Source organism: Amycolatopsis melonis, assembly GCF_040064235.1.
GTDB lineage: Bacteria > Actinomycetota > Actinomycetes > Mycobacteriales > Pseudonocardiaceae > Amycolatopsis > Amycolatopsis melonis.
Genome location: NZ_JBDZYD010000006.1, coordinates 169,365 through 224,318 on the forward strand (window position 1 = coordinate 169,365; position 54,954 = coordinate 224,318).

Genomic DNA, 54,954 nt, shown 5'->3' on the forward strand with positions numbered 1-54,954 from the left:
CAGGCCGAGGACCTGGCCGCGGGCCTGCTTGCGCTGGCTGCCGCCGAAGCGGGTGAAGTCCGGCATGTTCAGCGACAGCGTCGACCAGAACGCGATCATCGCCATCAGCGCCGGGGCGAACACCTTCCAGAAGTCCGGGCCCCAGCCGAGCTTGCCGGGGTCGGACAGGATCGGGCCGAAGCCGCCCGCCTCGATCAGCACGTAGCCGAGCATGATCAGGAACCCGACGGACACCAGCGGCGCCGTCCAGTTCTCGAACCGGCGGACCGCCTCCATGCCGCGCCAGATGATGAGCATCTGGCCGATCCAGAAGACCACGAAGGACAGCCACAGCGTCCAGTGCTGCCCGGCGACGACGGCGGAGTCGCGCCACCACGAGCCGAGCAGGCGGCCGAGGATGACGTAGATGGCCTCGCCGCCGACCCAGGTCTGGATGCCGAACCAGCCGCACGCGATGAACGCACGCAGCAGCGCGGCCAGGTTGGCGCCGCGCAGCCCGTAGAACGCGCGGGCGAACACCGGGAACGGGATGCCGTACTTCGTGCCGGCGTGGCTGTTGAGGAGCATCGGGACCAGCACGATCAGGTTGCCGATCGTGATGGTGAGCAGCGCCTGCACCCAGTTCATCCCGAGGGTGATGAGCGAGGCGGCCAGCGCGTAGCTGGGGATGTTGTGCGCCATCCCCATCCAGAGCGCGAAGTAGTTGTAGGTGGTCCAGGTCCGTCTTCCGACGGGGACGGGGGCCAGCTCCTCGTTGAAGAACCGGCTGCCTTCGAGAGACCGGACGTCGGCGGGGTCGAGCTCGACCCGGCCGTCGTCGTGCACGCGCTGGTCTGCGGGTGTCGGCGCCATTGCGGCATCCTGCGCGCCTGGTCATCGCCTCGGCAACGGCAGAGTGTTCACTCTTCGCCGATCAGGAGTGCAGTCTGTCGATTGCGCGAACGGCCGCCGGAGTGCATGACCTGCGTCACACATCTGCCCGTCACGAACCGGCAAAGCGGGGGAAACGTCTCCACAGGATCTTCACAGTTCGCCCGGACCGTCTCCACCGGGGGTGCCTAGGGTCGTGGTCATGGAACTGGGTGGGCGGCGCGTGCTCGTCGTCGAGGACGACGTCACGATCGCCGCGTCGATCGCGGCCCGGCTGCGGGCCGAGGGGTTCACCGTGGACGTCGCGCACGACGGGCCCGCCGCGGTCGAGGCCGACACCGCGGCGGAGCCGGATCTGGTCGTGCTGGACGTCATGCTGCCGGGCTTCGACGGCCTGGAGGTCTGCCGCCGGATCCAGGCGCGGCGCCCGGTGCCGGTGCTGATGCTGACCGCGCGTGCCGACGAGACGGACATGCTGGTCGGGCTGGGCGTCGGCGCCGACGACTACCTGACGAAGCCGTTCTCGATGCGGGTGCTCACCGCCCGGGTGCACGCGCTGCTGCGGCGGGTCGAGCGCTCGTCGTCGGTGGTGGGCAGCCGGATCGTGCTGGGCGACCTCGAGATCGACGTCGACCAGCGGCGGGTGGCCCGTGCCGGGGTCGCGGCGCAGCTGACGCCGATCGAGTTCGACCTGCTGGTGCACTTCGCGCGGCGGCCGCGGGTGGTGCAGCCGCGGGAACGGCTGCTGTCGGAGGTGTGGGACTGGGACGTCGCAGGCACGTCGGCGGGGACGCGGGCGGTGGACAGCCACATCAAGGCGCTGCGGCGGAAGCTCGGGGCGGACCTGATCCGCACGGTGCACGGCGTCGGCTACGCACTGGAGGCGGGATCGTGAACCTCGTGCCGCGGCCGCTCGACCGGATCCGGTCGATCAAGCTGAAGCTGGCCATCCTGATGGTGGCCTCCGGCGGGATCGCGTTCGCGTTCTTCAACTGGCAGATCGGCTGGCTGCCGCCGAAGACGACGCTCACCGCGATGGTCCTGGCGCTGGTGCTGTCGCAGGTACTGGCGCACGGCATGACCCGGCCGCTGCGCGAGATGACGGCGGCGGCCCGTGCCATGGCCAAGGGCGACTACACGCGCCGCATCCGCGCGACCACCCGTGACGAGGTGGGCGAGCTGGCGCGGGCGTTCAACCAGATGGCGGGCGACCTCGGCGACGCGGACCGGCGGCGCCGCGAGCTGATCGCCAACGTGTCCCACGAGCTGCGCACGCCGATCACGGCGTTGCACGGCGTGCTGGAGAACCTGGCCGACGGCGTCGAGGACCCGGACCCGGCGACGCTGAAGACGGCACTGCAGCAGACCGAGCGCCTGGCAACCCTGGTGGGCGAGCTGCTGGACCTGTCGCGCCTGGACGCGGGGGCGATCCCGCTGCACAAGACGTCGTTCTCACTGTGGGCGCTGTTGTCCGAAGTGGTCGGCGAGGCGGCGTTCGCGGGCCGCGGGGTGACGTTCTCGGTGTCGGTCTCCCCGGAGGGAGCAACGGTGACGGCCGACCGCGGCCGCCTGTTCCAGGTGGTGGCCAACCTCCTGGAGAACGCGGCCCGCCACGGCCCGGCGGGCGGCGAGGTGCGGGTGCTGGCCCAGGTGGGGCCGGACGAGGTCCGCATCGACGTGTGCGACGAGGGCCCGGGCATCGCCCCGGCCGACCGCGAGCGGGTGTTCGAGCGGTTCTCCCGCGGAGAGCGCACGACGGGCGGGGGAACGGGCCTCGGGCTGGCGATCGCCCGGTGGGCGGTGGACCTGCACGGCGGGACGATCGGGGTCGTGGACTCCGCGCCAGGGTCGCGGATCCGGGTGACGCTTCCGGCGGGGTAGCTCTTACACCGGACCTCGTGAGTGGTAATTCGCGTTAGAACCCGAATTGCCACTCACGACCGCTACCCGGCCGGGCGGTGCACCTGCGGTCCCTTTCGGGCTCGGGCAACGGAGATATTTGCGAACGTGAACACAAGACGCGAGAAAGCGGGCGAGATGCCGAAGAGCAGGATCGGGGGACCGGGCGATGCGGAGAGCGGGGTGCCGCGAGGGAAGCGCTCGGTCGCTTCGCGTGAATCACCAACGACGACGGTCGCTGCGCCGCCCGTGCTTCTCCACCCGCTGCCGCCGCCGAAGTCCGCCGTCGTCCCGCTGCCACCTGCGGTCCTCCCCGCGGCCGGGCTCGCCGGGGTTGCCGCGGCGCTCGTCCTGCCCGTCGACCGGCCCGGCGTCGGCTGGCTGCTCACCGGTGTCGCCGTCACCGCTGCCGTCGTTGTCGCCGACCGGCGGTCGCGGACCATCGGGCCGAGTCCCTTCACCTGGGCGAACGCCGTCTGGGGTGCGCTCGCCCTCGGCCTGCTCGCCGTCGGCGCCGTGCGGGCCTCCGGGTGGCTGTTCGCCCTCTGCGTGCCGGCCGCCGTCGTCGCCGGGTCGCTGGCCGTCGTCGGGGAACGGACCGTCAACAGCGTCCTCTACGACATGCTCGCCCTGCCCGTCGAAGCCGTCCGGGCCATCCCGTGGACCGGCCGCGGAGTCGGGCGCTTCGCCGCCCGCCGGGACGGGGTCGCCCGGCGGATCGCGCTCGCCGTGCTTGCCGCCGCCGCGCTCGTCGGCGTGTTCGTCCCGCTGCTCGCGAGCGCCGACGCCGCCTTCGCCGCCGTCGTGAACGCCGCCATTCCGGATCTCAGCGCCGGTGTGCTCCTGCGGTGGTGTGCCGTGTTCGCCGTCGTCGCGCTCTTCGTCGCCGGAGGCTGCTACTTCCTTGCCGCGCCACCGGAACGGGCCACTGGTACACGTCCACAAAGGACTGGATACGGTCTGGAGTGGACGTTCCCGCTCGCGGTCCTCGTCGTGATCTTCGGCGTGTTCGTCGGCGTGCGGCTGGTCGTGCTCTTCGGCGGCACCGGGTACGTCCTGCGCACCAGCGGCCTGACGTCGGCGGAGTACGCCCGCGGCGGCTTCTGGCAGCTGTGCGCGGTGACCGTCCTGACGCTCGCCATCGTCGCCGCCGCGCTGCGGTGGGCGCCGGACGCCACGAAAGCCGACCGGCTCCGCCAGCGCGTCCTGCTCGGGGCGCTGAGCGTGCTGAGCCTGGTGCTCGCCGGGTCGGCGTTGAGTCGCATGTGGACCTACCAGCAGGCGTACGGCTTCACCGTCCTGCGGCTGCTGGTCGAAACCTGCGAACTCTGGTTCGGCGCGGTGTTCGTCCTCGTGCTGGCGTCGCTGGTGCGGCTGCGCCCGTCGTGGCTGCCGCGGGCGGCGATCGGCACGGCCGCGGCCGCCCTGCTCGTCCTCGCGATCCTGGACCCGGAACGGCTCATCGCCGAGGCCAACCTCGACCGCGCGGCCGCCGGGAAACCGCTGGACGACCGCTACCTCGCCGGCTTCTCCGCCGACGTCGTCCCGGTGGTGTCGGCGCGGCTGCCGGAACCGCTGCGCACCTGCGTGCTGTGGCAGGTCCTGGCCGACGACGTCCCGGACGGCTGGCCCGCCTGGAACCTCAGCCGCGCGGCGGCGCGGGAGGTGCCGCTCGGCCGCTGCGGCTGAACCGGAACGCCGCCGGGCGCGTGCATAACGAATACGGGGAAGCCACCGGGCCGTCGTGGGGGCGGCCCGGCGGCTTCCGCGCGCTCAGAAGGCGAAGACGCCGTCGGAGTCGCGGTCGGCGATGCAGCGGTTCGGGTACGTCGTGCGGAACGACACCGGCTTGCCGTGCCAGGTGCCGACCACCGTGACGTCGACCGGGGCGTAGATCAGCGTGCACGCCTGGTGGCGGGCGTTGATGCGCGAGAAGTCGCCGTTCACGCTCGCCAGGACCGCGCACGCCTTGTCGCGCTTCGGGTGGGTGCCGCCGGTCGGCTCGCAGGTCAGGACCACCGAGCTGATCCGGTTGGCGGTGTCGTGGGACGTCAGCTGCAGGGTGGACGCCGGTGGCTGCGCGGGGGCCAGGCAGCTCAGGCTCACCAGGCAGGCAGCAAGGGGGAAGAGGGCCATATCGGTGTCATCGGCCGCCCGGGGCCGATCACTGTGCTCCACGTCCGGGTGAGTCTTCGTCGCTCCGACGGGTGATGTCCAGCGCCAGCAAGGCGACGTACAGCGAGAGCATCGACTCCGGGTCCTCCAGCCGGACACCGAGCACCTGCTCGATCCGGGCGAGCTGCTGGTAGTACGCCGTGCGGGAGGTGTGCGCCGCGGCGGCCGCCGCCGACTTGTTGCCGCCCTGCTCGCAGTAGTGCCGCAGGGCCTGGACCAGCCTGCTGCCGGTGGCGGCGTCGCGCTGCAGCAGCGGTCCCAGCTCGCGGGCGGCGAACGCGGTCACGCGCTCGTCGCCTTCCAGCAGGTGCAGCAGGCCGCGCAGGCGGACGTCGGAGAGCCGGTGCAGCACCCGCTCGGCACCGGTGCCCAGCGCGGCGGCCGCGACCTGCCCGGCTTCCAGCAGTGTCCGGCGGGCGTCGGCGGGCGAGGTCACCGTGGTGCCCACGGCGAGCACGCCGGGCGCGCTGCCCCTGGCCTCGTGGACGTCGGTGGCGAGCCGGTGCAGCACGGCGTCCGCGTTCGCCTGCGGCGACAACGCCACCAGCGCCCGCACCCCGAGGTCGTCGGTGGCCACCAGCGCCGACACCTTCGCGCGCCGCGCGGCCAGCACGGTGGCCTCGGCCAGTTCGCGCAGCACCGGCGGGGTGGCCAGCGCGGGCCGGGTGGTGCCGGTCAGCCGCGGCCGGACCGCCAGCCCGACCAGCTGCCGCCCGGACAGCGGCACGGACAGCGCCGACGCGCGGGCCAGCAGCTCCGCCGTCGGCGCGGGCGAGGCGAGCAGCTCGGTCAGCACCGCGCGGTGGGCCTGCCGTTCGAGGCCGTCGGAGTCCTTGGCGACCAGGCGGTACACGGCCAGCGCGGACGCGGCCCGTTCGGCGACCACCCGGTGGCGGTGCGGCGGCTGGTCGGCGCAGACGAGGACCAGCCGTCCCCAGTCGTGCCCGCGCGCGCCGACCACGGTGACCAGCCAGCCGGAGCCGGGGTGGTAGCCGGTCCGCTCGCCGACCTGCACCACCCGCGAGCGCGCGGGCCAGCCGGTGAGCAGCTCGGCCGGGTCGGTGCCGGCCGCGTCGTAGGCGAGCACCTCGTGCGACAGCGTCTCCAGCACCACCGGCTGCTCGGTCAGCCGGGCGACCTCGCCCAGCACCACGCCCGGCTCGGCACCCGCGACCGTCAGCGCGGTGAACGTCTCGTGCACCCGCTCGGCCGCGCGCAGCTCGGCGACCTGTGCGTCGACGATCTGGCCGTTCACCGCCTCGGTGACGCTCACGAACCGCGTCTCCCGCGACAGCGTGACCAGCGGCAGGCCGTGCTCCTCGGCCGCGTCGACCAGCGCGGACGGCAGCCGGTCGCTCCAGTGCCGGACCAGCTCGACCACGACACCCGCGGCGCCGACCCCGGCCAGGTCGGCGACGTACCGGGCCAGCGCCGGGCCGTCGTCGGGCAGCGCGACGCCGGTCGTCAGCACCAGCTCGCCGCCGCGCAGCAGGTGGGCGATGTCGGCGATCTCGGCGACGTGCGCCCAGCGCACCGGCGCGTCCAGCCCGGCCGCGCCGGCGACGACGTGCGGACGGCCCTGGCGCAGCACGGGCAGCGCGAGGACCTCGGCGACGGTCGGGTACATGGCTCCTCGTGGGTGATCGGCAGGGACAGACTGTACGGCCGGGCACCAACTGACGTACACGTTGCCGATGGCGGTGGCGTGGCGCCCGCCCGGAGACTCGCAGCAGAAGTCCCCGATCGAAGGAGCGCGTGCCGTGACCGACCGCATCAGCCACTGGATCGACGGCAAGCCGTTCACCGGGACCGCCGCCCGGTCCGGTGACGTCTTCGACCCGGCCACCGGCCAGGTCAGGGCCCAGGTCGACTTCGCGGGCGAGGCCGAGGTCGAAGCCGCGGTCGCCGCGGCCAAGGCGGCGCTGCCTGGGTGGCGCGGGACGTCGCTGGCCGGCCGGACGCGGGTGCTGTTCGCCTTCCGCGAGCTGCTGGCCGCGCGCAAGCACGAGCTGGCGAAGATCATCACCAGCGAGCACGGCAAGGTCGAGTCCGACGCGGCGGGGGAGATCGCCCGCGCGATCGAGAACGTCGAGTACGCGTGCGGCGCCGCGCAGCTGCTCAAGGGCGGCTTCAGCGAGAACGCCTCCACCGGCGTCGACGTCTACTCGATCGCCCAGCCGCTGGGCGTGGTCGGCGTGATCTCGCCGTTCAACTTCCCGGCCATGGTGCCGCTGTGGTTCGTCCCCAACGCGCTGGCCTGCGGGAACACCGTGGTGCTCAAGCCGAGCGAGAAGGACCCGTCGGCGGCGGTGTTCATCGCCGAGCTGTTTGCCGAAGCCGGGCTGCCAGCGGGGGCGCTCAACGTGCTGCACGGCGACAAGGCCGCGGTCGACGGGCTGCTGGCCCACGACGACGTGAAGGCGATCTCGTTCGTCGGGTCGACGCCGATCGCGCGGTACGTCTACGAAACCGGCACCCGGCACGGCAAGCGCGTCCAGGCACTCGGCGGGGCGAAGAACCACATGGTGGTGCTGCCGGACGCCGACCTCGACCTGGCCGCCGACGCCGCGGTCTCGGCCGGGTTCGGCTCGGCGGGGGAGCGGTGCATGGCGGTGTCGGTGGTGGTGGCCGTCGACCCGGTCGGCGACGAGCTGGTGGCGAAGATCGCCGAGCGGATGTCCCGGCTGCGCGTTGGCGACGGCCGCGACCCCGAGTCCGAGATGGGGCCGCTGGTCACCAAGGCACACCACGCGCGGGTGGCGTCCTATGTGGACGCCGGAGTGGGTGCGGGCGCGACGCTGGTGGTGGACGGCCGCGGCATCGAGGTCCCCGGGGCCGCGGACGGCTTCTGGCTCGGCCCCACGCTGTTCGACCACGTCCGCCCGGAGATGTCGATCTACACCGACGAGATCTTCGGCCCGGTGCTGTCGGTGGCCCGCACGGCGTCCTACGACGACGCGCTGGCGCTGATCAACGCGAACCCCTACGGCAACGGCACGGCGATCTTCACCGGCGACGGCGCGGCCGCGCGGCGCTTCCAGAACGAGGTCGAGGTCGGCATGGTCGGCGTCAACGTCCCCATCCCGGTCCCGGTCGGCTACTACTCCTTCGGCGGCTGGAAGGACTCGCTGTTCGGCGACAGCCACGCGTACGGGCCGGAAGGGTTCCACTTCTTCACCCGCACGAAGGTCGTCACCTCGCGGTGGCCGGACCGCTCGCACGCCGGGGTCAACCTGGGCTTCCCGCGCAACTCCTAGGCGGGCAGGACGTTGACCAGCAGTTTCGTGCGCGGAGTCAGGTAGACGGCGTTCGTCCGGTCCGCCTGGATCCGCGCGCGGAACTCCGCGTCGTCGAGCCGGTAGCTGCGGTCGCCGACCACGAGGTAGGTCATCCAGACCCGTTCCATGATCGTGTACAGGCAGATCGGGTACTGCCCGCGCTCGGGCCGCCTGCCGTGCACCCGGCCGAAGTCGTGCGTCCAGCCGGTGACCACGAGCAGCCGTCCCGCGCGGACCTCGGCGAGCCGCCGCCCGCAGACGAACGCGAACCAGGCCACGACCGCGAGGATCGGGACGGCCGCGAGCGCCCCGCCAGTGGCGGCCAGGAACCCGGCCGCCGCCAGCCCGGCGACCACGAGCACCGCGGCCGTCCAGAAGTTGAAGTCGAGCAGCTTCCCGCGCTGCGACGGGTGCAGCCGTCCGTTGCGGTTGGCCAGCTCCACCTCGGTCATTCGGGATGCTCCTGCTCGTACGCCTCCCGCGTTTCGTGGTAGCGGTCGAACTGCTCGTTCTCCTGGCGGCGGCCTTCGGTCACGACCCCGACGGTGTCCGCGGGCTTCCAGCCGGGGAAGCCGCCCGCCTCCTGCCACGCGGCGGGCTTGAGCGCGCTGCGGCCGTCCTCGGAGAACTTCTTGCCCGGCCCTTCGAGCTTCTCGCCGCCGGGCACCTTGCCCGCCCAGGCGTCCTTCCAGCCCTCGGCCTTCTCGGCGGCCGACCCGGCTTCCCGGCCCGCCTGCTTCAGCTCGTTGGCCTTCCGCTCCAGCTTCGCGGCCGTCTCGACGCTCTGGTCCACGATCCGGTCGGCGCTGCGGCCGGCCTTCTTCAGCGCGTTCGCCGCCCCTTCGAGTGCCGCCTTCGACCTGCCGGCGCCCTTCGCCAGGCTTTCCAGCTTCTCGACGACCTTGGCGATCCGCGTGCTGATCTTCTCCGCGAGCACCCCGCCTTCGATCACGGTGTCCGCGATGAACGCCGCGACCGTGCCGCCGAAGGTGCACCACGACGCCGCGAGCGCGGCCAGCGCCTTGACGATCAGCTCGCCGACGAACGACGAGATCATGTCGCGGATCAGTCCGCGCTCGGTGCCGACCAGCGCGGCGCCGATGTTCATCGCCGTCGACGCACCCTGGGCATGCGACGCGGCGCCGCGGAGGACGCCGACGTAACTCTCGGCCGTCCGCTGGTAGGCCTCGGCCGAGCCGCAGTCGCTGAACGACTGCCGGACCCGCTCGGCCTTCTGCTCGTAGCTCTCGGCTGTCTCGGTGAGCTGCTTGGCGACGTTCGACCAGGTCACCGCCTTGGCCGTGACGGCTTCGGGCTTGCCGGCGAGCTTGTCGAGGCCGTCCTTGAGGAAGCTGATGTGCTCGATCAGCCAGCCGACCCCGGCGCTCGCCAGGGTGCCGAGCGGGTCCATCGCCGCGCCGAGCAGGTCGAGGGCGTCGGTGCCGACGTCCATGGCGAAGTTGCCCCAGTCGCCGCCGCGGAAGTCGGTGAGCGTCGCGGCGGCGTCGTTGAAGATGCCCGCGCCGCCGGTCTGGGCGTTGAGGTTGTCCAGCTCGCCCTTCGAACCGTCGCCCATGCCGCTCCAGAAGCCGCCCGGCGACTCGGCCGTCGCGACCAGCGGGTTCTCCTGCGTCTCGGTCATGCCGGCAGCTCCTTGCCGATGCCTTCGATCAGGCACTTGGTGGTGTGCTCGTGCTCGCGGAACGCGGCGTGCGCGGCCTGCACCCGGTCCGCGACGTCGTGCCCCGCCTCGACGGCCGCGGCCAGGAAGCCGTCGGCGGAGGTCAGCCACGCCTGGATCGGCAGCGCGAAGACCTGCCCGACCAGGCCGAAGGCGTCGAAGTCGAGTGCCTGCGCGGTGCCGGCGGCCTGGGCGGCCTGCTCGACCTTGGCGGCGATCTCCCGGACCTCGCCCTCGTGCCCGCCGAGGACGTCGAAGTCGATCTTCATGGCCATCTAGAGCCCCCGCCGCAGGATCGGGCCGCCGAAGTCCTCGTCGTCGGCCGGTCGCGGCCGGGCCGGGCGACGCGGTGTTTCCCCGGCGGTGAATGCGGACCGCGGCGATTCTTCTTCGGGCAATTCGGGCGCCGGGATCTGTTCACGGAGGAATTTCATGGCATCGCTGTCGGGCCCGATCACCGGCGCCATGACCCCGGCGAGCTGCTGCGCGGCATCGACCTGGGCACGTTTGGCGGCGGCCAGGACGGCCTGCGCGAGCCGGGCCCGCGGCAGCTCGTCCGCCCGCGGCCCGAAGGTGAGTTCCTGCAGCGCACCGCTGGTGTTGACGGTGACCGTGACGGCACCGTCGGCACTCGTGGCGGTCGCCGAGACACGCTGGAGTTTCGCTTTCGCCTCGGCGGCACGCCGGGCGATTTCGGGCATTCCGGCCGAAGCGGGATCACTGGGGTTCACGGCGACCTCGGAAGTCGGGAAGGGCATGCGGATCAGAGGCAGCAAACCGCTTTTCGGTTCCGCTATCAAGCGCGGAAATTCCGCCGGGAAGAATGGATGGGAATGTGTTGGTGTGCTCTTTACCCGGCAGGCGCGGGCCCTCCCGGTGCGGGGTTGAGCACGATCGGCTCAGCCTTCCGTAAACTCGGGGTGAGCAGCGAGCGAGGTAGGTGAGGAACCGGTGGCCAACGCGGAGGAGCGCCGCTTCGAAGTGCTGCGCGCGATCGTGGCCGACTACGTGGCCAACCAGGAACCCGTCGGGTCCAAGGCGATCGTCGAACGGCACAACCTCGGCGTGTCGAGCGCGACCGTGCGCAACGACATGGCGACCCTCGAAGAAGAGGGCTACATCACGCAGCCGCACACCAGTGCCGGCCGCGTCCCGACCGACAAGGGGTACCGCCTCTTCGTCGACCGGCTTTCCGAGATCAAGCCGCTGAGCGCGGCCGAGCGCCGCGCCATCACCACCTTCCTCGACAGCGGCACCGACCTCGACGACGTCCTGCGGCGCTCGGTCCGGCTGCTCGCGCAGCTGACCCGGCAGGTCGCCGTCGTCCAGTACCCCATGCTGACCAACGCCAAGGTGCGCCACCTCGAAGTGGTGCCGCTCACCCCGGCGCGGCTCATGCTGGTGCTGATCACCGACAACGGGCGCGTCGACCAGCGCACCGTCGACCTCGGCGACGTCATCACCGAAGAGGACGTGTCCCGGATCCGGACCGTGCTCAACACCGCCATGGCCGGGCGGCGGCTCAACGACGCCGCCGCGCACGTCGCCGAGCTGCCCGAGAAGTCGCCGGGCGAGCTGCGCGACGTGCTGATCCGGATCACCACCGTCCTGGTCGAGTCGCTGTCCGAGCACCCCGAAGAACGCCTGGTCCTCGGCGGTACCGCCAACCTCACCCGCAACGTCGCCGACTTCCCCGGCTCGCTGCGCCAGGTCCTCGAAGCCCTCGAGGAACAGGTCGTCGTGCTCAAGCTGCTGGCCGCCGCGCGCAACCCCGGTGCGATCACCGTGCGCATCGGTGAGGAAAATGAGGACGAGCAGATGCGCAGCACCTCGGTCGTCTCGATCGGCTACGGCCGCGACGACGTGGTGCTCGGCGGCATGGGGGTGGTCGGCCCGACCCGGATGGACTACCCCGGCACGATCGCCGCGGTGCGCGCGGTCGCCAACTACGTGGGCCAGATCCTGGCCGGCCGCTGAGCCGGGCAGAGCAGAAGGAGAAGCGAAGACGGTGGCGAGGGACTACTACGGCATCCTCGGGGTGGCGAAGAACGCGAGCGATCAGGAGATCAAGCGCGCGTACCGGAAGCTGGCCAGGGAGCTGCACCCCGACGTCAACCCGTCGGACGACGCCCAGCACAAGTTCGCCGAGGTCACGACGGCCTACGAAGTGCTGTCCGACCCGCAGAAGCGCAAGATCGTCGACCTCGGCGGCGACCCGATGGACAACGGCGCGCGCGGCGGGGGCGGCGACCCCTTCGCCGGCTTCGGCGGCCTCGGCGACATCATGGACGCCTTCTTCGGCGCGGCAGGCGGCGGTGGCCGCGGGCGCGGGCCGCGCAGCCGCGTCCAGCCCGGCTCCGACGCCCTCATCCGCCTCGGCCTGACCCTGGAGGAGTGCGCGACGGGCGTCGACAAGGAGATCGCCGTCGACACCGCGATCGTCTGCGACCTCTGCCGCGGCGCCGGCACCGCCGAAGGCACCACGGTCAAGACCTGCGACACCTGCGGCGGCGCGGGCGAGGTCCAGTCCGTCCAGCGGTCCTTCCTCGGCCAGGTCGTCACCGCGCGGCCCTGCCCGGTCTGCCGCGGCTTCGGCGAGGTCATCCCCGACCCCTGCCGCCAGTGCGGCGGCGACGGCCGCATCCGCGCCCGCCGCAACGTCACCGCGAAGATCCCGCCGGGCGTCGGCGACGGCATGCGCATCCGGCTGTCCGGCCAGGGCGAGGTCGGCCCCGGCGGCGGCCCGGCGGGCGACCTGTACGTCGAGATCGACGAGACCCCGCACGAGGTCTTCGTCCGGCAGGGCCACGACCTGCACTGCAACTTCCGCATCCCGATGACCACCGCCGCGCTCGGCGCCACCGTGCCCATCGCGACCCTGGTCGACGGCGACTACGACCTCGACATCGAACCCGGCACCCAGCCCAACGCCGAACTCGTCCTCACCGGCAAGGGCATGCCCCGGCTGCGGTCCTCCGGCCGCGTCGACGGCCGCGGCGACCTGCACGTCCACATCGACGTCGTCGTCCCCACCAAGCTCGACGACGCCCAGCGCGAACTGCTCGTCGAACTCGCCCAGCAGCGCGGCGAAGAAGTCCCGACCCTGGCGAACAACGGCAGCAAGCACGGCGGCCTGTTCGCCAAGCTGCGCGCCAAGAACCACCGCTGACCGTGCCCGACACCACCCTGCCGGTCTTCCTCGCCGCGTCGGTCCCGGCCTCCGGGCACGCGGTCCTCGACGGCGAGGAAGCCCGGCACGCGGCCACCGTCCGCCGCCTGCGCGCGGGCGAACGGCTCGTCCTCTCCGACGGCGCGGGCGCGATGGCCCGCTGCGTCGTCGACACCGTCCAGCCGGGCCGCGACGCCGTGCTCACGATGACGGTCGAGGAGAGCTGGACCGAACAGCCACCCGCGCTGCGCGTCCTGGTCGCCCAGGCCCTGGCCAAGGGCGACCGCGGCGAACTCGCCGTCGAACTCGCCACCGAAGCCGGCGTCGACGCCGTCGTCCCCTGGCGCGCCGCCCGCAGCGTCGCCAAATGGGAGGACGGCCCCCGCGGCGAGAAGGCACTCGCCCGCTGGCGCGCCACCGCCCGCGCCGCCGCCAAGCAGGCCCGCCGCGCGCACGTCCCCGACGTCACCGAGCCCGTCACCACCGCCGAGCTGGCCGAACTCGCCGCCACGACGTCACTGACGATCGTCCTCGAAGCCGACGTCCCCGACCGGCTCACCGACCTCCCGCTCCCCGACACCGGAGACATCCTCCTGGTCGTCGGCCCCGAAGGCGGCATCACCGACGACGAACTCAAGACCCTCACCGACGCGGGCGCCCGAGCCGTCCGCCTCGGCACGACCGTCCTGCGCACCTCCACCGCAGCGGCCGTCGCACTGGGCGCCCTCGGCGCCCTCACCACCCGCTGGCAGTGAGATCACCCAAAAAACCGGACACAATTTGCGCCCAGTTATGGCGCGATCACACTCCGACCCGTTACTCTCGTTTATTAACGCGCCACCCACTGTCAGGCGCGCCACTGGGAAGACACAGACCCCGCCGGGCACCTCCCCCCTCGGTCCGGCGGCCGCCGCGGCTGCGGTAGATCGACCCCCAGGGTCTACCGCCCGCGGCACCTTCTCTCGCTTCGCTCGTTCAGGTGCCGCTTTGCGTTCGTTGTGTCTTCTGGGGGTCAAACCCCCAGACCCCCAGCCGGGGGCACGCCCCCGGACCCCCGCCGGCTTCTCGTTCGGTCTGGTTCTCGGGTGCCCGTTGCCTGTTGCTCGGCGGCCTTCGGCCTTCTCGCGTCCTCCCGTGGGGTTACCCGTTGCCTTGCCGTGTCGTCCCTCTGGTCACGCGTGTCGTCCCTTCAATCACGCGTGTCGTCTCTCTGGTCACGCGTGTTGACCCTTCGGGCACCGTGTTGTCCCTTCGGCGCGTTTGTTGGGTGGGTCGGTAGGGTGCTCTTATGAGCGGTTTGGATGCTGAGACTCTCTTTGAACGGATCATTGGTGGGGAGATCCCTGCCGATGTTGTCTATCAGGATGAGTCGACCTTTGCCTTCCGGGATATTCGGCCTCAGGCTCGGGTTCATGTTCTGGTTGTGCCTCGGAAGCGGTACCGGAACCTGGGGGAGCTTGCCGCCGCCGATCCTGGGTTGCTTGCCGATGTTGCTCTTGCTGCCCGGAAGGTTGCCGAGATCGAGGGCATCCTTGAGAGTGGGTATCGGGTTGTCTTCAACACCGATGAAGATGCTGGGCAGACCGTCTTCCATGTTCATGCCCATGTGCTGGGCGGGGAGCCGCTGGGGTTGTTCGGGGCTCCGGAGCAGGACTAGCGAAACCGGCCTGCGTCTTGTCGGGGGGTGCCAGTAGCATCGGTGGGGTCCGTAGTCCCTCACCGAGAAAGCAGGGCCGAGGCCACGTGGCCGGAACCGTACCGGGTGGAGCCGCCCGACCTGACGTCCCCGGGGACGTCCCCAAGACCGAGGATGGCGCTGTTCAGGCTGCTCAGTCCCGGTTCCCCATCCCCGACGCCGCCGCACTCAGCCTGCTCGGGTCCCGTGACGAGAACCTGCGCGTCGCCGAGGAACTCCTCGCCGCCGACGTGCACGTCCGCGGCAACGAGGTCACCCTGACCGGCACCCCGGCCGACGTCGCCTTCGCCGAACGCGTCTTCGCCGAGCTCGTCCAGCTCGCCACCGGCGGCCAGCAGGTCGGCCCGGACACCGTGCGGCGCACCGTCGGCATGCTCTCCACCGGCGACGCCTCGCCCGCCGAGGTCCTCAGCCTCAACATCGTGTCCCGGCGCGGCAAGACCATCCGGCCCAAGACGCTCAACCAGAAGCGCTACGTCGACGCCATCGACAAGCACACCGTCGTCTTCGGCATCGGCCCCGCCGGCACCGGCAAGACCTACCTGGCCATGGCCAAGGCCGTCCAGGCCCTGCAGGCCAAGCAGGTCACCCGCATCGTCCTCACCCGCCCGGCCGTCGAAGCCGGCGAGCGCCTCGGCTACCTGCCGGGCACGCTCAACGAGAAGATCGACCCGTACCTGCGCCCGCTCTACGACGCGCTGCACGACATGGTCGAACCGGAGTCGATCCCGCGCCTCATGCAGGCCGGGACGATCGAAATCGCACCCCTCGCCTATATGCGTGGCCGTGCGCAGCCGGTGACGACGCCGGTGCTGACCCCGGACGGTTTCCGGCCCATCGGCGAACTGCAGGTCGGCGACCTGGTCATCGGCTCGAACGGGGAGCCGACGCCCGTCCTCGGTGTCTACCCGCAGGGCGAGAAGGACATCTATCGCGTCACCGCGAGCGACGGTGCCTCGACGCTGTGCTGCGGTGAGCACCTCTGGGCGGTCAAGACCGCGTCCGACAAGCGCCGTGGCAAGCCGTGGCGTGTCCTCCAGACCAAGGACATGATCGGCAAGCTGCGTGCCGCGCACGCCCGCCGGTACGAACTGCCGATGCTCACGGCGCCGGCGTGCCACCCCGGGCGCGAAGTGCCGATGGACCCCTACGCACTGGGGCTTCTGCTCGGCGACGGCTGCCTGACCGGCTCCACGACGCCGGGCTTCGCGACCGAGGACCCCGAGCTGGCCCTCGCCCTCGAGGCGGCACTGCCCGGTGTGCGCGTGCGCCACAAGGACGGAGCCGACTACACGCTCAACCGGATGCGGCAGCAGGGCGAGGTCATCACGCTCGAGAACCCGGTCGCCGGGGCGCTGCGCACGCTGGAACTGATCGGCACCCGTTCCCACACCAAGTTCGTCCCGGAGGTCTACCTCCAGAACTCCGCGGACGTCCGGCTGGCGCTCCTGCAAGGGCTGCTGGACTCCGACGGCGGGCCGGTCACGCAGTTCGCCCGCACCTGCCGCATCCAGTACGTCACAACGTCGCCGCGGCTCAAGGACGACGTCATCCGCCTGGTGCAGTCGCTCGGCGGCGTTGCCTACACCCGGCGCCGCGCCGCGCTCGGCCGCAAGCCGGGCCGGGCCAACGGACGGGACGTGAGCTACCGGCACGACGCGCACGTCCTCGAGATCCGGCTGCCCGCCGGGATCGAGCCGTTCCGCCTCACTCGCAAGCGGCAGCGCTACCACGAGGCCGGCGGTGGTGGCCGTCCGATGCGGTTCATCGACCGCATCGAACCGGCAGGCCGAGCCGAGGCCGTGTGCATCCAGGTGGGCGCCGCCGACTCGCTGTACGTCACCGACGATCACCTGCTGACGCACAACACGCTGAACGACGCCTTCATCATCCTCGACGAGGCGCAGAACACCACGCCCGAGCAGATGAAGATGTTCCTCACCCGGCTCGGCTTCGGCTCCAAGATCGTCGTCACCGGCGACATCACCCAGGTCGACCTGCCCAGCGGGCAGCGCAGCGGCCTGCGTGTCGTGCGGGACATCCTCACCGGCGTCGAAGACCTCCACTTCGCCGAGCTGACCAGCCAGGACGTCGTCCGGCACAAGCTCGTCGGGGACATCGTCGACGCCTACGAAAAGTGGCAGGCCGTGCAGGACGCCCAGCAGGGCGACGGCTGGAAGGGCACCAGGCGTTGAGCATCGAGATCGCCAACGAGTCCGGCGTCAACGTCGACGAGGCGTCCATCGTCTCCGCCGCCCGCTACGCCCTCGACAAGATGGAGGTCAGCCCGCTCGCCGAGCTGTCCATCCTGCTCGTCACCCTCGACGTCATGGAAGACCTCCACGAACGCTGGATGGACCTGCCGGGGCCCACCGACGTCATGGCCTTCCCGATGGACGAGCTCGACTCCTCCCGCCGCCCCGACGCGCCCGACGCGTCGCCTGCTCTGCTCGGGGACATCGTGCTCTGCCCGGCGTTCGCCAAGGACCAGGCCAAGACCGCGGGGCACTCGCTCATGGACGAGCTGCACCTGCTCACCGTGCACGGCTGCCTCCACCTGCTCGGCTACGACCACGCCGAACCGGCCGAGGAACGCGAGATGTTCGCCCTCCAGAAGCGCATCCTCGGCGAGTACCAGGACGCCGTCGCCGCGCTGGCGAAGCAGAACGCCCAGCGCAGCACCGACGACCGCGTCCTCGGCATCGCCGGGCTCGACGCGCCCGAGCCGTCCACCGGGGACACGCCCTAGGCGCCTGCCATGGTCCAGCTCCTCTTCGCGATCGCGCTCGTGCTCCTCGCGGGCGTGTTCGCCGCGGCCGACGCCGCCATCAGCAGCGTCTCGCAGGCCCGGGCCGAAGGCCTCGCCCGGCTCGGGCTCCCCGGCGCCCGGCAGCTCGCGAGCGTCGTCGCCGAACGCCGCCGCCACATCAACCTGCTGCTCCTGCTGCGCCTCGGCTGCGAGCTGACCGCGACGGTGCTCGTCACCGTCGCCGTCGGGACGTGGATCCGGCCGCTCGGCCTCGCGGTCCTGGTCACCGCGGTCGTCATGGTCGTGGTCAGCTACGTCCTCATCGGCGTCGGCCCGCGCACCCTCGGCCGCCAGCACCCCTACCGCATCGGCCGCTACGTCGCCGGCCCCGTCCGCGTCCTCGGCTCGGTCCTCGGCCCGCTGTCGCGGCTGCTGATCCTCGTCGGCAACGCCATCACGCCCGGCCAGGGCTTCCGCGAAGGCCCGTTCACCTCCGAGGTCGAGCTGCGCGAGCTGGTCGACATGGCCCAGGAACGCGGCGTCGTCGAGGACTCCGAGCGCGAGATGATCCACTCGGTGTTCGAGCTCGGCGACACCGTCGCCCGCGAGGTCATGGTGCCGCGCACCGAGATCGTCTGGATCGAGCGCGCCAAGACCGTCCGCCAGGCACTGGCGCTGGCCCTGCGCACCGGGTTCACCCGGCTGCCGGTGATCGACGAGTCCGTCGACGACATCGTCGGCGTCGTCAACATCAAGGACCTCATGACGGCCTACCTCGACCCGGACGGGCCGAGCACCGTCGTCGAGTCGGTGATGAAGCCGGCGTCGTTCGTCCCGGACTCCAAGCGCCTCGACGAGCTGCTCAAGGAAATGCAGCGCTCGCACAACCACATGGCGATCGCCGTCGACGAGTACGGCGGCACGGCGGGCCTGCTCACCATCGAGGACGTGCTGGAGGAGATCGTCGGCGAGATCACCGACGAGTCCGACGCCGACGAGCGCCCCGAAGTCGAGGAGCTCGACGACGGCGCCGTCCGCGTGTCGTCCCGGATGAGCGTCGACGACCTGGGCGAGCTGTTCGGCATCGACCTCGAAGACCACGACGTGGAGACCGTGGGCGGCCTGCTCGCGGAACGACTGGGTAGGGTCCCGCTGCCGGGGGCCGAAGCGGAGGTCGCCGGCCTTCGGCTGTTCGCCGAAGGGGGCAAAGACCGGCGCGGCCGCATGCGGATCACGTCCGTGGTCGTGCACCCGGCCGACGCCGACGCGGTGACCGACCCCGCCGACCGGAGCGCGCGCCGCCGGACCCGCCTGCCCCACCCCGACGAACGCGACAGGAGCGTCGAACATGCCTGAACTCGAGGCCGATGACCACAAGCTGGTGACGCTGGCCCGGTCCTCCCGCGCCCGCATCCAGGCGCCCGAGGGCGCCGCGGTCCGCGACACCGACGGCCGCACCTACGCCGCAGGCACGGTCGACCAGCCGTCGTTCAAGCTCACCGCGCTCCAGGCCGCGGTCGCCGCCGCCCTCTCCAGCGGCGCCGAGGGCATCGAGGCCGCCGCCGTCGTCACCGACCAGGGCCTGCTCAAGGAGGCGTCGGTGCACGCGGTCCGCGACATCGCGAAGACCGCGCCGATCATCCTCGCCGACCCCCGCGGCGAGATCCTCCAGGTGCTCGAGCGATGACCGAGCACCGCTCCGGCTTCGCCTGCTTCGTCGGCCGTCCCAACGCGGGCAAGTCGACGCTAACCAACGCCCTCGTCGGCACGAAGGTCGCGATCACCTCCAGCAAGCCGCAGACCACCCGGCACGCCATCCGCGGCATCGTGCACCGCGAGGACGCCCAGCTCGTCCTCATCGACACGCCCGGCCTGCACCGCCCCCGCACCCTGCTCGGCGAGCGGCTCAACGACATCGTGCACACGACGTGGTCCGAAGTGGACGTCGTGGGGTTCTGCGTGCCGGCGAACGAGAAGATCGGGCCCGGCGACAAGTTCATCGCCGCCGAGCTGCAGAAGATCGCCAAGCGGACGCCGGTGATCGGCATCGTCACCAAGACCGACCTCGTCCAGCCCCAGCAGGTCGCCGAGCAGCTGCTCGCCCTGCAGCAGGTGATGGACTTCGCCGAGCTGGTCCCGGTGTCCGCGGTGGACGGTTTCCAGGTCGACACGCTGGCCAAGCTGCTGATCGAGCGGCTTCCGGAGGGCCCGCAGCTGTACCCGGGCGGCGAGCTGACCGACGAGCCCGAGCAGACGCTGGTCGCCGAGCTGATCCGCGAGGCGGCGCTGGAAGGCGTCCGCGACGAGCTGCCGCACTCGATCGCCGTCACCGTCGAGGAGATGCTGCCGCGCGAAGGCCGCGACGACCTCATCGACGTGCACGCGTTCCTGTACGTGGAACGGCCCAGCCAGAAGGGGATCATCCTCGGGCACAAGGGCGAGCGGCTGCGCGAGGTCGGCGCGACCGCGCGTAAGCACATCGAGCGGCTGCTCGGCTCGAAGGTCTACCTCGACCTGCACGTCAAGGTGGCCAAGGACTGGCAGCGCGACCCCCGCCAGCTGCGCCGGCTGGGGTTCTGACATGACCGCGAAGCCGACCCCGCCCGCGGACTACAACCCCGGCCCGCCGCCCGCCTCGAACCTGGTCTGGGGCATCGTCAGCGCGATCGTCTGCTGCCTGCCCTTCGGTGTCATCTCGATCTTCCAGGCGGTCAAGGTCGAGAAGCTCTGGGCCCAGGGCGACCAGGAGGCGGCCCACGCGGCGGCCCGCGACGCCCGCCGCTGGGCGATCGTCGCCGCGGTCGCCGGGCTGGTCGTCTGGGCCGCGGCCATCGTGGCGGCCGTGCTCCTGCTGGGAACGCTGACAGACGACGCCGCGTCCCACTGACGACGTCGTCGACGGCAGCAGGAGGACGGACCCGGTGACCTGGCCGTACCCGCAGTACCCGCCGCCCTCCGGGCCGCCACCGGAGACCAACCTGGTCTGGGCGATCCTGGCCACCATCATGTGCTGCGTGCCGTTGGGTATCGTCGCCATCGTGAAGGCCAACCAGGTCAACACCCTGTGGTACCAGGGTTACCACGCCGAAGCGCAGCGGTCGGCCGACGACGCCCGCAAGTGGGCGATGTGGGCGGCGATCTCCGCCGCCGCGGTGGTCGCGCTCTACCTGCTCGCGGCCTTCCTGGTGTTCGTGCTGCTCGGGGTGTCGCTTTGGGGGGCGGCTCGATGACGACTGTCTACACGGGATACCCGGCCCGCGGGGCCAGGGCGAAGCTGCGTGCCCTCGGCGCGCCGATGGCCGTCGTCGGCGGCCTCGGCGTGTGCTGCGCGGTCGTCTGGATCGGCGACCCGACAACGCCGGGCGGCTTCCTCCCGGTCTGCCCGACCAAGGCGTTGCTCGGCATCGACTGCCCGGGCTGCGGCGGCATGCGGATGGCCTACAGCGTGATGCACGGCGACATTCCCGCCGCCCTGCACTACAACGCGGTGTCGTTCGTGATCGTGCTGCTGTTCGTGTGGAGCATCATCGCGTGGACCGTCGGCCGCCTGCGCGGCCGCCCGGTGAACAGCTGGCTGCACTGGCGCTGGACGCCACTGGCGTTTTCGGTCGTGTTCGTCGTCTGGTTCATCGTCCGCAACCTGCCGTTCGCCCCGTTCACCGCGTTGCGCGTCTGAATCGCCACTGAGGGGAACCGAGCGCGGACCGGTCGCGTCGGACCCACGACCGTGTCACCCGGACAGTGGACGCCTGGGAGGCGCGGCCGTCACGGCAGCGAGTACGCTCCCGCGGACCGGCCCGTGCCGGATCCACATGCGACCATCGAGGGGGAGACCCGATGACCGATCCCTACGGTCAGCAGTCCTTCGGGCAGCCACAGCCGTTCGGGCAGCCGGGCACTCCCTTCGGCGCGCCGCAGAACTACGCGAACTGGGGCCAGCGCGCCCTCGGCTGGCTCATCGACGTGGGTCCTTTCCTCGTGCTGTGCGTGATTCTCGTCCCGCTGGCCTTCACCGGGGGAGACGCGTTTTCGATGCTGACGGTGGTCGGCTCGCTCGCCTGGCTCGGCTGGTCCGTGTACAACCGCTGGATCCTGCAGGGCAACACCGGCCAGTCGATGGGCAAGCGGGTCGCGAAGGTCAAGCTGGTCCGGGAGGACACCGGCCAGCCGGTCGGCCCGGGCATCGCGTTCGTGCGCGACCTGGCCCACGCCGTCGACAACGTCATCTGCTACGTCGGCTGGCTGTGGCCCCTGTGGGACGACAAGTCCCAGACGCTCGCGGACAAGATGACGGGCACCATCGTGGTCACCGCCGACGACGCGGCGACGCCGTTCGCCCAGCCGGGCGCGCAGCCGTTCGCCGGGGGGTATCCCCCGGCGGGGCAGCAGCCCGGGCAGTTCGGCTCCGGTGGCTTTCCGCAGCAGCCCGCCGGGGGTTTCGGGCAGCCGCAGCCGGGTCAGCCTGCTCCGGGTGGCTTTGGTCAGCCGCAGCCGGGCGGTTTCGAACAGTCGCAGCCGGGTGGTTTCCCGCAGCAGCCTGCCCCGGGTGGTTTCGGTCAGCCGCAGCCGGGCCAGCCCGCCCCGGGCGGGTTCGGCCAGCCGCAGTCTGGTGGTTTCGAGCAGCCGCAGTCCGGTGGCTTTCCGCAGCAGCCCGCCCCGGGCGGCTTTGGTCAGCCGCAACCCGGCCAGCCGCAGTCTGGTGGTTTCGAGCAGCCGCAGTCCGGCGGCTTTCCGCAGCAGCCCGCCCCGGGTGGTTTCGGCCAGCCGCAACCCGGCCAGCCCGCCTCGGGCGGCTTCCCGCAGCAGCCCGCGCCCGGCGGCTTCGGCCAGCCGCAGCCCGGCGGCCTCCCGCAGCCCGGCGGCCCGTCCTTCGACGAAGGCGAGCGCACCCAGATGCTCCGCCCGGACTCGCCAGGCGCCTCCGGCGAGCAGCCCGAGCGCACCCAGATGCTGCGGCCGGAAGAGGCCGGGGAGACCCAGAAGATCGATCCCGGCAGTTTCGGGCAGCCGCCGCAGCACTAGCACGCTTTTCCGCATCGTCGCCGGGGGTCGCCCGGCGGAAGTTCACGAGTAGTTGGGGTAGAAGTTCATGACCAATCCCTACGGCCAGCCGCAGCAGCCCTACGGCCAGCAGCCGCAGCAGCCACAGCCGGGCTATGGCACGCCGTCCGGTGGCGTGCCCGCCGCGCCCTACGGCCAGCCGGCCCCGTACGGGCAGCCCGCGCCGTACGGGCAGCCGCCCACCGGCGGCTTCGGTGCCCCCGGCTACGGCATGCCCGGCGGCGACGTCAACGCCATCAAGGACTACAAGGGCTGGGCGATCGCTTCGCTCTTCCTCGGCGGCCTCATCCTCGGGATCTTCGCGATCATGAAGTCCAACGAGGTCGGCACCTACAAGATGCAGGGCAACTACGCGATGGCCGAGCAGGCGTCGCGTACCACCAAGACGCTCTGCCTGATCTCGACCATCCTGGGCGGCATCGGCTGCGTCACGGCGATCATCATCATCATCGCCTCGGCGGTGGCGGTCAGCACCGCCTGCAGCGGCTACTACTGCTGATTTCCGCGGGGCGCACCACCCCGGCATCGCCCGAGAGTGGGACGATGTCGGGGTGGTGAACCTCTACCGCGACACCGGAGTGGTGCTGCGCACGCACAAGCTCGGTGAAGCCGACCGGATCGTCACGCTGCTGACCCGGCGGCACGGCAAGGTCCGCGCCGTCGCCAAGGGCGTGCGGCGCACGTCGTCGCGCTTCGGGGCGCGGCTGGAGCCGTTCGGCCACGTCGACGTGCAGTTCTACACCGGCCGGACCCTCGACGTGATCACCCAGGTCGAGACCGTCGACGCCTTCGCGCTGCCGCTGGTCGCCGACTACCAGCGCTACACCGCGGCCAGCGCGATCGCCGAGACCGCGGACCGGCTCTCGGCCGAAGAGGGCGAGCCCGTCCTCAAGCTGTACCTCCTCGTCGTCGGGGCGCTGCGCGCGCTCGCCGCGGGGGAGCGGGACGCCTCCCTCGTGCTCGACGCCTTCTTCCTCCGCGCGATGTCCTACGCCGGCTGGGCGCCCGCGCTCACCGAGTGCGCCCGCTGCGGCCTGCCCGGCCCGCACACGGCGTTCAGCGTCGCCGCGGGCGGCTCGATGTGCGCCGACTGCCGGATCCCCGGCTGCGTGCACCCCGCTCCCGAGGTCCTCGACCTGCTCACCGCCCTCCTGCACGGCGAATGGCCGCTGGCCGAGGCGACCCTGCCCGGCACCCGCCGCGACGCGAGCGGCCTGGTCGCGGCCCACCTGCAGTGGCACCTGGAGCGCCAGCTGCGGTCCCTGCCCCTGGTCGAGCGACGCGCTCGTGAGGCGGTGACATCCGGGGGCTCCGCCGAAGGTCAGCGGGTACCCGGGCAGTAGGGTCGGGCCAGATCGGTTTCACCCATCCAGGGAGGCTCGCAGTGCTGCGCAGGGGACGCGAGAACAAGGCGTCGCGATACGAGCTGCGGGCCCCGGATCCGCACCCGTCCGGCGCGAAGCCACCGGAAATCCCCCGCGACCTGCTGCCCAAGCACGTCGCGCTGGTCATGGACGGCAACGGCCGCTGGGCCAACCAGCGCGGCCTGCCGCGGATCGAGGGACACAAGCGCGGCGAAGCGGTGATGATCGACGTCGCCAGCGGCGCGGTCGAACTCGGCGTCAAGTGGCTGTCGGTGTATGCGTTCTCGACCGAGAACTGGAAGCGCAGCCCCGAAGAGGTGCGGTTCCTCATGGGCTTCAACCGCGACACGATCCGCCGTCAGGTCGACTACCTCGGCTCGATCGGCGTGCGCATCCGCTGGGCGGGGCGGCGGCCGAAGCTGTGGGCGTCGGTGATCAAGGAACTGCAGGCGGCCGAGGAGAAGACCAAGCACAACACGGCGCTCAACATGACGATGTGCGTCAACTACGGCGGCCGCGCCGAGCTCGCCGACGCGATGCGCCGGATCGCCCAGGACGTCGCCGACGGCAGGCTGGACCCGGGCAAGGTCACCGAGAAGACCATCGGCAAGTACCTGTACCAGCCGGAAATGCCGGACGTGGACCTGTTCCTGCGGCCCTCGGGCGAGCAGCGGACGTCGAACTTCCTGCTGTGGCAGTCGGCCTACGCCGAGATGGTCTACCAGGACACGCTGTTCCCGGACTTCGACCGGACCCACCTGTGGCGCGCCTGCCTGGAGTTCGCCAAGCGCGACCGCCGCTTCGGCGGCGCGGTCGACCAGGCGGCCTCGTCGTGAGTGCCACCGAAGCGGCCGAAACGGCGGAGCTGCTGACACAGGCGAAGGACGCACTCGAGCGTTACCTCGAGGTCCGCGTCGACGACGACGGGGCGCTGACGTTCTCCCACGGCGGCGTGCCGTGCGTGATCCAGGCGACCCGTCTCGGGGAGGGCCTCACGGTCCTGACCCTGACGTGCGTGGTCGGCTGGGACCTGCCGGACGCGCCGGAGCTGTCGATTGCCGTGGCCGAGCGGGCGGGCCAGGGACTGTTCGGGACGCTCGGGATCGGCCACTCGGACAACGGCGTCGACGTGACGCTGCGCTACGCGTTCCCCGCGGCCGGTCTGGACGAAGCGGCGCTCGGGACGCTGCTGATGCTCGTGGTGTCGACGGCTTCGCAGCTGCGGGCCGACCTGCCGGGCATCCTCTGACTGTCCGGGCCGCCGGATTCGCGAGCCCCGAGGACATGAACGACTCGTTCATGCCATCCGACGCGGTGAACGACTCTTTCCTGCCATCCGGCGACCTGAAGGCGTAACCCACACGGGTCCGAAACCGCCGCGAACGGAGAATTCCGGTCGAAAACCGGCCGTATCCGGCCGTTTTCGGCCTGTGCGGGTCCGATCCTGTCGGACCCTCCTGGCATCATCTCCGCCGTGGACACCCTTCCCGACACCGAGGCCGAGCCCGGACGGCGCACCCGCCGCTTCCGGATCAGCTCGGTCGAAGTGCTGTGCGCGATCCTGCTGATCGCCATCCTCGCCCAGGGCCGGCTGCAGCAGCTGTTCGACGTTCCGGCGCTGCGCACCGGCTCCACGGTGTTCGTCGCCGTGTGCGTGCAGGCGCTGCCGTTCCTCGTGCTCGGCGTGCTGATCAGCGGCGCCATTGCCGCGTTCGTGCCCGCGCGCGTGCTGGAGAAGGTGCTGCCACGCCGGGCCGGTGCGGCCGTCGGCGTCGCCGGGCTAGCCGGCGTTGCGCTGCCGGGCTGCGAATGCGCCTCCGTGCCCGTGGCCCGGCGGCTGATGGGGCAGGGCGTGGCCCCGGCGGCGGCACTGACGTTCCTGCTCGCCGCCCCCGCGGTGAACCCGGTGGTGCTGGTGGCCACCGCGGTCGCGTTCCCCGGCAAACCGGAGATGGTGCTGGCCCGGTTCGCCGGCTCGCTGGCCACCGCGGTGGTGATGGGCTGGCTGTGGGCCCGCTGGGGCAAGCTCGAATGGATCACCGAACGCGCCCTGCGCCGTCTCCCGGAGGTGGCGACCGGGCAACGGTGGCGGGTGTTCGCCGAGACGGCCCGCACGGACCTGGTCGAGGCCGGCGGTTTCCTGGTGCTGGGCGCGCTGATCTCGTCGGCGCTGAACGTGCTCGTGCCTGCCAGGTGGTTCGGCGTGCTCGGCGACCAGATCGTGCTCGGCGTGCTCGTCATGGCGGTGCTCGCGGTGGTGCTGGCGCTGTGCAGCGAGGCGGACGCGTTCGTGGCGGCGTCGCTGACCGCGTTGCCGCTGCTGCCGAAGCTGGTGTTCCTGGTCGTCGGCCCGGCGGTGGACGTCAAGCTGTTCGCCCTGCAGGCGGGCACGTTCGGCCGGTCGTTCGCGGTGCGGTTCGCGCCCGTGACGTTCGTGGTGGCGATCGCCTGCGCGGTCGTGGCCGGAGTCGTGGTGGGGGTGTCGTGAAACGGGAGACCCAGAACATCCTGCTGATCCTGCTGGGCGGGGCGCTGGTCAAGATCGCGGTCAACGGCGACTACCTGCGGTACGTCAAGCCGGCGCAGCAGCCGTGGGTCATCGCGGGCGGCGCGGTGATGGTGCTGCTCGGCGCGGTCGCGATCGTGCGTGACCTGCTGGCGGCGCGCGCGAAGGTCGCCGCCGGGGCCGAGCCGGGCACGGCACCGGACCTGCCGGAGGCCGCGGGCCACGGCGCCGCGGACCACGGGCACGCCCACTCGACCCGGCCGGCGTGGCTGCTGCTGGTCCCGGTGCTGGCCGTCTTCCTGGTGGCGCCCCCGGCACTGGGCTCGGACTCGGTGATCCGCACGGAGTCCCGTGCGCCGTCGAGCGCGGCCGCGGCCAACGCGGCGGCCTTCCCGCCGTTGCCGGCGGGGGACGTGGTGCCGTTGGCGGTCAACGAGTTCGTCAGCCGCGCGGGCTGGGACAAGGCGGGCACGCTCGACGACCGCACGGTCGCGCTGACCGGGTTCGTGGTGCACACCGAGGGCAACACGCTGCTGGCCCGCCTGGTGATCAGCTGCTGCGCGGCGGACGCGTTCCCGGTGACGGTCCGCCTCCGCGGCGGCGAAGCGGACCATCTGGCCAGCGACACGTGGATCAAGGTGACCGGCCGCGTGGTCCCGGGCACGGCGACGAAGGAGAACAGCTACACCCCGGACTTCACCCCGGCATCGGTGACAACGGTGCCCACCCCCAAGGACCCGTATGAGTACTGACCGGCGCTGACATTCGTCCAAGACGGGCGGACGACGGGCGCCTTACCTTGCGGCGCATGGGAAATCACGACATCGCGCACGGGATGCGCGTGGTCCGCGAGGGACCGCGGCAGGCGCCGCCGGTGCTGCTGATCCACGGATCGGGTGCCTCGGGTGCCTCCTGGGGGCCGGTGGCCGAGGCGCTCACCACTCGCCACCACGTCATCCGGGTCGATCTGCCGGGGTGTGGCCAGTCGCCGCCCGTCCGGTCCTACGCGGTGCCCGGGCTCGCCGCCCGGGTGGCCGCGCTGCTCGACGACCTCGGCGTGCGGCAGGTCGCGGTGGCCGGGCACTCCAGCGGCGGCTACGTCGCCACCGCGCTGGCGGAACAGCGCCCCGAGCTGGTGCGGTCGTTGGCACTGGTCAGTACCGGCCCGGGCCTGGACGCCCTGCTGCCGCAGCCGTTCGCCGTCCGGGCACTGCTGGCGCCGCCGCTCGGCCCGCTGCTCTGGCTTCGACGGCCGGATGGGGTGATCCGCAAGGGAATCCGCGCGACGGCGGCCTGCGACGTGGCCATCCCGGACGAGCTGATCGCCGACCTGAAGACGATGACCTACCGCGCGTTCCGGAAGGTGCTGCGCGGCAACTCCGCCTACGTCGCCGAGCGGAGCGTGCCCGACCGGCTCGCCGGGCTCGGGGTGCCCGTGCTGGTGATCTTCGGTGCGGCGGATCCCCGCTGGGACCCGGCGTCGGCGAAGCGGTACGAGAAGGTGCCGGGCGCGCGCGTCGAGCTGCTGCCCGGGGTCGGTCACCTCCCGATGCTCGAAGCGCCCGAAGCGACCAGTGAGCTTCTGGTGCGCTTCGCCGTGCTCCCGTCGGCCTAAGCTGGCGCACGTGCTGTCGAGCGGCTGGACCTGGGCGGACGTGGACATCGCGGTGCCGCGCCCGGCGGACCGGCTGCCGGGGATCGCCATGGCCGGGTTTCGGCAGCGGGCCCCCGGGCCGGCCGAGATCGCGATGGTCGCGCATCCGTCGGTCACGCTGATCCTCGACCTGAGCGAGGCCGGGGGAGTCGTCTGCGCCACCGAAGGGTGGCGCCACCGGGGAAGTTTCGTCGCCGGGCTGCTCCCGGGCCGCCTCCACACGGGCGGGCGAGGAGGCGAGTGCCTGCAGATCCGGCTGTCTCCGGTGGCCGCGGCCGCGGTCCTCGGCGAGGCGGCCGGCCTCACGGGCACCGTGGCCACCCTGGAAGAAGTGTGGGGCCGCGACACCCGGCAGCTCGAGCAGCGGCTGCGCACCGCCCGGTCGTGGGACGAACGGTTCGCGCTCGCGGCGGAGGCGCTCGCCCGGCGGGCCGGGCGCCGCCGGGTCGAGCCGGAGATCGCCCAGGCCTGGCGCCGGACGGTCGCCTGCCGCGGCCGGGTGCGGGTCGAGGGCCTGGCGGAGGAGGTCGGCTGGAGCCGCAAGCGCCTGTGGTCCCGCTTCCGGGCGCAGCTGGGGGTGACGCCGAAAAGCGCGGCCCGGCTGGTCCGCTTCGACCACGCGGCACACCTGCTCGCCGCGGGTCACCCGGCGGCGAGCGTGGCGGCCCGCAGCGGCTACGCCGACCAGTCGCACCTGAACCGCGAGGTTCGCGCGATCACGGGAACCACACCCGCGGCGGTGGCCACGGCCCCTTGGCTGGCCATCGACGACGTGGCCTGGCCGGCAACCCGCCCGGCCTGAGCCGCCACGCGTACCCAGCCGGTCGGCTCGCGTACCCCGGCGGACGACACGAAGTCCGGTGCCCGCCTGTCCGTGTCGTCCGTGCGGGTACGGGGGTCAGTGGTCTGCGCAGGTGCCGGTGATCTCCACCGTGTGCGAGATCTCCGAGAAGCCGTGCTCGGCGGCGATCTTCTCCGCCCAGCGTTCCACCGCCGGGCCCTCGACCTCGACCGTCCGGCCGCACAGGCGGCACACCAGGTGATGGTGGTGGTGCGCCGAGCAGCGGCGGTAGATCGCCTCGCCCGAGTCGGTTCGCAGCACGTCGATCTCGCCCGCTTCCGAGAGGGACTGCAGCGTGCGGTACACCGTCGTCAGGCCGATGCCGTCGCCGCGCTTGCGCAGCTCGTCGTGCAGTTCCTGGGCGGAGCGGAAGTCGTCGATGGTGCTGAGCAGCTCGACGACCGCGGCCCGCTGCTTGGTCGATCGGCGTCCGGGCACCGGGGCCTGGCTGCGCGACGCGGCGGGGTTCATCACTTTCCTTCCTGCACGTGGGCGACGGCGTCGACGACGATGTGCGCCAGGTGGTCGTCGGCCAGCCGGTACACCACCTCGCGGCCGCGGCGCTCGCCCTGGACGACTCCGGCGGTCTTCAGCACCCGCAGGTGCTGGCTGATCAGCGGCTGGGCGACGTCGAGGGCGTCCACCAGCTCGTGCACGCACCGGTCGGCCGCCCGCAGCTGCAGCACGATCGCGATCCGGACCGGCGCCGCCAGCGCACGCAGCAGGTCACCCGCGTCGGCCAGGACGGCCGGGCCCGGGTGCGGCGGGGCCGCCGCCGACGTGGGCGTGCACTCCGCGAGCTCCGGCTGGGCGCCACCTCCGGTCACCGTCGCCATACCCGCCTCCAGCCTGCCCCGTCCGGACCATGAATTCCGTAGTCATTGCCGATAACGGCCCCGCCCATCCTAGTGTTCCCCCGTCCAGGGGCTCCGCCCCGGCGCCGAGCTGCGCGCCACGGCTGGTCGTATTACCCCGATTGGGTGAGTTCGTGGGATATTGGCTCTTCGGCTTCGCATGTCGTGGCCGACGGTGCAAGGTTGTCGCGGAGCGTTTCGTCGCTTCTCGTACGCTGACGACCCGCCCGAGCAGAGCAGTGGGGAGACATGACGCGTTTCGTGACGAAGGCGGCCGCGCTGACGGCCGTGCTGTTCCCGCTGGCCGGAGTCGGGGTCGCCGGGGCCCAGAGCCAGGCGGTCGACGAGAAGACCGGCCCGGTCTCGTTCGCGAACGTCGCGTCGGTCCGGATCGGCGGCGAAGGCCAGCACGGCGGTGCCCTGATCACCGAGACGCAGCGCTCGCCGCTGCTGCCCGGCCAGTCGAAGCTCGGCACCGACCGCGTCACGGTGCCCAAGGACGACGGCGAGCGCGCCACCTTCGGCGGGCACTACGAGATCGACCTCGGCCGCCACAGCGCCGGCCAGAACCCGTATCCGCCGGGCGTGCCGAGCCGGGACCACAACGTCGTCGCCGCGCTGCAGGCCACGACCGTGCCGACCGCCGTCGCGGAGACCAACTACGCGCTGCGCGACAACTGGCAGGGCGGGGCGGGGCCGTCCGACGACACCGTCCTGGTGCTCGAGGGCGCGAAGACCGCCGTCGACTGCACCGGCCCGGCCAAGCTCACCTCGGCGTCCACCGTGACCCGGCTGTGGGTGCGCCAGGCAGGCGGGGCGCTCGGGATCGTGCCGATGCCCGGCGGCAACGCGGGCCTGCAGCTGAGCAACCTGCGGCTGGGCCCGCCCGGTGACATCACGAACGCGAGCAAGGAGACCACCGTCTCCGACCTGAAGCTGACCCGCGTCACCGCCTTCGACCAGCTGATCCGCCAGGACGGCTGGCGTGCCGGGGACTTCACCGCCGTCGCGGGCTGGCGGGTGGAGATCACCACGCACGTCAAGGACGCCCAGGGTGCGGCCCTGCAGGACGTCCGGACGAACATCGTGCTCGGCGGGGTGAGCTGCTCGATCCCGAAGGGGTTCGTGGCCAAGGCAGGCGGCCCGGCGGGCGGCACGAGCGCCTCGCAGGCGGCGGTCCCGACGCAGGTCCCGGCCGGCTACCTCGGCGCGGCGGCGCCCGCCACCGACGGGGACGGCTCGCGTGTCCCGCTCGGCATCGGCCTGCTGTTCGGCGGGGTGTTCTTCGCGGTGGTCGCGCTGCTGCTGGGCAGGCGCCGCCGGTCCGGGACGGACTAGGTGCTGCGGAACGCGCTGGCCGCCGTCTCGGCGGCGCTGGCCGTGGCCGCCTTCGCGGCCGGGATCGTCCTGCTGACCTGGCTGCCCGCGGCGCCGCAGGTCGTGGCGGCCCCGCCGCCGGGTTCCTTGCCGGGGGAGAACGCCGCCCCGGCGGTGCTGCCCGCCGACCGCGAGAACGCCGCGCAGCAGCGGCCGGGCACGGTGCGGCTGCCCAGCGGCGCCACAGCGAGGCTGGTCCGCACCGAGCTGACGGACACCGGCGTGCTGCCGATCCCGCGTGGCCTCGGCGACGCCGCCTGGTGGGGTGCCAAGCTGGGCGCCGACCGCGGCGCGGCGCTGCTGTCCGGGCACGTGAACTGGGAGGGGCAGCGGGGCCCGTTCGACGAGCTGTGGCGCATGCACGCCGGCGAGCTGGTCAGCGTGGTCGACGCGCGCGGCGGCCGCTGGGTCTACCGGGTCGCCGACGTCGTGACGCTGCCGAAGGAGCAGCTGCCCGCCCAGGCCGCGAAGTGGTTCGGCCAGGACGGCCCGCACCGCCTTGTCCTGGTGACCTGCGGCGGCGACTACGTCGGCGGCACCGAGGGCTACGACGAGAACCGCCTGGTCACCGCCGAGCTGGTGACCCGCCCCACCGGCTGACCCGGGCCGCCCGCTCCGAAGATCGGGTGCAACCTCCCGCGCCGCCCGCGGCATGTCCTCCTCCGCCATGTCACGACAGCGAAGGAGCGCACGCACATGCAGGAGCAGAACCCGGCGGGGCGGAAGACCGGCCTCGGCCGCTGGTGGATCGTCGGTGTCGCCGGCGCGTTCGTGGTCGCGGCGCTCGTCGTCACCCTGCTCGTGTTCACTGGAAAGGATGAACCTGTGGTGGCGAACGGCGCCACCGGACAGCCCGTCCCGGTCGCCGGCGAGCCCGCGCCGCAGGACACCGGCCGGGTGCCCGCGCGGCTGAGCCTGCCCGGCGGCGGCACCGCGAAGCTGGTCCAGGAGGACCTCGACGCCGACGGCGCGCTCAAGATCCCCGAAGGCCTCGACGAGGCCGCCTGGTGGGGTGCGAAGCTCGGCGCCGACCACGGTGTCGCCCTGCTCTCCGGGCACGTCAACTGGAAGGGCAAGAAGGGTCCCTTCACCGAGCTGTGGCAGGTCAAGCCGGGTCAGGAGGTCAAGCTGACCGACGCCGCGGGCGGGGCCTGGACCTACCGGATCGACGCCGCCGAGACCATCCACAAGTCCGACCTGGCCGGCCGCTCGGAGCAGCTGTTCGACCCCGACGGCCCGCACAGGCTGCTGCTGGTCACCTGCGGCGGCGAGTACGTCGGCGGGCGCGAAGGCTACGAGGACAACCGGGTGATCACCGCGTCGCTGGTGTCCCGGCCGTAGGCTCACCTGCGCGAAATGCGGCAGGCCTCGGCGGATACCCTGGACCCTCTAGTCCGATAACCGTCCCCGCAAGCTTTCCGGAGCGTGGAGTGCCCACGAACACCATTGAAACCGTAGTCAGCCTGTGCAAACGCCGTGGTTTCGTCTTCGCCAGCGGAGAGATCTACGGCGGTACCCGCTCGGCGTGGGACTACGGACCGCTCGGGGTCGAGCTCAAGGACAACATCAAGCGCCAGTGGTGGAAGACCGTGGTCCAGGGCCGCGACGACGTCGTCGGCCTCGACTCGTCGGTGATCCTGCCGCGCCAGGTGTGGGTGGCCTCGGGGCACGTCAACGTGTTCACCGACCCGCTCATCGAGTGCCTCTCGTGCCACAAGCGGTTCCGCGCCGACCAGCTCGCCGAGGACTACGCGGCGCGCACCGGCAAGGAGACCTCCGAGGACGACCTGACCGACGTCCCGTGCCCGAACTGCGGCACGCGCGGCAAGTACACCGAGCCGCGGGACTTCAACATGATGCTGAAGACCCACCTCGGCCCGGTCGAGACCGAGGAGGGCCTGGCCTACCTCCGCCCGGAGACGGCGCAGGGCATCTTCGTCAACTACCTCAACGTCCAGACGACCGCGCGCAAGAAGCCGCCGTTCGGCATCGGCCAGATCGGCAAGTCGTTCCGCAACGAGATCACGCCGGGCAACTTCATCTTCCGGACGCGCGAGTTCGAGCAGATGGAGATGGAGTTCTTCGTCGAGCCGGGCGAAGACGAGCAGTGGCACCAGTACTGGATCGACGAGCGCACGAAGTGGTACACCGACCTCGGCATCAAGGCCGAGAACCTGCGCCACTACGAGCACCCGAAGGAGAAGCTCTCCCACTACTCGAAGCGCACCGTCGACATCGAGTACCGGTTCGCGTTCAACGCGGGCCAGGAGTGGGGCGAGCTGGAGGGCATCGCCAACCGCACCGACTTCGACCTGACCACGCACTCGAACCACTCGGGCGTCGACCTGTCGTACTTCGACCCGACGTCGAAGCAGCGGTTCCGGCCGTTCGTGATCGAGCCGGCGGCCGGGGTCGGCCGGTCGATGATGGCCTTCCTGATCGACGCCTACCACGAGGACGAGGTGCCGACCGCCAAGGGCGGCACCGAGAAGCGCGTGGTGCTCAAGCTCGACCCGCGGCTGGCGCCGTTCAAGGTCGCGGTGCTGCCGCTGTCGCGCAACGCCGACCTGACGCCGAAGGCGAAGGACGTCGCGACGATGCTGCGCAAGCACTGGAACATCGACTTCGACGACGCCGGCTCGATCGGCAAGCGCTACCGCCGCCAGGAGGAGATCGGCACGCCGTTCTGCGTCACGGTGGACTTCGACTCCCTCGACGACCACGCCGTCACGGTCCGCGACCGCGACACCATGGACCAGGAGCGCGTGGCGATCGACAAGCTGGAGTCCTACCTGGCGGCCCGCCTCATCGGCTGCTGACCCGCCCACGGGCCCGGGCACCCCTGACACCTGTCACGGCCAGGTCGTGACGCACGGTCTGGGGACCCGGGCCCGCCGGGCGGCAGCCTGGGGGCATGCGAGAAACAGACAGCAAGGCGGTGGCGGCGGGGGCCGCGGTCCACCTCACCGGCCTGCGGAAGCACTACGGCGACGTCCACGCGGTCGACGGCCTCGACCTGACGATCGCCCCGGGCGAGGTGGTCGCCCTGCTCGGCCCGAACGGTGCGGGCAAGTCCACCACCGTCGACATGATCCTCGGCCTGACCGCGCCCGGCGCGGGGGACGTGCACGTGTTCGGGCGCAAGCCGATCGACGCCGTCCGCGCCGGGCTGATCGGCGCCATGCTGCAGGGCGGCGCCCTGATGGACGACCTGACCGTAGCCGAGACCGTCGGCATGGTCGCCGCGCTGCACCGCCGTCCGATGCCGGTCGCGGACGCCCTGCGCGCGGCCGGAGTCGAAGAGCTGACAGGCCGCCGAGCGAACAAGCTATCCGGCGGCCAGAAGCAGCGCGTGCGGTTCGCCGTCGCGCTGGTCAGCAACCCCGATCTGCTCGTGCTCGACGAGCCGACGGCGGCGATGGACGTCGGGACGCGGCGCGAGTTCTGGCAGTCGATGTACGCCTTCACCGAGTCGGGCCGCACGGTCCTGTTCGCCACGCACTACCTGGAAGAGGCCGAGGAGTTCGCCGACCGGGTGGTGCTGATGCGGCGCGGCCGGATCGTCGCCGACGGCAGTGTCGCCGAGGTCCGGGCCCTGGCAGGCGGCCGGACGCTGCGGGCCGCCGTCCCGGGCGCCACCGAAGCGGTGATCGCCGCGCTGCCCGGCGTCAAGGAGTTCGAGCTGCGCGGCGACCGGGTCGCGATCTCCAGCGCCGACTCCGACGCGACGCTGTGGGCGCTCAAGGCCGCGGTGCCGGGCCTGCGCGACGTCGAGATCAGCGCCGTCGGCCTCGAAGGCGCCTTCCTGTCCCTGACCGCCGACGAGACCGCGGAGTCCGTGCGATGACCACCTACCTGCTCACCGAGATCCGCCGCAACTTCCGCGCGCCGCGGTTCCTGATCTTCGTCGTCGCCTTCCCGGTGCTGATGTTCCTGTTGCAGGCCAACGTCTTCACCAAGAGCGACGCTCCCGAGCACGCGCAGATCGCCGCCGTGATCATGATCAACATGATGACGTTCGGCGTCTTCGCCGCGGCGACCAACAGCGGTGCCCGGCTCGCCATGGAACGGGCGGTGGGCTGGCAGCGGCAGCTGCGCCTCACGCCGCTCACCGGGTCCGGCTACCTGGCGGGCAAGGGCGTCTCGGGCATGCTCGTCGGGCTGCCCGCCCTCGTCCTGGTGCCGCTGCTCGGCGTGCTGGCCGAAGGCGTGCACGTCGACGCGGCCGGCTGGGTGCGGATCTTCGCCGGGATCTGGCTCGGCACGATCCCGCTGGTGCTGCTCGGCCTGCTGCTGGGCCAGTTCGGCACGCCGGACTCGATGCAGCCGGTCAACATGGTCGTCACCCTCGGCATGGGGTTCCTCGGCGGGCTGTGGATCCCGATCGAGGGCATGCCGGGCTGGATGCACGACGTCGCCCAGCTCATGCCGACCTACTGGGTGCTGCAGGTGGCGCGGCCCGCGGTGACCACCGACATGGTGATCTCGCTCCCGGCGGCCGCGGGCGTGCTCGGGGCGTGGACAGTCGTGCTCGGGGCGCTGGTGATCAGGCGATACCGTAAGGACAGCGCCCGCGTCTGAGGGCCGGAGGGGAATGGCGATGGCGGAGCCCGGGAAACGCAGGTTCGGTCTGGACAGCAAGGAATCGTGGTGGGAGGACCCGCTGCCCGGCGCCCCCGGACAGGGGCCGGGCGGACGGCGCTGGCCGGTACTGGCGGTGGCGTTCCTGCTGCCGTTCCTCGTTCCCGTCACGCGCTCGCTGCTGGCCAAGCCCGTCACCCCCGGGCTCGTGCTCACCGCCGTCGTCGTCTACGCCTACTCCGCGTGCTACGCGATGTTCCCGTACTTCTTCCGCCGGCCGCGCAGCGTGAAGCTGGTCTTCGGCATCACGATGAACGTCCTGGGGCTCGCCTCGCTGGCGTCGGCCACCGGCAGCGGGTTCGTCCTGCTCTACGGCACGGCGGTGGTCGTGTTCCTGGTCCCTGCCGCCTGGTCGGTGATCATCGACCTGTCCGTGCTTGCCATCGGCGTGGTGATCCTGCTGGCCAGGGGCAGCTTCATGGCCGACTACGGCGACCTGATCACGGTCGGCTCGATCACGCTGGCGATGTTCTTCATGGCCAACCTCGTCCGGGCCATCCGGCGGCTGGAGCGTGCCAACGAGGAGATCGCGACGCTGGCCGTGACGAACGAACGCCAGCGCGTCGCCCGCGACCTGCACGACCTGCTCGGGCACAGCCTCACCACGATCACGGTCAAGGCCGGGCTGGCCCGGCGGGTGCTGGAAAGTTCCGGCGACATCCCGCGCACGGTCGAGGAGATCCGCGAGATCGAGGCTCTCACCCGCAGCGCGCTCTCCGACGTCCGCGCGACCGTGTCGGAGTACCGCGAGGTGTCGCTGTCGGCGGAACTCGTCGGGGCGCGGGCGGCGCTGCGGGCGGCGGAGATCGACGCCGACCTGCCGCACGCGGTGGACAACGTCCGGCCGGAGTTCCAGACCACCTTCGGGTACGTGCTGCGCGAAGCCGTGACGAACGTGCTGCGGCACTCCGGCGCCCAGCACGTGACGGTGCGCCTCGGCGACACCTGGCTGGAGGTCGAGGACGACGGCCGGGCCACCGGCGTCGTCGCGGGCAACGGCCTGCGCGGGCTGTCCGAGCGGCTGGCCGCGGCCGGGGGCACCCTGCGGACGTCGGCACGGCCCGGGGGAGGATTGCTGGTGCGGGCCGAGATCCCGCTGCCGGAATCGCGTGCGGCCAGCCCGGCCGTGCGCGCCGAACCCGCGGGAGGACTCGCTTGATCCGGGTGTTGCTGGCCGACGACCAGGCCATGGTGCGCGGGGCGCTGGCCACCGTGCTGGGCCTGGAGAACGACATCGAGGTGGTCGGGCAGGTCGGCTCCGGCGACGAGGTGGTGGCCGCCGCGCGGGAGGCCGAGCCGGACGTCGCGCTGCTGGACGTGCAGATGCCGGGCAAGGACGGCCTGACGGCCGCGGCCGAACTGCGGGCTGCGCTGCCGTCGTGCCGGGTGATCATCTGCACGACGTTCGGCCGTCCCGGCTACCTGGCGCGGGCGATGGCGGCCGGTGCCGCCGGGTTCGTCGTCAAGGACTCGCCGCCGGAACAGCTCGTCGAGGCCGTCCGCCGGGTCCACAGTGGACTCCGGGTGGTCGACCCGGCGCTGGCCGCGGAATCACTGGCCACCGGCGTCAGCCCGCTCACCGGCCGCGAGCTGGACGTGCTGCGGGCGGCCAAGGACGGCAGCACGGTGGCCGACGTGGCCCGCGCGCTGCACCTGTCCGAAGGCACGGTCCGCAACCACCTGTCCGCCGCGATCGGCAAGACCGGCGCCCGGACGCGGGCCGAAGCGGTCCGTGTCGCGGAGGAGCGTGGCTGGCTCTGAACCGCCTCTGAAAGAATGCGCCGGGTGGGTACCGCTGAACGCACGAAACCGTCGCGCGCGAGCTGGGCACGCCGGATCGCCTTCGGCGCGGTCCTCGTGGTGCTGGCCCTCATCGGCGGCACGGCGTTCCGGGTGTGGCAGGTCGCCCGCCAGAACGACCGGAGGCCCGCCGACGTCATCGTGGTGCTGGGCGCGGCGCAGTACAACGGACGGCCGTCGGAGATCTACGCCGCCCGGCTGGCCAAGGCCAAGCAGCTCTACGACGCGGGCGTCGCGAAGACGATCGTCACCGCCGGCGGCAAGAAGGCCGAGGACAACTTCACCGAGGCCAGGGCCGGCCAGCTCTGGCTGACCCGGCACGGCGTGCCGTCGTCGGCGACGCTGGCGGTCGGCGAGGGCAGTGACACGCTGCGCAGCCTGCGCGCGGTCGCCGGCCAGGTCGAGGCCCGCGGCTGGCGCACGGCGGTGCTGGTCAGCGACCCGTGGCACTCGTTCCGGGCCCGGACCATGGCCAACGACCTCGGCCTGGAGACGTGGACCGCGCCGACGCACAGCGGGCCGATCGTGCAGGAACGCGTCACCCAGTTCCGCTACATCGTCCGCGAGACCGGCGCGCTGCTGTACTACCGGCTGACCAGGACCCCGGCCGACGACCTCTTCGACACCTTCCTGGGCTGAACAAGGTCTGAGCTTTTTGTCGGTGGTCGTGTTTAGGCTGGTCGCGTGGACTACACCGAGCACGACACCGCCCGCCTGCTGCCCGAGCCGGCGAAGGGCGCGGCGCTGCCCGGCGCCCGGGCGGACGGGCGCAGCGCGTTCTCCCGCGACCGTGCGCGCGTGCTGCACTCGGCCGCGCTGCGGCGGCTGGCGGGCAAGACCCAGGTGGTCGGGCCGGGGGAGGGCGCCGAGGTCACCGGCGTCCCGCGCACCCGGCTGACGCACTCGCTGGAGGTCGCCCAGATCAGCAGGGGCATCGCCGAGGAGCTGGGCGCTGACCCGGACCTGGCCGACACGGCGGGGCTGGCGCACGACATCGGGCACCCGCCGTTCGGGCACAACGGCGAGCGGGCGCTCAACGAGGTGGCCGCGGCCTGCGGCGGCTTCGAGGGCAACGCGCAGACGTTGCGCATCCTGACCCGGCTGGAACCGAAGCTGCTGTCGGCCGACGGCGACCCGGTGGGCCTCAACCTGACCCGCGCGTGCCTGGACGCGACGACGAAGTACCCGTGGGCGCGGAAGCCGGGTCAGGCGAAGTACGGCGTGTACGCCGACGACGTCTCGGTGTTCGAGTGGTTCCGGGAGGGTGCCCCGGCGGAACGGACGTGCCTGGAAGCCCAGATCATGGACTGGGCGGACGACGTCGCGTACTCGGTGCACGACGTCGAGGACGGTGTGCTGGCCGGCCGGATCAAGCTGCGGGTGCTCGCCCACCCGGACGAGCGCGCGGCCGTCGCCGAGGCCGCGGCCAAGCACTTCTCCGCCCAGTCGGTGTCCACTTTGGAGGATGCGGCGGCGGAACTGCTGGAGCTGCCGGTGGTGGCGGCGCTGGCCCGCGCCGAGCCGGACGGCTCACCCGGCGCGCAGGCGGCGTTGAAACGGCTGACGAGCGAGCTGGTCGGCCGCTTCGCGACGGCCGCGGTCACCAGCACGCGAGCGGAGTTCGGCGAGGGCCCGCTCAACCGCTACCGGGGGCGCCTGTGCGTCCCGGAGCAGGTGGCGGCGGAAGTGGCGCTGCTGAAGGCGCTGGCCCTGCGGTACGTGATGAGCGACCGCCGCCGCCTGGCCATGCAGGAGGGCCAGCGCGAGCTGCTGGCCGAGCTGGTCCACGCACTGGCCCGCCGCGCCCCGGAGTCCCTGGACCCGCTGTTCGTCCCGGCCTGGAACGCGGCCAGGGACGACGCGGGCCTGCTGCGGGTGGTCATCGACCAGGTCGCCTCCCTCACCGACGCCCAGGCCCACGTCTGGTACTCCTGGCACGTCACCCGCCTCCACCGCTGACCCGTGCTTGCCGGGCCGACACGCGTGATTGAAGGGACGACACGCCGCAGGACAGCGGTTTCGCCGTGTCGACCCCTCAATCACGCGAGTCGACCCCTCAATCACGCGTGTTGACCTTTCGATCACGCGAGCCGCGGGCTGGCAGGTGCTTGCGGGGCCGGGGGTGGGGGTTTTGTCACCCTTGGGCGGAGTTCCGCGTAGGGGTCCGGCTGGGGAGGGCGTTCCGGTACTCTCGCCCGCATGGCCACGGACAGCCACCTCCGGTTCGCCCTCGCCGTCCACGCGGCCCTCGGTGCCGAGGGCGGGAACAGCTGTTTCTCGCCGTATTCGGTGGCCAGTGCGCTGACCCTCGCCGCGCACGCCGCCCGGGGGCGGACGCGCGACGAGCTGGTCGCCCTGATCGGTGACCCCGGTGCGCAGACCGTCCTGCTGCGGGAGGCCGCCGACCTGGCCGAAGGCGCCGAACTGGCCGTCGCGAACACCCTGTGGGCCGACGACCGGCTGCCCCTCGAAGACTCCTTCAAGACCGAACTCGCCGCGTGGCCCGGGGCCGCCGTCGCGAGCGCGCCCTTCGCCGAGGCGCCCGAAGCCGCCCGCGCCCTGGTCAACGAGGACGTCGGCCGCACCACGCGTGGGCTGATCCCGCAGCTGCTGCCGCCTGGGTCGATCGACGAAGACGTCGCCGCCGTGCTGGTCAACGCCCTCTACCTGAAGGCCGCGTGGAAGCTGCCGTTCCGCGAGGCCAACACCACCGACGCGCCGTTCCACGCGCCGTCCGGGACCCGTGACGTGCCGACCATGTGGCTCGGCGAAAGCGTCGGGTACGCCCACGACGGCGGCTGGCAGGCCGTCCAGCTCGCCGCGGCCGGTGGCCTGCAGGCCGTCGTGCTGCTGCCCGACGGCGACCTCGCCGACGCCGAGCCCGCGCTCGACCCGGCGAAGCTGACGAGCCTGCTCGACGCCGTCCGTTTCCGGCGGGTCGAGCTGGCGCTGCCGAAAGTTTCACTCGACGTGTCCAGCGCGCTGACCGGCGTGCTGACCGGCCTCGGCGTGCGCACGCTGTTCACCGACGACGCCGACCTGGGCGGGCTGTCGCCGGATCCGCGGCTGACCGTCTCCGAGGTGCTGCACCAGGCCGTGCTGCGCGTCGACGAGCAAGGCTTCGAGGGGGCCGCGGCGACCGCGCTGACGATGCGCCTCACCTCGATGATGATCGACGACCCGGTCGCCGTCACGGTGGACCGGCCGTTCCTGCTGCTGGTCCGGCACGCCGGCACCGGAGCGCTCTACTTCCTCGCCAGGGTGGTCGAACCGTGAGCTTGAAGTCCGAAGCCGTGCCCGAACTCGTGCCTCCCGCACCCGAACCGCCCGCAGGCCCGAAACGCTGGGCGTGGCAGGACTCCGCGATCGCCGGCGGGTACCTGCTGTTCACGATCCTGCTGTACAACGGCCTCTGGTTCGACCTCAAGCGCGGCTACCTCTGGAACGGCGCGTCCGACCAGAGCCAGTGGGAGTGGTACGCGACGGTCGTCGCGAAGTCCGTGCTGCACTTCCAGAACCCGTTCGCCACGGACCTGCAGAACTACCCGCTCGGCGTCAACATGGCGGCGAACGCGGCGATGTTCGGGCTGAACATCCCGCTGGCGCCGATCACCCTGACCTTCGGCGCGACGCTGACCTGGGCCATCGTCCTCACCGCGGGACTGGCGGGCACGGCGATCGGCTGGTACTGGGTGTTTTCCCGGCACCTGGTGCCGAACCGGACGGCGGCCGCGATCGGCGGCGCGTTCTGCGGCTTCGCGCCGCCGATGATCTCGCACGGCAACGCGCACCCGAACTTCGTCGTGCTGTTCGTGCTGCCGTTCATCGCGCTCAAGACGATCCAGATCGCCCGCGGCGAACGCCCGGTGCGCAACGGCATCGTGCTCGGGCTGCTCGTCGCGTGGCAGATCCTGCTCGGCGAAGAGCCGCTGGCCATCTTCGCGCTGACGTTCATCGTCTTCGCGATCGCGTACCTGATCCCGCGCCGCGGCGAGCTGCGCGGCATGCTGGCACCGCTGGCGAAGGGCATCGGCCTCGGCGCGGTGGTCGCGCTGCTGATTGCCGGATTTCCGTTGTACTGGCAGTTCTTCGGCCCGCAGAGCTTCCACTCGCTGCTGCACGGCCCGGCGGGCAACGACACGGCGGCGTTCACGCGCTTCGCGACGCAGTCGATCGCCGGCGCACCCGAGGCCGCCGCGGACGTCTCGATGAACCGCACCGAGGAGAACGCGTTCTTCGGCTGGCCGCTGATCGTGCTCATGGTGATGGTGACGATCTGGCTGTGGCGCGACGTCGTGGCGCGTGCGCTGGCGATCACCATGTACGTGATGGCGTTCCTGTCGCTGGGCGTGGAAATCACGGTGGCGCACGAGGACACCGGCATCCCGGGCCTGTGGAAGTGGCTGGGGCAGCTGCCGTTGCTGGACTCGCTGCTCGAATCCCGGCTGGCGATGGGCTGCATCCCGGTGGCCGGCGGGCTGCTGGCGATCGCGACACACCGCGTGTGGACGGCGGCGGCCGAGCTGCCGGACGCCCTCGACGGCAAACCCCGGTTCCCGCTGAAGATGGTCTGGACCGGCGCGCTGGTGGCGGTGCTGCTGCCGATCGCGCCGACGGAGCTGGTGACCCACCAGCGTCCGCTGTCACCGCCGTTCTTCGCCGACGGGATCTGGCGCCAGTACGTCGCTCCCGGCGGGTCGCTTGTGCCGGTCCCGCTGCCGAGCACCGGCGAGGCGGAACCACTGCACTGGCAGGTCGACGCGGGCTTGGGCTACCCGATGCCGGAGGGCTACTTCGTCGGCCCGACGTCACCGCAGGATCGCCGCGGCCGCTACGGCGCGGTCCCGCGGCCGACGTCCGATCTGTTCGCGGAGGTGGAGCGCACCGGTCAGGCGGCGGAGGTCACCGAGGCGGACCGCACCCAGGCGCTGGAGGACCTGCGTTACTGGAAGGCGGACGTGCTCGTGGTCGGCCCGCGCCAGCACCAGGAAGCGCTGAAGTCCACTGTGGACCTGTTGCTGCGCAAGCCCGCGGAGTTCGTCGGCGGGGTGTGGGTCTGGGACGTGCGCCCGCTGACGCCGTGATCTTCGGTAGAGTCGGCGCCTGTGACCTCAGTGGACGAACAGGGTCGGCCCGAGCCGCCGGTCGACGGTGACGAAACCGCCACCCTCCTCGGTTTCCTCGACTTCCACCGCGCCACCCTGGCGTGGAAGTGCGCGGGCCTGGACGCGGCGGCCCTGCGCGCGACGCATCCGCCGTCCACGATGACGCTGGGCGGACTGCTCAAGCACCTGGCCTACGTGGAGGACCACTGGTTCTCCCGCGTGCTGTTCGACCGCGAGCGCACGGCCCCGTTCGACACGGTCGACTGGACGGCAACACCGGACTGGGACTGGGATTCCGCGGCCGAGGACACCCCGGAGCAGCTGATCGGGCTGTGGGAGAAGACGGTCGAGCGCTCGCGCGCCACGGTGAAGGAGATCCTGGCGACCGGCGACCTGTCCCACCGCGCCCGGCGCCCATGGCCGGACGGGCGCGTGCCGACGCTGCGCTGGATCCTGGTCCACATGATCGAGGAGTACTCGCGGCACAACGGCCACGCGGACCTCATCCGCGAGTCCCTGGACGGCCGGACGGGAGAGTAGCGGTGGATTCCGGCCGGTACCCCGAAGTCGAGGCGGCAGGAAGCCTGTTCGCCGTGGTCCGTTGAGGGAGATGAGCCGGGTCATCGAGCTGGCGATGGAGGAGCCGCTGCTGCGGTCGCTCCATCCGTTCTTCAGCCACGACACTCTCGGGTTCCGTCCCTCGGTCGAGCCAGTGGCCGCGCTCGGCGTCTGGGTGACGCCGATGCGTCGGACGCGGACAGCCGTCGCGCGAGTGGTGTCCCTGCTCAGCCGGGCGGGCTGACGAACAGGCAGAACGGGTGCCCCGCCGGGTCGGCGTAGACGCGCAGTGGCTCCTCCGGGTCGTCCGCCTGGTCGGCCAGTAGGCGCGCGCCCAGTGAGATCGCCCGTTCGTGTTGCTCGTCCAGCTCCGCGCGGGTCTCCACGGTGAGGTCCAGGTGCAGCATCTGCGGCCGCGGCCCGGCCGGCCACGTCGGCGGGGGCAGCCGGGGCACCTGCTGGAATGCCAGCCGCGGCCGGCCCTCGGGGTCGAGGAGGACCACCCAGTCGTCCGGGTCGCCCGGGCGGATGTCGAAGCCCAGCAACTGCCGGTAGAACTCCGCCAGGGCACGGGCGTCTTCGGCGTCGAGGACGACCTGGCGCAGCGTCGGGACGCGGTCAGCCACGGCGCTGGGCGATCTGGAAGACGTTGCCGAACGGGTCGCGGACCATTGCGCGCCGGTCTCCGTAGGGCTGGTTCTCGGGCTTCTCCAGGCTGGTCGCTCCGCAGTCGAGGGCACGGCGGTACGTCGCGTCCGCGTCCTGGACGCTGATGTACAGGAATGCCGGGAACAGCTCGCGGTCGCCTTCGGCGGACACCAGCAGCAGCGAATCGCCGATGCGGAGCTCGGCCGGGCGGTCGCCTTCGGCTTCGCCGGTGGCGCCGAAGACCGTGCGCAGGAACGCGACGGCGGCGACCAGGTCGCTCACCACCATCCGCGGGACCACCGTCGGGAAGCCGGGGTTCATACCCGCCCACCCAAGTCCCTACTCGCGGGGAGCACAAGTCAGGGCGCGCCGAGGACCTCGTCCGCGAGCCGGCTCAGGTAGGCCGCGAATCGCTCGCGGTCCGCTTCCGGCCAGTGGCTCACCAGCGCCTCGAACGCCTGGCGCTGGTGGGCGCGCGACGCTTCGAGGAACTCCTTCGCCGCATCGGTGAGCGTCAGCACCGCGCGTCGCGCGTCGCGGGCCGACGTCGAGCGCACCACGAAGCCGTCCCGGACCGCCTCGGCGACCATCCGGCTGGCCACCGAACGGTCGATTCCCAGCTGGCGGGCCACGTCCGCGACCGTCACCTCGTCGCCCGCCGTGCCGTCGACCGCCTGGATGACGAACAGGTTCGGCACCGTCCACGACGGGGGCGCGTCCGCCGCGAAGCGCTCGACGACGTCCGGGGCCCACTGGCGGGCCCAGTGGCGGACCAGCCGGAAGAGTGCGGGGCCGCCGTCGCGCGAGCTTGATGTGTGCATAAGGCACGTTATAACGTGTGCTTTATGCACACATTCGCCTGCCTGCTGCTCGGCATGGCCATGGCCCAGCTCGACGGCCTGATCGTCACCGCGGCGCTGCCCGCGATCGGCGCCGACCTGCATGCCCGCACCGGGCTCGTCGCGGTGACCGCCGCCGGTCTGCTGACCCTCACCGTCGCGACGCCGCTGCACGGCAGGCTCGGCGACCTCTACGGCCGCCGCGTCTGCTTCGCCGGGTCGGTCCTCGTCTTCGCCGCCGGCTCCGCGTGGTGTGCCGCCGCCGCGAGCGTCGGCTCGCTGATCGCCGCCCGTGCCCTGCAGGGCCTGGGCGGGAGCGGCCTGATCGTCGCCGCGATGAGCGGGCTCGGCGAGCTGTTCGACCGCGGCGAACTGCTGCGCCGCCAGGGATGGCAGACCGCTGTCTTCGCCGCGGCCACCCTGGGCGGGCCGCCGCTGGGCGGGCTGCTCGCGGCCGGTCCCGGCTGGCGCTGGATCTTCCTCGTCAACCTGCCCCTGTGCGTGGCCGCCCTGCTGCTCGGCCTGCGCGGGCTGCCCGCGAAACCCCGGCGCAGCAAGGAAAAGTTCGACGTCGCGGGTAGCGCGCTGCTGGCCGTCGCGGGCTCGGCGGTGGTCGCACTCGGTACCTTCACGGACCTCGCCCGGAGTCCACTGTGGACGCCGTTGCTGCTCGGCGTGGCCGCCGTCGCCGGGTTCCTGTTCGTCCGGCGGCAGCGCCGCGTGCGCAGCCCGCTGATCTCGCCGCGGGTGTTCGCCGACGCCGTCCTGAAACGCGCGGTGGTCGTCAACGGCCTGGCGGGCGCCGCGCTCTACGGCACCTTCACCTACGTCGCGCTGGTCGCCGCCCTCGGCGCCGGGAAAGCCGGGACCGGCGTGCTGCTCGTCGCCATGACCGCCGGGCAGCTCGTCCTGTCCGCGTCCTTCGCGGCGCTGGCCCGACGGCGTCCGGACATGACCGCCTGGGGCCGCTTCGGGTGCCTGCTCGGCACCGGGGGACTGGCCGCGGTCGCCGCCGCGGCCGCGCTGGGCGGCCCGCCGTGGCTGCTCGTGCCCGGGCTGGCCGCGATCGGGGCCGCGTTCGCCGTCTGCACGTCCGCCTACACCGTCCTGGGCCAGACGCGGGCCGAGCGCGAGCTGCTCGGCGTCACCCTCGGCTCGCTGACCTTCGCCCGGCAGGCGGGCGGGCTGGCCGGGGCCGCGGTGTTCGGCTGGCTCGCGCTCGCCACCACCGGCGGGCTTGCCGCGCCAGGCCTGGCCGTCGTGTTCGCCGCGGCCACCGTGACGATGCTGGTGGCGTGGCTCACAGCCCCGGCTGTCACGCCTGCGGACGCCGTCTCGTCCAGCTCGTAGGACCGAGACGAAGGAGATCGCCATGCCGCGCATTCCCGCGAAGAAGACGTCCGAAGCCGGCCTGTTCCTCAAGCTGGCCTACCGGATCGCCGGCCGCCGCTACGGCGCCGTGCCCGAGCCGCTGGCCGTCGCCGCCCACCACCCCGGGCTGATGCGGGCGAGCACCGTGCACGAGCTGATGGTGGAACGGGCGTCGAAGAAGCTGCCCGCGAACGTGCGCGAACTGGCCGTGTACCGGGTCGCGACGCGGATCGGCTGCTCCTGGTGCGTCGACTTCGGCACCATGCTGCAGAAGCACGACGGGCTCGACATCGAGCGGCTCAAGAAGATCGACGACTACGCGACCTCGCCCGCGTTCGACCACCGGGAGCGGCTCGCCATCGCCTACGCCGACGCCATGTCCGGCGAGCAGGTCACCGTCACCGACGAGCAGGTCGCCGAGCTGGAGCGCGAATTCGGCCGCGACGGCGTCGTCGAGCTGACCTACCACATCGCGCTGGAGAACTCCCGCGCCCGGATGAACAGCGCGCTCGGCATCGTCGACCAGGGTTTCACCTCCGGCGACGCATGCCGGGTCCCGCTGCCGTAGGACCCCGGGAACCCGACCACGGGAGGACTCGCCGGCCGCCCGGTCCGCGGCACGCTGCGCGGCATGCACCTCGTCGCCAGTGAACGGATCAAGCTCTTCAGCATCGCCACGCCCTGGGCGTGCGGCGTCTTCGCGGTGGCCGCGCTGGTGGTCCCGGCCACCGTCACGGCGCTCACCGCCGGCGAGTCCCGTCTGCCGCCGACCGTCGCCAGCACCCAGTTCGGCTTCCAGCTCGGCCTGGTCGCCGTGCTGGTGCTGGGGGCGCTGGCAGTGACCAGCGAGTACCACACCGGCACGATCCACGGGACCTTCCAGGCGGTGCCGGGCCGGACGCCGGTGCTGGCCGCGAAGGCCGCGGTCGTCGCCGCCTACGCCTTCCTGCTCGGCGAGGTTGCCGCGTTCACGGCCTGGTTCGTGGCCCGGCTGCTCGCCCCGGCCGCCGACCTGGCCCTCGACAGCGCCGCCGACTGGACGATCGTCGCGGGCACCGGGCCGGTGTTCGCACTGGCCGCCGTCGCCGGGGCCGGCGTCGGGCTGCTCGTGCGGTACACCGCCGGGGCGGTCGCGCTGGTCGTCGCCTACCCGCTGATGGCCGAGAACGTCGTCCAGCTGATTCCCCGTGCGGGAGCGGCGATCCACCGGTGGCTGCCGCTGAACGTCGTCACGAAGTTCCTCAGCGGCACCGGCGAGGCGAACGGGGGCCGCGACGGCGGCAACGCCGCCGTGCTGTCCGACTCGCCGCTCAGCCCGGGCTGGGCCCTGGCCTACTTCGGGGCCTTCGCCGTGCTCGTGCTCGCGGCCGGGATCACGACGGCACGTCGCCGGGACGCGTGATCCGGGCCAGCTTGTCGGGGTTGACGACGTCGTAGATCGCCACGATCTTCCCGTCGCGGACGGCCATCGCCTGCACGTGCTCGTCGAGGGCGAACAGGCCGTCGCGGCCCGGTTGCGGGGCCAGGTGCACCCCGAGGTCGCCGTTGACCAGCACCGGCGTGCCGGCGGTGAGCACCCCGGCCGGGTACTTCCGGGTGAGGCCCAGGAAGAACCGGGCGATCTTGTCCGCGCCGACGATGAGCTGGCGCGCGGTGCGGCCCTTGCCGTTCGAGTCGCCGATGAGCACGACGTCCGGGGCCAGCAGCTCGGTCATGGCCTGGATGTCGCCCTGCTGCAGGGCGGTGACGAACTTCTCCAGGACCTTCGCCTGGTCCTCCAGCGGCACGCGCGGTGCCGGGTCGGCGTCGGCGAGGGCCTTGCGGCCGCGGGACGCGTGCTGGCGCGCCGCCTCGACCGTGACGCCCAGCGCGTCGGCGATCTCCGCGAACGGGACCGAGAAGGCGTCGTGCAGCACGAACGCGACGCGCTGCTCCGGGGTCAGCTTGTCGAGCACGACCAGCGCGGCCATCCGCAGCCCGTCGTCGCGGACGGCGACGTCGAGCGGGTCCTCGCTCACCGGCCGCCCGAACGGCGTCACCACCGGCTCCGGCAGCCAGTTGCCGACGTAGCGCTCCCGCTGCGCGGCGGCCGACTTCAGCCGGTCGAGGCAGATCCGGCCGACGACCGTGGTCAGCCAGCCGCGCAGGTCGCGGATGGCCGCGCGGCCGGCGTCGTCCAGCCCGGCCAGCCGCAGCCAGGACTCCTGGACGGCGTCCTCGGCGTCGGCGCGTGTGCCGGTCAGCCGGTAGGCCACCCCGATCAGGTGACTGCGGTGCTCGGCGAACTGCGCGGCGAGGGAGTCCTGGGCGGTGGTCGTGGAGGCCATGCCCCGAGTGTGCCGCACCCGGCAGACTAGAGTGGGCGGCGTGGCAGGACGGATTCGGGAGAGCGACATCGCGGAGGTGCGCGAGCGGAACCGGATCGACGAGGTCGTCGGGGAGTACGTGGCACTGCGCCGCGCCGGTGGGGGCAGCCTGAAGGGCCTCTGCCCGTTCCACAACGAGAAGACCCCGTCGTTCAACGTCCGCCCCACGCACGGGACCTTCCACTGCTTCGGCTGTGGCGAGGGCGGCGACGTCATCAAGTTCATCCAGAAGATCGACCTCATCTCGTTCGTCGAGGCCGTCGAGCGGCTGGCCGACCGGGTCGGCATCCGGCTCACCTACGAGGGCGGCGGCGCGACGGTCCAGCGCGACCGCGGCAGCCGCACCCGGCTGGTCGAGGCACACCGCATCGCGCAGGAGTTCTACGCCGAGCAGCTGCTCACCGACGAGGCGCGCCCGGCGCGGGACTTCCTGTCCGAGCGCGGGTTCGACGCCGCGATGGCGAAGAAGTTCGGCTGCGGGTACGCACCCGGCGGCTGGGACAAGCTGACGAAGTTCCTGCTCAACCGCGGTTTCGAAGTCAAGGAGCTGCTCACCGCCGGGCTGTCCAAGGAGGGCCAGCGCGGCCCGATGGACCGGTTCCACCGGCGGCTCGTCTGGCCGATCCGCGACGTCGGCAACGACGTCGTCGGCTTCGGCGCGCGGCGGCTGTTCGACGACGACCGGATCTCGGCGAAGTACCTCAACACCGCCGAGTCGCCGATCTACAAGAAGTCCCAGGTCATGTTCGGCCTCGACCTGGCCAAGCGCGAGATCGCCAAGCGGCACCAGGTGGTCGTGGTCGAGGGCTACACCGACGTCATGGCGATGCACGCCGCGGGCGTGCCGACCGCCGTGGCCTCCTCGGGCACGGCGTTCGGCGAGGACCACATGAAGGTGCTGCGCCGGCTGATGATGGACGACGACGCCTTCCGCGGCGAAGTGATCTTCACCTTCGACGGCGACGAAGCGGGCCAGAAGGCCGCGCTCAAGGCGTTCGAGGGCGACCAGACGTTCGCGGGCCAGACGTACATCGCGGTCGCGCCGGACGGCATGGACCCGTGCGAGCTGCGCCTGGCCAAGGGCGACAGCGCGGTGAAGGACCTGGTCGCGCGGCGGACCCCGCTGTTCGAGTTCGTCATCCGCAGCACGCTCAAGAACTACGACCTCGACTCGGTCGACGGCCAGGTCGCGGCGCTGCAGAAGACCGTGCCGATGGTGGCGTCGATCAAGGACCGCGCGGCGCGCGACGGCTACGCGTCGAAGCTCGCCTGGTGGGTCGGCTGGCAGGACGTCGCGCAGGTGGTCAACCGCGTCCGCGGCAGCGCGGGCGCGACCGACCGGCGCGGCGGCGCTCCCGTCCGGCAGCCCGCCCGCGCCGCCGCCGCGGAGGCGCCCGCGACGCCGGACGTGGCCCGCCCGTCGCCGAAGGACCCGCGGTTCGCCGTCCAGCGTGAGGCGCTCAAGGCCGCACTGCAGCAGCCCGCGATCGCCGGTCCGGAGTACGACGCGCTGCCACTGGAAGCCTTCACCCACCCGGTGTACGCGGCGGTGCACGAGGCCGTGCTCAAGGCCGGCGGCGCGGCCGCGGGCCTGACCGGCCCGGCCCTGCTGGACGCGGCGGCCCAGCACTGTCCGGAAGGGACGGTCCGGCGGGTGCTGTCGGAACTGGCCGTGGAACCGTTGCAGGCCAAGGACGAGGTCGACTCCCGGTACATCTCGTCGATCCTGGCCCGGCTGCAGGAGAACCTCGTCGGGCGGCAGATCGCCGAGATCAAGGGCAAGCTGCAGCGGCTGTCGCCGGTCGAGGCGCCGGACGACTACCGCGCGCTGTTCGGCGACCTGGTCGCGCTGGAGCAGTACAAGAAGTCGCTGGGCGAGCAGGCCGCCGCCAGCGCGTGGAGCTGAGATGAGCCTCCTGCGCCGCCTGCTCGGCGACCGCACGCCGCCGGGCTTCGCCGGTGAGCTGGCGCCGGGCGAGGACGTCGTCGACAGCGCCCCGGTCGAGGGCGGCGGGCACCTGGTCGTCACCGCGCTGGGGCTGTGGATCCCGGCCGGGGACGGGGCCCGCCGCGTCGGCTGGCACCTGGTCGGCAAGGCGGCCTGGGCCGACGGCGTCTTCACGCTGACCGAGTCGGCCGAGGTGGGCACCGCGGGCTCGGCGGTCGTGCTGGCCGACCGTCCCCCGGTCCGGTTCCGGCTGCCGCGGCCGGGCAAGGTGCCGCGCGAGGCCTACCAGCGTGTCGAGGGCTCGATCCGCTCGCGGCACCGGCAGGAGATCGGGTCCGGCGGAGCGTGGTTCGTCCAGCGCAAGATCCCCGGCCGCGACGGCACGGTCCTGCAGGTCCGGCCGGACCCGGGCACCGACGTCGCGCTGGTGGAGGCCATCGCCGAGCAGGTCGCCGCGAAGCTGGTCAACCCCGCCGAATAGCAGTACGCTCGTACTCAGTACAGGCGTACTGTTACTGGGAGGCGGCCGTGTGGGATCCCGACAAGTACCTCGACTACGCCGACCTGCGGGCCCGGCCGTTCCACGACCTGGTGGCCCGCATCGGCGCCACGGAGCCTCGTCGGGTCGTCGACCTCGGCTGCGGCCCCGGCAACCTGACGGTGTCCCTGCGCGACCGCTGGCCCTCGGCCACCCTGGAGTGCAGCGATAGTTCACCCGAAATGGTGAAGGCGGCCCGCGCCCGCGGCCTCGACGCGGCCCTGCTCGACGTCCGCGACTGGACACCGGCCCCGGACACCGACGTCGTGGTGTCGAACGCGGTCCTGCAGTGGGTGCCGGACCACGGCTCGCTCCTGCGTCGATGGGCAGCCTCGCTGCCGACGGGGGCGTATCTGGCGATCCAGGTGCCGGGGAACTTCGCCGCGCCGTCGCACGTGCTGACCCGCGAGCTGGCGGCGTCCCCGGCCTGGGCGTCCCGCCTGGCGGAGGTCGTCCTACGCGAGGACGACGCGGTCCTGAGCCCGCTGGGCTACGCGAACCTGCTGGCCGACGCGGGCTGCGGCGTCGACGCCTGGGAGACCACGTACGTTCAGCCGCTGCGCGGGCCGTCCCCGGTGCTGGAGTGGATCACGGGAACGGCGTTGCGCCCGATCCGCGCGGAGCTGACCGACGAGGAGTGGGCCCGGTTCCGCGCGGACCTGGCCCCCCGCCTCGACGAGGCGTACCCGCCCCGCCCCGACGGGACGACGTGGTTCGAGTTCCGCCGCGTGTTCGTGGTGGCCCAGGTCTAGCGCCGCACCTTCTCACTGATCTTGGCGCGCGCCACCCCGGCGGCGCCCTGCACCATCGGATGGTCGACGACCCGGCGGTAGGTGCGCACGAGCTGCTCGTACCGCCCCCGGCCTGCCTTGGCGCCCAGCACGTACCCCAGGCCCGCCCCCAGCAGGAACTTCTTCATCCGCGTCCACGCCTTCCGTCGTTAGGTCGTCCGACTGTCCATTGTCCAGGAAAACACCCCGCAGGGGGTGGCCGCCGTAAAGAGGGGGGTGGTGTGAAGGCCTTGGGAGGCATGGTCTAAAGTTCTTCTTGTCGGTCGGAGAGACCGGCACCGGAAGTGAGCGACATTCCCCTGTAGCTCAACTGGCAGAGCATTCGGCTGTTAACCGGAGGGTTCTTGGTTCGAGTCCAAGCGGGGGAGCAGAGGCCCAGGTCATCGACCTGGGCCTTCTTCGCGTCTGCGGTCGAGGGGCGATTTAGTGTCTAGACGATCGTCCAAGGATAGGCACAACGCTGCCCGGCTGCGTGCACCAGCAGACCACGGCGTGCCATTCAGCGACGCGGGCATGCCGAACCGCGGCCAGGCAGGATGGGTCTGTACGACGTTCTGCGACGCGTCGTACGCAGAACGGGGTGCTTAAAAGCTGACCGTGCCCGGCCGGAGGGGGGCCGGTTCGTCCGCTACTTCGGCAGCAGGACGACATTGTCCTCGGCAAGTACGAACTCATGGAGGAGCGGTTCGCCGACGCGCTGCGTAACCCGTAGGACGGGGCGAACTCGGCGCCGCTCGCTGCGGTCGACTCTGTGTCCGGCTGGCCGGCCGCCTCCCAAGCCTCCGCGGCGGCGAGTTGTGGTCTGCTGCCCGGTGCTCTCGACGGGGCGCAGGTTGCGGCCGGTCTGCATGTACGTCTCGAGCGGTGCGCCCATTCGGCCTCTGGCGTCGGCGGCGGCTCGTCCGCGCGCGGGGCGAGGTTGGCGACGTAGAGCGCCGCCTGGATCAGCAGCGCGGCCATGGGCGCGGAGACCTCGTCGACGAACCCGTGTGCCAGCTCGTTCCGCAGATTCCACCCCGTCGGGCCGGCGAGCAGTGTGGAGAGATACCTGCCCCAGGACTCGTCCAAGCCGTGCTTACCGAGCGTCGAGATCAGAGTCCCGAGTCCGACGTACTTCCCCGGAGTGTTCTTCCGCTGGGTCAGGTAAACCGGCTCGTCAATCGCCCTGGCGAGGACGCGAGCATCGTCTCGATCTTCGGTGCGAGCAACGCGGTCCAAGCGGTGGCCGGCACCTGGACCGGACGCGCTGCCGCCCAGTTCAACACCTACGCCGGCACCGTCGGGAAAGCGCTCGGTGACCAGCAGGACGTCGTCGGCAGCATGTCCGGCATCCTCTCCGGGATCGCCGCCTGCGTGATCGAGACCTACAGCAAAGCCATCGAGTTCATCGGCACCTGCGCCGCCGAGCTCGGCAAGCTCGGCTACAAGACGATCGTCGCGATCGTGACCTCCGGGATTCCCATCGTCGACATATTCACCTCCAAGGACGTCATCGACGCCGTCATCGACGCGTTCGCCAACCTCGTCACCGCCATCACCGGGCTGTTCAACCAGGCGGTCTCCACGCTGGGCAACTTCCAGGCGCAGGCCACCGCCATCGTGCAGGGCGACACCGACTTCCCCGACCTGCCCCCGATGCCCACCAACTCCGGAATGGACAACGCGAAGCAATGGCGCATCGACCCATCAGCAGCTCCGGAATGAAGACACGAGCCCTCGGATGTGCCGCGCTCGTGGCGGCGAGCGTGCTCACCGGGTGCGGCCCTTCGGCACCCGAACGCGTACTGACCCAGCCCCCGCGCAGACCGGCGCGCCGCTGCCGCTGGACCAGGTCGACAAGCCCCTTGACCTGGCCAAGTTCGAGACCGACCCGTGCAGCCTGCTCACCAAAGACCAGGTCGCTGCCGTTGCGGCCGATCCACCCGCCGAGGTCAGCGCGTTCCGGAAGGCTACCGCGCCCATCTACGGCTGCTCCTGGGTCACGCCCCTCGGCACGAACGCCACCGCCTCGAAACCGGCCACGCGCCCACGCACCCTCACCGAGCTGGCGGAGTCGCCGGCGCGGAAAGGCGACATGTTCGAACCGTGGACCGAAACCTCGATCGAGGGCCTGCCCGCCATTGTCTACCACCAACGCGGCAGCACCGACGACTGCTCGGTCGCCGTCCAGGTCACCGACCAGCAGATGCTGACCTTCCAGATCTGCGGGAAGGACCTGCCCGGCAACTACTGGGCCAACGACCGCTGCGGCGGAGTCGCCAAAATGGCCGAAGCCGTCATCGGCAACCTTCGCCAAAACTAGCCAGCGCCTAGCTAGGCAGTGTCAGCGAGAGCCGCGCTGAACACTCTTTTCGGGTGTTTCACCCGTCCGAGTGCATCTCGCCCCCTGATCTTGCGCCAAAAGACCGCTTGGGAAGGGGCTAGATGGCCTGGTACGAAATCGCAGTCGCTGCGGTGTTGATCGCCCTCATTGCGGTTGCAGGTGTGGCTGCGGCGCTACGCGACTGAAAAGTCCCTGCAGGTGCTGCTGATCGCAGGCTTTCTGCTGCTGGCTTTTCTTGCAGTGTCCAAAGGCGACGTTCCGATGCTGAAGGCGATCATCGAGGAGCTGCTCCGATGGCGGCACGCCCTAGGTCGGTGCCCGGTGTGGGTGTCGGCGGGCCGGCGTGGCCAACCCACGTCGGCGGTTGGCTGGGGAGGTGTCACGCCCTGTACCGGAAGTTCTCGGGGCGGCGTCGCGGCCGCTGGGCTGGTCGCTGGCCGCAGTGTTGAGGTGCTGGGGGTGTCGTGGTCAACCTGCTCGTTTGCCGCGGCCCGCGGTGGCGGTGGCGGGGGTCGGTGCGGCGGGGCCTGGGGCGGGCTCGCCTCGGCGCGGTGGTAACGCCGGATTTCGGGCGGTAGTCACTATCACGCGCCCTTGGACTCGGGGCTGATTGAAACGCCGGTGACGACGGTAGCCCGGTCGTGGTGAGCTGTGCCGAGGTCCGCGTCGCGGAGGTCCGCACCTGCGAGATCCGCGCCTGCGAGGCCCCATGTGGCTAAGGTCAGCGGTTGCGGTCGTCGGGGCCGTGGGGCGCGCGCCGACCGCTCCTGCTGCGGTTTCCCGGTGGTGCCGGCGTGTGGCGGCCGGGGCGGATTCGGGTGACCGTTGAAGGCGTGCCTGCTCGACGTACCG

General features: G+C 71.9%; 60 protein-coding genes, 1 tRNA gene and 3 pseudogenes (1 of these 64 cut by a window edge). 50 read left to right on the forward strand and 14 right to left on the reverse strand.

From position 1 onward, the window contains the following. Positions 1-852, reverse strand: partial view of an NCS1 family nucleobase:cation symporter-1 gene (locus ABJI51_RS17675; protein ID WP_348952122.1) — the 5' portion only. 702 nt of this gene lie to the left of the window's left edge; only the first 852 of its 1,554 coding nucleotides appear in the window; its start codon is at positions 850-852; its stop codon lies beyond the left edge, outside the window. 241 nt (positions 853-1,093) lie between these two features. Here ABJI51_RS17675 and ABJI51_RS17680 point away from each other — a divergent pair, with 241 nt between their 5' ends. The 3 genes from ABJI51_RS17680 (at position 1,094) to ABJI51_RS17690 (ending at position 4,458) form a co-directional block, all read left to right on the forward strand. Next, positions 1,094-1,765, forward strand: coding sequence for a response regulator transcription factor (locus tag ABJI51_RS17680; RefSeq protein ID WP_348952428.1), 672 nt, complete (start codon positions 1,094-1,096; stop codon positions 1,763-1,765). Further along, positions 1,762-2,751, forward strand: coding sequence for a HAMP domain-containing sensor histidine kinase (locus tag ABJI51_RS17685; protein ID WP_348952123.1), 990 nt, complete (start codon positions 1,762-1,764; stop codon positions 2,749-2,751). Before ABJI51_RS17680 ends, ABJI51_RS17685 begins: the two co-directional genes overlap by 4 nt. A gap of 267 nt (positions 2,752-3,018) precedes the next feature. Further along, positions 3,019-4,458, forward strand: a complete 1,440-nt coding sequence (locus ABJI51_RS17690; protein WP_348952124.1) for a DUF4153 domain-containing protein — start codon at positions 3,019-3,021, stop codon at positions 4,456-4,458. An 84-nt stretch (positions 4,459-4,542) separates the two neighbouring features. On the opposite strand, the gene ABJI51_RS17695 is transcribed toward ABJI51_RS17690, so the two are convergent. Beyond that, the gene (locus tag ABJI51_RS17695) at positions 4,543-4,905 is read right to left on the reverse strand and encodes an SSI family serine proteinase inhibitor (protein ID WP_348952125.1); all 363 of its coding nucleotides are present in this window, start codon (positions 4,903-4,905) and stop codon (positions 4,543-4,545) included. Between the two features lie 28 nt (positions 4,906-4,933). After that, on the reverse strand, positions 4,934-6,571 hold the full coding sequence (locus tag ABJI51_RS17700; RefSeq protein ID WP_348952126.1) for a PucR family transcriptional regulator: 1,638 nt from the start codon (positions 6,569-6,571) through the stop codon (positions 4,934-4,936). Positions 6,572-6,704: 133 nt separating this feature from the next. On the opposite strand from ABJI51_RS17700, the gene ABJI51_RS17705 reads away from it, so the two are divergent. Next, complete coding sequence (locus ABJI51_RS17705; protein WP_348952127.1) at positions 6,705-8,201, forward strand: CoA-acylating methylmalonate-semialdehyde dehydrogenase; 1,497 nt, start codon at positions 6,705-6,707, stop codon at positions 8,199-8,201. Here ABJI51_RS17705 and ABJI51_RS17710 read toward each other — a convergent pair. From ABJI51_RS17710 to ABJI51_RS17725, 4 genes are read right to left on the reverse strand one after another with little or no spacing between them, the layout of a single operon-like run. Beyond that, on the reverse strand, positions 8,198-8,674 hold the full coding sequence (locus ABJI51_RS17710; RefSeq protein ID WP_348952128.1) for a hypothetical protein: 477 nt from the start codon (positions 8,672-8,674) through the stop codon (positions 8,198-8,200). The two genes, ABJI51_RS17705 and ABJI51_RS17710, sit on opposite strands and share 4 nt — an antisense overlap. Then, on the reverse strand, positions 8,671-9,864 hold the full coding sequence (locus ABJI51_RS17715; protein ID WP_348952129.1) for a hypothetical protein: 1,194 nt from the start codon (positions 9,862-9,864) through the stop codon (positions 8,671-8,673). The genes ABJI51_RS17710 and ABJI51_RS17715 overlap by 4 nt, the downstream gene beginning before the upstream one ends. Beyond that, positions 9,861-10,178, reverse strand: coding sequence for a type VII secretion target (locus ABJI51_RS17720; RefSeq protein ID WP_348952130.1), 318 nt, complete (start codon positions 10,176-10,178; stop codon positions 9,861-9,863). The genes ABJI51_RS17715 and ABJI51_RS17720 overlap by 4 nt, the downstream gene beginning before the upstream one ends. Next, a complete protein-coding gene (locus ABJI51_RS17725; protein ID WP_348952131.1) occupies positions 10,179-10,703 on the reverse strand; it encodes a YbaB/EbfC family nucleoid-associated protein in 525 nt (174 codons plus the stop codon). It lies immediately after the preceding gene. A gap of 151 nt (positions 10,704-10,854) precedes the next feature. Between ABJI51_RS17725 and hrcA the strand changes: the two genes are divergently transcribed. From hrcA to ABJI51_RS17840, 23 genes and pseudogenes are all read left to right on the forward strand, one after another. Then, positions 10,855-11,880, forward strand: a complete 1,026-nt coding sequence (hrcA, locus tag ABJI51_RS17730) for a heat-inducible transcriptional repressor HrcA (RefSeq protein ID WP_348952132.1) — start codon at positions 10,855-10,857, stop codon at positions 11,878-11,880. A gap of 31 nt (positions 11,881-11,911) precedes the next feature. Continuing rightward, complete coding sequence (gene dnaJ / locus ABJI51_RS17735) at positions 11,912-13,072, forward strand: molecular chaperone DnaJ (protein WP_348952133.1); 1,161 nt, start codon at positions 11,912-11,914, stop codon at positions 13,070-13,072. Positions 13,073-13,074: 2 nt separating this feature from the next. After that, positions 13,075-13,827: a 16S rRNA (uracil(1498)-N(3))-methyltransferase gene (locus ABJI51_RS17740; protein WP_348952134.1), complete on the forward strand. Its 753-nt coding sequence runs from the start codon at positions 13,075-13,077 to the stop codon at positions 13,825-13,827. Positions 13,828-14,360: 533 nt separating this feature from the next. Next, positions 14,361-14,729, forward strand: a complete 369-nt coding sequence (locus ABJI51_RS17745; RefSeq protein ID WP_348952135.1) for a histidine triad nucleotide-binding protein — start codon at positions 14,361-14,363, stop codon at positions 14,727-14,729. A gap of 86 nt (positions 14,730-14,815) precedes the next feature. After that, positions 14,816-15,556: pseudogene (locus tag ABJI51_RS17750) on the forward strand (PhoH family protein); the annotation flags it as partial. A gap of 516 nt (positions 15,557-16,072) precedes the next feature. Continuing rightward, a pseudogene (locus ABJI51_RS17755) lies at positions 16,073-16,369 on the forward strand (LAGLIDADG family homing endonuclease); the annotation flags it as partial. Positions 16,370-16,636: 267 nt separating this feature from the next. Then, positions 16,637-16,963, forward strand: a pseudogene (locus ABJI51_RS17760) (PhoH family protein); the annotation flags it as partial. Then, on the forward strand, positions 16,960-17,517 hold the full coding sequence (gene ybeY, locus ABJI51_RS17765) for an rRNA maturation RNase YbeY (RefSeq protein ID WP_348952136.1): 558 nt from the start codon (positions 16,960-16,962) through the stop codon (positions 17,515-17,517). The pseudogene ABJI51_RS17760 and the gene ybeY, both read left to right, overlap by 4 nt. A 9-nt stretch (positions 17,518-17,526) precedes the next feature. Beyond that, positions 17,527-18,873 (forward strand): hemolysin family protein, encoded by a 1,347-nt coding sequence (locus ABJI51_RS17770; protein WP_348952137.1) that lies wholly within the window; start codon positions 17,527-17,529, stop codon positions 18,871-18,873. Then, positions 18,866-19,204 carry a cytidine deaminase gene (locus tag ABJI51_RS17775; RefSeq protein WP_348952138.1) on the forward strand — a complete coding sequence of 113 codons (339 nt, stop codon included), beginning with the start codon at positions 18,866-18,868 and terminating at the stop codon, positions 19,202-19,204. Before ABJI51_RS17770 ends, ABJI51_RS17775 begins: the two co-directional genes overlap by 8 nt. Continuing rightward, positions 19,201-20,097 (forward strand): GTPase Era, encoded by an 897-nt coding sequence (gene era, locus ABJI51_RS17780; protein WP_348952139.1) that lies wholly within the window; start codon positions 19,201-19,203, stop codon positions 20,095-20,097. The genes ABJI51_RS17775 and era overlap by 4 nt, the downstream gene beginning before the upstream one ends. A gap of 1 nt (position 20,098) precedes the next feature. Beyond that, positions 20,099-20,404, forward strand: coding sequence for a CD225/dispanin family protein (locus ABJI51_RS17785; protein WP_348952140.1), 306 nt, complete (start codon positions 20,099-20,101; stop codon positions 20,402-20,404). A gap of 34 nt (positions 20,405-20,438) precedes the next feature. Beyond that, entirely contained in the window at positions 20,439-20,747 is a 309-nt protein-coding gene (locus ABJI51_RS17790; protein WP_348952141.1) for a CD225/dispanin family protein, read from the forward strand. Further along, positions 20,744-21,193, forward strand: coding sequence for a DUF2752 domain-containing protein (locus ABJI51_RS17795; protein WP_348952142.1), 450 nt, complete (start codon positions 20,744-20,746; stop codon positions 21,191-21,193). Before ABJI51_RS17790 ends, ABJI51_RS17795 begins: the two co-directional genes overlap by 4 nt. A 161-nt stretch (positions 21,194-21,354) precedes the next feature. Beyond that, positions 21,355-22,539: an RDD family protein gene (locus ABJI51_RS17800; protein WP_348952143.1), complete on the forward strand. Its 1,185-nt coding sequence runs from the start codon at positions 21,355-21,357 to the stop codon at positions 22,537-22,539. Positions 22,540-22,606: 67 nt separating this feature from the next. Beyond that, a complete protein-coding gene (locus ABJI51_RS17805) occupies positions 22,607-23,077 on the forward strand; it encodes a CD225/dispanin family protein (RefSeq protein WP_348952144.1) in 471 nt (156 codons plus the stop codon). Positions 23,078-23,129: 52 nt separating this feature from the next. Continuing rightward, positions 23,130-23,921: a DNA repair protein RecO gene (gene recO / locus ABJI51_RS17810; RefSeq protein ID WP_348952145.1), complete on the forward strand. Its 792-nt coding sequence runs from the start codon at positions 23,130-23,132 to the stop codon at positions 23,919-23,921. A 41-nt stretch (positions 23,922-23,962) separates the two neighbouring features. After that, positions 23,963-24,778, forward strand: a complete 816-nt coding sequence (locus ABJI51_RS17815; RefSeq protein WP_348952146.1) for an isoprenyl transferase — start codon at positions 23,963-23,965, stop codon at positions 24,776-24,778. Continuing rightward, positions 24,775-25,191, forward strand: coding sequence for a YbjN domain-containing protein (locus tag ABJI51_RS17820; protein ID WP_348952147.1), 417 nt, complete (start codon positions 24,775-24,777; stop codon positions 25,189-25,191). Before ABJI51_RS17815 ends, ABJI51_RS17820 begins: the two co-directional genes overlap by 4 nt. 225 nt (positions 25,192-25,416) lie before the next feature. Beyond that, positions 25,417-26,430 carry a permease gene (locus ABJI51_RS17825; protein WP_348952148.1) on the forward strand — a complete coding sequence of 338 codons (1,014 nt, stop codon included), beginning with the start codon at positions 25,417-25,419 and terminating at the stop codon, positions 26,428-26,430. Beyond that, the gene (locus ABJI51_RS17830; protein WP_348952149.1) at positions 26,427-27,200 is read left to right on the forward strand and encodes a TIGR03943 family putative permease subunit; all 774 of its coding nucleotides are present in this window, start codon (positions 26,427-26,429) and stop codon (positions 27,198-27,200) included. The genes ABJI51_RS17825 and ABJI51_RS17830 overlap by 4 nt, the downstream gene beginning before the upstream one ends. A gap of 56 nt (positions 27,201-27,256) precedes the next feature. Beyond that, complete coding sequence (locus tag ABJI51_RS17835; RefSeq protein WP_348952150.1) at positions 27,257-28,063, forward strand: alpha/beta fold hydrolase; 807 nt, start codon at positions 27,257-27,259, stop codon at positions 28,061-28,063. A gap of 10 nt (positions 28,064-28,073) precedes the next feature. After that, a complete protein-coding gene (locus tag ABJI51_RS17840; RefSeq protein ID WP_348952151.1) occupies positions 28,074-28,904 on the forward strand; it encodes an AraC family transcriptional regulator in 831 nt (276 codons plus the stop codon). Positions 28,905-29,000: 96 nt separating this feature from the next. Here the strand turns inward: ABJI51_RS17840 and ABJI51_RS17845 are convergent, their stop codons facing one another. Further along, on the reverse strand, positions 29,001-29,414 hold the full coding sequence (locus ABJI51_RS17845) for a Fur family transcriptional regulator (protein ID WP_348952152.1): 414 nt from the start codon (positions 29,412-29,414) through the stop codon (positions 29,001-29,003). After that, complete coding sequence (locus tag ABJI51_RS17850) at positions 29,414-29,779, reverse strand: ArsR/SmtB family transcription factor (protein WP_348952153.1); 366 nt, start codon at positions 29,777-29,779, stop codon at positions 29,414-29,416. Before ABJI51_RS17850 ends, ABJI51_RS17845 begins: the two co-directional genes overlap by 1 nt. Before the next feature lie 267 nt (positions 29,780-30,046). Between ABJI51_RS17850 and ABJI51_RS17855 the strand changes: the two genes are divergently transcribed. The 14 genes from ABJI51_RS17855 to ABJI51_RS17920 all read left to right on the forward strand — a co-directional run bounded on the left by ABJI51_RS17855 (position 30,047) and on the right by ABJI51_RS17920 (position 43,522). After that, positions 30,047-31,135 carry a hypothetical protein gene (locus ABJI51_RS17855; protein WP_348952154.1) on the forward strand — a complete coding sequence of 363 codons (1,089 nt, stop codon included), beginning with the start codon at positions 30,047-30,049 and terminating at the stop codon, positions 31,133-31,135. Continuing rightward, on the forward strand, positions 31,136-31,774 hold the full coding sequence (locus ABJI51_RS17860) for a class F sortase (RefSeq protein ID WP_348952155.1): 639 nt from the start codon (positions 31,136-31,138) through the stop codon (positions 31,772-31,774). It begins immediately after the preceding gene. Positions 31,775-31,870: 96 nt separating this feature from the next. Further along, entirely contained in the window at positions 31,871-32,515 is a 645-nt protein-coding gene (locus tag ABJI51_RS17865) for a class F sortase (protein WP_348952156.1), read from the forward strand. Between the two features lie 89 nt (positions 32,516-32,604). Continuing rightward, complete coding sequence (locus ABJI51_RS17870) at positions 32,605-33,993, forward strand: glycine--tRNA ligase (protein WP_348952157.1); 1,389 nt, start codon at positions 32,605-32,607, stop codon at positions 33,991-33,993. A gap of 95 nt (positions 33,994-34,088) precedes the next feature. After that, positions 34,089-35,021 carry an ABC transporter ATP-binding protein gene (locus tag ABJI51_RS17875; protein ID WP_348952158.1) on the forward strand — a complete coding sequence of 311 codons (933 nt, stop codon included), beginning with the start codon at positions 34,089-34,091 and terminating at the stop codon, positions 35,019-35,021. Then, on the forward strand, positions 35,018-35,755 hold the full coding sequence (locus ABJI51_RS17880; RefSeq protein ID WP_348952159.1) for an ABC transporter permease: 738 nt from the start codon (positions 35,018-35,020) through the stop codon (positions 35,753-35,755). The genes ABJI51_RS17875 and ABJI51_RS17880 overlap by 4 nt, the downstream gene beginning before the upstream one ends. Before the next feature lie 19 nt (positions 35,756-35,774). After that, positions 35,775-36,974 carry a sensor histidine kinase gene (locus ABJI51_RS17885; protein WP_348952160.1) on the forward strand — a complete coding sequence of 400 codons (1,200 nt, stop codon included), beginning with the start codon at positions 35,775-35,777 and terminating at the stop codon, positions 36,972-36,974. Beyond that, entirely contained in the window at positions 36,971-37,576 is a 606-nt protein-coding gene (locus tag ABJI51_RS17890; RefSeq protein WP_348952161.1) for a response regulator, read from the forward strand. The genes ABJI51_RS17885 and ABJI51_RS17890 overlap by 4 nt, the downstream gene beginning before the upstream one ends. A gap of 24 nt (positions 37,577-37,600) precedes the next feature. Next, entirely contained in the window at positions 37,601-38,254 is a 654-nt protein-coding gene (locus tag ABJI51_RS17895) for a YdcF family protein (RefSeq protein WP_348952162.1), read from the forward strand. Positions 38,255-38,299: 45 nt separating this feature from the next. Continuing rightward, on the forward strand, positions 38,300-39,574 hold the full coding sequence (locus tag ABJI51_RS17900; protein ID WP_348952163.1) for a deoxyguanosinetriphosphate triphosphohydrolase: 1,275 nt from the start codon (positions 38,300-38,302) through the stop codon (positions 39,572-39,574). Between the two features lie 240 nt (positions 39,575-39,814). Continuing rightward, positions 39,815-40,891 (forward strand): serpin family protein, encoded by a 1,077-nt coding sequence (locus ABJI51_RS17905; RefSeq protein ID WP_348952164.1) that lies wholly within the window; start codon positions 39,815-39,817, stop codon positions 40,889-40,891. Beyond that, positions 40,888-42,699 carry a glycosyl transferase gene (locus ABJI51_RS17910; protein ID WP_431605625.1) on the forward strand — a complete coding sequence of 604 codons (1,812 nt, stop codon included), beginning with the start codon at positions 40,888-40,890 and terminating at the stop codon, positions 42,697-42,699. Before ABJI51_RS17905 ends, ABJI51_RS17910 begins: the two co-directional genes overlap by 4 nt. Before the next feature lie 21 nt (positions 42,700-42,720). Further along, positions 42,721-43,260 (forward strand): DinB family protein, encoded by a 540-nt coding sequence (locus ABJI51_RS17915; RefSeq protein WP_348952165.1) that lies wholly within the window; start codon positions 42,721-42,723, stop codon positions 43,258-43,260. Positions 43,261-43,330: 70 nt separating this feature from the next. Beyond that, the gene (locus tag ABJI51_RS17920) at positions 43,331-43,522 is read left to right on the forward strand and encodes a DUF6193 family natural product biosynthesis protein (RefSeq protein WP_348952166.1); all 192 of its coding nucleotides are present in this window, start codon (positions 43,331-43,333) and stop codon (positions 43,520-43,522) included. Here the strand turns inward: ABJI51_RS17920 and ABJI51_RS17925 are convergent. From ABJI51_RS17925 to ABJI51_RS17935, 3 genes are read right to left on the reverse strand one after another with little or no spacing between them, the layout of a single operon-like run. Beyond that, on the reverse strand, positions 43,506-43,904 hold the full coding sequence (locus tag ABJI51_RS17925; protein ID WP_348952167.1) for a VOC family protein: 399 nt from the start codon (positions 43,902-43,904) through the stop codon (positions 43,506-43,508). The genes ABJI51_RS17920 and ABJI51_RS17925 overlap by 17 nt on opposite strands. After that, positions 43,897-44,247 (reverse strand): VOC family protein, encoded by a 351-nt coding sequence (locus tag ABJI51_RS17930; protein WP_348952168.1) that lies wholly within the window; start codon positions 44,245-44,247, stop codon positions 43,897-43,899. The genes ABJI51_RS17925 and ABJI51_RS17930 overlap by 8 nt, the downstream gene beginning before the upstream one ends. Positions 44,248-44,285: 38 nt before the next feature. Then, positions 44,286-44,747 carry a MarR family winged helix-turn-helix transcriptional regulator gene (locus ABJI51_RS17935; RefSeq protein ID WP_348952169.1) on the reverse strand — a complete coding sequence of 154 codons (462 nt, stop codon included), beginning with the start codon at positions 44,745-44,747 and terminating at the stop codon, positions 44,286-44,288. 24 nt (positions 44,748-44,771) lie between these two features. Here ABJI51_RS17935 and ABJI51_RS17940 point away from each other — a divergent pair, with 24 nt between their 5' ends. From ABJI51_RS17940 to ABJI51_RS17950, 3 genes are all read left to right on the forward strand, one after another. Continuing rightward, positions 44,772-46,115 (forward strand): MFS transporter, encoded by a 1,344-nt coding sequence (locus ABJI51_RS17940; protein WP_348952170.1) that lies wholly within the window; start codon positions 44,772-44,774, stop codon positions 46,113-46,115. A 22-nt stretch (positions 46,116-46,137) separates the two neighbouring features. Continuing rightward, positions 46,138-46,704, forward strand: coding sequence for a carboxymuconolactone decarboxylase family protein (locus ABJI51_RS17945; RefSeq protein ID WP_348952171.1), 567 nt, complete (start codon positions 46,138-46,140; stop codon positions 46,702-46,704). 63 nt (positions 46,705-46,767) lie between these two features. Next, the gene (locus tag ABJI51_RS17950; protein ID WP_348952172.1) at positions 46,768-47,538 is read left to right on the forward strand and encodes a hypothetical protein; all 771 of its coding nucleotides are present in this window, start codon (positions 46,768-46,770) and stop codon (positions 47,536-47,538) included. Here the strand turns inward: ABJI51_RS17950 and ABJI51_RS17955 are convergent. Continuing rightward, positions 47,510-48,463 (reverse strand): sigma-70 family RNA polymerase sigma factor, encoded by a 954-nt coding sequence (locus ABJI51_RS17955; RefSeq protein WP_348952173.1) that lies wholly within the window; start codon positions 48,461-48,463, stop codon positions 47,510-47,512. The genes ABJI51_RS17950 and ABJI51_RS17955 overlap by 29 nt on opposite strands. A 31-nt stretch (positions 48,464-48,494) precedes the next feature. Here ABJI51_RS17955 and dnaG point away from each other — a divergent pair, with 31 nt between their 5' ends. The 3 genes from dnaG to ABJI51_RS17970 are packed head-to-tail and all read left to right on the forward strand — an operon-like array spanning position 48,495 to position 51,740. Then, entirely contained in the window at positions 48,495-50,408 is a 1,914-nt protein-coding gene (gene dnaG, locus ABJI51_RS17960; protein ID WP_348952174.1) for a DNA primase, read from the forward strand. Position 50,409: 1 nt separating this feature from the next. Continuing rightward, the gene (locus ABJI51_RS17965; protein ID WP_348952175.1) at positions 50,410-50,931 is read left to right on the forward strand and encodes a hypothetical protein; all 522 of its coding nucleotides are present in this window, start codon (positions 50,410-50,412) and stop codon (positions 50,929-50,931) included. A gap of 47 nt (positions 50,932-50,978) precedes the next feature. After that, on the forward strand, positions 50,979-51,740 hold the full coding sequence (locus ABJI51_RS17970; protein ID WP_348952176.1) for a trans-aconitate 2-methyltransferase: 762 nt from the start codon (positions 50,979-50,981) through the stop codon (positions 51,738-51,740). On the opposite strand, the gene ABJI51_RS17975 is transcribed toward ABJI51_RS17970, so the two are convergent. Then, a complete protein-coding gene (locus tag ABJI51_RS17975) occupies positions 51,737-51,907 on the reverse strand; it encodes a hypothetical protein (RefSeq protein WP_166641722.1) in 171 nt (56 codons plus the stop codon). The two genes, ABJI51_RS17970 and ABJI51_RS17975, sit on opposite strands and share 4 nt — an antisense overlap. Before the next feature lie 167 nt (positions 51,908-52,074). Here ABJI51_RS17975 and ABJI51_RS17980 point away from each other — a divergent pair. The 3 genes from ABJI51_RS17980 (at position 52,075) to ABJI51_RS17990 (ending at position 54,081) form a co-directional block, all read left to right on the forward strand. Continuing rightward, positions 52,075-52,147: transfer RNA gene (locus ABJI51_RS17980), tRNA-Asn, on the forward strand. A gap of 703 nt (positions 52,148-52,850) precedes the next feature. Next, the gene (locus ABJI51_RS17985) at positions 52,851-53,483 is read left to right on the forward strand and encodes a hypothetical protein (protein ID WP_348952177.1); all 633 of its coding nucleotides are present in this window, start codon (positions 52,851-52,853) and stop codon (positions 53,481-53,483) included. 52 nt (positions 53,484-53,535) lie between these two features. After that, positions 53,536-54,081, forward strand: coding sequence for a DUF3558 domain-containing protein (locus tag ABJI51_RS17990; RefSeq protein WP_348952178.1), 546 nt, complete (start codon positions 53,536-53,538; stop codon positions 54,079-54,081). Positions 54,082-54,954: the final 873 nt, after the last annotated feature.

Bases quoted from the DNA above. Each gene is read 5' to 3' on its own strand.
- ABJI51_RS17695 (WP_348952125.1), bottom strand. From the start codon at position 4,905: ATGGCCCTCTTCCCCCTTGCTGCCTGCCTGGTGAGCCTGAGCTGCCTG.
- ABJI51_RS17700 (WP_348952126.1), bottom strand. From the start codon at position 6,571: ATGTACCCGACCGTCGCCGAGGTCCTCGCGCTGCCCGTGCTGCGCCAG.
- ABJI51_RS17710 (WP_348952128.1), bottom strand. From the start codon at position 8,674: ATGACCGAGGTGGAGCTGGCCAACCGCAACGGACGGCTGCACCCGTCG.
- ABJI51_RS17715 (WP_348952129.1), bottom strand. From the start codon at position 9,864: ATGACCGAGACGCAGGAGAACCCGCTGGTCGCGACGGCCGAGTCGCCG.
- ABJI51_RS17720 (WP_348952130.1), bottom strand. From the start codon at position 10,178: ATGGCCATGAAGATCGACTTCGACGTCCTCGGCGGGCACGAGGGCGAG.
- ABJI51_RS17745 (WP_348952135.1), top strand. From the start codon at position 14,361: ATGAGCGGTTTGGATGCTGAGACTCTCTTTGAACGGATCATTGGTGGG.
- ABJI51_RS17770 (WP_348952137.1), top strand. From the start codon at position 17,527: ATGGTCCAGCTCCTCTTCGCGATCGCGCTCGTGCTCCTCGCGGGCGTG.
- ABJI51_RS17775 (WP_348952138.1), top strand. From the start codon at position 18,866: ATGCCTGAACTCGAGGCCGATGACCACAAGCTGGTGACGCTGGCCCGG.
- era (WP_348952139.1), top strand. From the start codon at position 19,201: ATGACCGAGCACCGCTCCGGCTTCGCCTGCTTCGTCGGCCGTCCCAAC.
- ABJI51_RS17785 (WP_348952140.1), top strand. From the start codon at position 20,099: ATGACCGCGAAGCCGACCCCGCCCGCGGACTACAACCCCGGCCCGCCG.
- ABJI51_RS17795 (WP_348952142.1), top strand. From the start codon at position 20,744: ATGACGACTGTCTACACGGGATACCCGGCCCGCGGGGCCAGGGCGAAG.
- ABJI51_RS17800 (WP_348952143.1), top strand. From the start codon at position 21,355: ATGACCGATCCCTACGGTCAGCAGTCCTTCGGGCAGCCACAGCCGTTC.
- ABJI51_RS17805 (WP_348952144.1), top strand. From the start codon at position 22,607: ATGACCAATCCCTACGGCCAGCCGCAGCAGCCCTACGGCCAGCAGCCG.
- ABJI51_RS17835 (WP_348952150.1), top strand. From the start codon at position 27,257: ATGGGAAATCACGACATCGCGCACGGGATGCGCGTGGTCCGCGAGGGA.
- ABJI51_RS17845 (WP_348952152.1), bottom strand. From the start codon at position 29,414: ATGAACCCCGCCGCGTCGCGCAGCCAGGCCCCGGTGCCCGGACGCCGA.
- ABJI51_RS17850 (WP_348952153.1), bottom strand. From the start codon at position 29,779: ATGGCGACGGTGACCGGAGGTGGCGCCCAGCCGGAGCTCGCGGAGTGC.
- ABJI51_RS17855 (WP_348952154.1), top strand. From the start codon at position 30,047: ATGACGCGTTTCGTGACGAAGGCGGCCGCGCTGACGGCCGTGCTGTTC.
- ABJI51_RS17865 (WP_348952156.1), top strand. From the start codon at position 31,871: ATGCAGGAGCAGAACCCGGCGGGGCGGAAGACCGGCCTCGGCCGCTGG.
- ABJI51_RS17875 (WP_348952158.1), top strand. From the start codon at position 34,089: ATGCGAGAAACAGACAGCAAGGCGGTGGCGGCGGGGGCCGCGGTCCAC.
- ABJI51_RS17880 (WP_348952159.1), top strand. From the start codon at position 35,018: ATGACCACCTACCTGCTCACCGAGATCCGCCGCAACTTCCGCGCGCCG.
- ABJI51_RS17885 (WP_348952160.1), top strand. From the start codon at position 35,775: ATGGCGGAGCCCGGGAAACGCAGGTTCGGTCTGGACAGCAAGGAATCG.
- ABJI51_RS17905 (WP_348952164.1), top strand. From the start codon at position 39,815: ATGGCCACGGACAGCCACCTCCGGTTCGCCCTCGCCGTCCACGCGGCC.
- ABJI51_RS17920 (WP_348952166.1), top strand. From the start codon at position 43,331: ATGAGCCGGGTCATCGAGCTGGCGATGGAGGAGCCGCTGCTGCGGTCG.
- ABJI51_RS17930 (WP_348952168.1), bottom strand. From the start codon at position 44,247: ATGAACCCCGGCTTCCCGACGGTGGTCCCGCGGATGGTGGTGAGCGAC.
- ABJI51_RS17935 (WP_348952169.1), bottom strand. From the start codon at position 44,747: ATGCACACATCAAGCTCGCGCGACGGCGGCCCCGCACTCTTCCGGCTG.
- ABJI51_RS17940 (WP_348952170.1), top strand. From the start codon at position 44,772: ATGCACACATTCGCCTGCCTGCTGCTCGGCATGGCCATGGCCCAGCTC.
- ABJI51_RS17945 (WP_348952171.1), top strand. From the start codon at position 46,138: ATGCCGCGCATTCCCGCGAAGAAGACGTCCGAAGCCGGCCTGTTCCTC.
- ABJI51_RS17950 (WP_348952172.1), top strand. From the start codon at position 46,768: ATGCACCTCGTCGCCAGTGAACGGATCAAGCTCTTCAGCATCGCCACG.
- ABJI51_RS17955 (WP_348952173.1), bottom strand. From the start codon at position 48,463: ATGGCCTCCACGACCACCGCCCAGGACTCCCTCGCCGCGCAGTTCGCC.
- ABJI51_RS17965 (WP_348952175.1), top strand. From the start codon at position 50,410: ATGAGCCTCCTGCGCCGCCTGCTCGGCGACCGCACGCCGCCGGGCTTC.
- ABJI51_RS17975 (WP_166641722.1), bottom strand. From the start codon at position 51,907: ATGAAGAAGTTCCTGCTGGGGGCGGGCCTGGGGTACGTGCTGGGCGCC.